General features: G+C 56.5%; 31 protein-coding genes and 7 pseudogenes (1 of these 38 running past the window's edge). 28 read left to right on the top strand and 10 right to left on the bottom strand.

Annotated features, from left to right (window positions below; all coding sequences use genetic code 11):
- On the bottom strand, window positions 1-281 hold the 5' portion of the coding sequence (locus tag GV819_RS25655; RefSeq protein ID WP_161758844.1) for a cupredoxin domain-containing protein. The gene continues 79 nt to the left of window position 1, outside the view; 281 of the gene's 360 nt are visible here — the first part of the coding sequence; the start codon lies at window positions 279-281; the stop codon falls past the left edge of the window.
- A 321-nt stretch (window positions 282-602) separates the two neighbouring features.
- Window positions 603-1,508, bottom strand: a complete 906-nt coding sequence (locus GV819_RS25650) for a hypothetical protein (protein ID WP_161758843.1) — start codon at window positions 1,506-1,508, stop codon at window positions 603-605.
- A 1,200-nt stretch (window positions 1,509-2,708) separates the two neighbouring features.
- Here GV819_RS25650 and GV819_RS25645 point away from each other — a divergent pair.
- Window positions 2,709-3,356 carry a dTMP kinase gene (locus GV819_RS25645; RefSeq protein ID WP_161758842.1) on the top strand — a complete coding sequence of 216 codons (648 nt, stop codon included), beginning with the start codon at window positions 2,709-2,711 and terminating at the stop codon, window positions 3,354-3,356.
- Between the two features lie 146 nt (window positions 3,357-3,502).
- Here GV819_RS25645 and GV819_RS25640 read toward each other — a convergent pair whose 3' ends face one another.
- Window positions 3,503-4,729: an MFS transporter gene (locus tag GV819_RS25640; protein WP_161758841.1), complete on the bottom strand. Its 1,227-nt coding sequence runs from the start codon at window positions 4,727-4,729 to the stop codon at window positions 3,503-3,505.
- 358 nt (window positions 4,730-5,087) lie between these two features.
- Between GV819_RS25640 and GV819_RS25635 the strand changes: the two genes are divergently transcribed.
- On the top strand, window positions 5,088-5,594 hold the full coding sequence (locus tag GV819_RS25635; RefSeq protein ID WP_161758840.1) for a DUF4265 domain-containing protein: 507 nt from the start codon (window positions 5,088-5,090) through the stop codon (window positions 5,592-5,594).
- A gap of 210 nt (window positions 5,595-5,804) precedes the next feature.
- Here the strand turns inward: GV819_RS25635 and GV819_RS25630 are convergent, their stop codons facing one another.
- Together GV819_RS25630 and GV819_RS25625 are read right to left on the bottom strand one after the other, a co-directional pair.
- Window positions 5,805-6,683, bottom strand: coding sequence for a LysR family transcriptional regulator (locus GV819_RS25630; RefSeq protein WP_161758839.1), 879 nt, complete (start codon window positions 6,681-6,683; stop codon window positions 5,805-5,807).
- 690 nt (window positions 6,684-7,373) lie between these two features.
- Entirely contained in the window at window positions 7,374-8,429 is a 1,056-nt protein-coding gene (locus GV819_RS25625; RefSeq protein ID WP_161758838.1) for a M24 family metallopeptidase, read from the bottom strand.
- 227 nt (window positions 8,430-8,656) lie between these two features.
- Here GV819_RS25625 and GV819_RS25620 point away from each other — a divergent pair, with 227 nt between their 5' ends.
- The gene (locus GV819_RS25620; protein WP_161758837.1) at window positions 8,657-9,580 is read left to right on the top strand and encodes a LysR family transcriptional regulator; all 924 of its coding nucleotides are present in this window, start codon (window positions 8,657-8,659) and stop codon (window positions 9,578-9,580) included.
- 584 nt (window positions 9,581-10,164) lie between these two features.
- Here GV819_RS25620 and GV819_RS25615 read toward each other — a convergent pair.
- Complete coding sequence (locus GV819_RS25615; RefSeq protein ID WP_161758901.1) at window positions 10,165-11,262, bottom strand: NADH:flavin oxidoreductase; 1,098 nt, start codon at window positions 11,260-11,262, stop codon at window positions 10,165-10,167.
- 375 nt (window positions 11,263-11,637) lie between these two features.
- Window positions 11,638-12,297 (bottom strand): hypothetical protein, encoded by a 660-nt coding sequence (locus GV819_RS25610; RefSeq protein ID WP_161758836.1) that lies wholly within the window; start codon window positions 12,295-12,297, stop codon window positions 11,638-11,640.
- Between the two features lie 339 nt (window positions 12,298-12,636).
- Here GV819_RS25610 and GV819_RS25605 point away from each other — a divergent pair, with 339 nt between their 5' ends.
- The 3 genes from GV819_RS25605 (at window position 12,637) to GV819_RS25595 (ending at window position 15,484) form a co-directional block, all read left to right on the top strand.
- Window positions 12,637-13,497, top strand: coding sequence for an RNA ligase family protein (locus GV819_RS25605; RefSeq protein ID WP_161758835.1), 861 nt, complete (start codon window positions 12,637-12,639; stop codon window positions 13,495-13,497).
- A 14-nt stretch (window positions 13,498-13,511) separates the two neighbouring features.
- Window positions 13,512-14,657 carry an AAA family ATPase gene (locus GV819_RS25600; protein WP_161758834.1) on the top strand — a complete coding sequence of 382 codons (1,146 nt, stop codon included), beginning with the start codon at window positions 13,512-13,514 and terminating at the stop codon, window positions 14,655-14,657.
- A 287-nt stretch (window positions 14,658-14,944) separates the two neighbouring features.
- The gene (locus GV819_RS25595; protein ID WP_161758833.1) at window positions 14,945-15,484 is read left to right on the top strand and encodes an Imm15 family immunity protein; all 540 of its coding nucleotides are present in this window, start codon (window positions 14,945-14,947) and stop codon (window positions 15,482-15,484) included.
- A 250-nt stretch (window positions 15,485-15,734) separates the two neighbouring features.
- Here GV819_RS25595 and GV819_RS25590 read toward each other — a convergent pair whose 3' ends face one another.
- Window positions 15,735-15,923: a hypothetical protein gene (locus GV819_RS25590; RefSeq protein WP_161758832.1), complete on the bottom strand. Its 189-nt coding sequence runs from the start codon at window positions 15,921-15,923 to the stop codon at window positions 15,735-15,737.
- Between the two features lie 283 nt (window positions 15,924-16,206).
- On the opposite strand from GV819_RS25590, the pseudogene GV819_RS33570 reads away from it, so the two are divergent.
- From GV819_RS33570 to GV819_RS25500, 20 genes and pseudogenes are all read left to right on the top strand, one after another.
- Window positions 16,207-16,482: pseudogene (locus tag GV819_RS33570) on the top strand (fimbria/pilus outer membrane usher protein); the annotation flags it as partial.
- Between the two features lie 44 nt (window positions 16,483-16,526).
- Window positions 16,527-16,898, top strand: coding sequence for a FimD/PapC C-terminal domain-containing protein (locus GV819_RS25580; RefSeq protein ID WP_161758831.1), 372 nt, complete (start codon window positions 16,527-16,529; stop codon window positions 16,896-16,898).
- 32 nt (window positions 16,899-16,930) lie between these two features.
- Window positions 16,931-17,476 carry a hypothetical protein gene (locus GV819_RS25575; RefSeq protein ID WP_161758830.1) on the top strand — a complete coding sequence of 182 codons (546 nt, stop codon included), beginning with the start codon at window positions 16,931-16,933 and terminating at the stop codon, window positions 17,474-17,476.
- Between the two features lie 69 nt (window positions 17,477-17,545).
- Window positions 17,546-18,042: pseudogene (locus GV819_RS25570) on the top strand (IS5 family transposase); the annotation flags it as partial.
- Window positions 18,043-19,050: 1,008 nt separating this feature from the next.
- Window positions 19,051-19,923 (top strand): LysR family transcriptional regulator, encoded by an 873-nt coding sequence (locus GV819_RS25565; protein WP_161758829.1) that lies wholly within the window; start codon window positions 19,051-19,053, stop codon window positions 19,921-19,923.
- A 1,016-nt stretch (window positions 19,924-20,939) separates the two neighbouring features.
- Complete coding sequence (locus GV819_RS25560; RefSeq protein WP_161758828.1) at window positions 20,940-25,904, top strand: non-ribosomal peptide synthetase; 4,965 nt, start codon at window positions 20,940-20,942, stop codon at window positions 25,902-25,904.
- Window positions 25,904-30,589, top strand: a complete 4,686-nt coding sequence (locus GV819_RS25555) for a beta-ketoacyl synthase N-terminal-like domain-containing protein (protein WP_161758827.1) — start codon at window positions 25,904-25,906, stop codon at window positions 30,587-30,589. Before GV819_RS25560 ends, GV819_RS25555 begins: the two co-directional genes overlap by 1 nt.
- Window positions 30,589-34,116, top strand: coding sequence for a type I polyketide synthase (locus GV819_RS25550; protein WP_161758826.1), 3,528 nt, complete (start codon window positions 30,589-30,591; stop codon window positions 34,114-34,116). Before GV819_RS25555 ends, GV819_RS25550 begins: the two co-directional genes overlap by 1 nt.
- Window positions 34,113-34,355 carry a hypothetical protein gene (locus tag GV819_RS25545; protein WP_161758825.1) on the top strand — a complete coding sequence of 81 codons (243 nt, stop codon included), beginning with the start codon at window positions 34,113-34,115 and terminating at the stop codon, window positions 34,353-34,355. Before GV819_RS25550 ends, GV819_RS25545 begins: the two co-directional genes overlap by 4 nt.
- Window positions 34,348-35,520 carry an acyl-CoA dehydrogenase family protein gene (locus GV819_RS25540; protein WP_161758824.1) on the top strand — a complete coding sequence of 391 codons (1,173 nt, stop codon included), beginning with the start codon at window positions 34,348-34,350 and terminating at the stop codon, window positions 35,518-35,520. Before GV819_RS25545 ends, GV819_RS25540 begins: the two co-directional genes overlap by 8 nt.
- Complete coding sequence (locus GV819_RS25535) at window positions 35,517-36,479, top strand: phosphotransferase family protein (protein WP_161758823.1); 963 nt, start codon at window positions 35,517-35,519, stop codon at window positions 36,477-36,479. Before GV819_RS25540 ends, GV819_RS25535 begins: the two co-directional genes overlap by 4 nt.
- 334 nt (window positions 36,480-36,813) lie before the next feature.
- Window positions 36,814-37,119 (top strand): annotated as a pseudogene (locus tag GV819_RS33565) (alpha/beta hydrolase); the annotation flags it as partial.
- 222 nt (window positions 37,120-37,341) lie between these two features.
- Window positions 37,342-38,151, top strand: coding sequence for a thioesterase II family protein (locus GV819_RS25525; RefSeq protein WP_161758821.1), 810 nt, complete (start codon window positions 37,342-37,344; stop codon window positions 38,149-38,151).
- Window positions 38,152-38,284: 133 nt separating this feature from the next.
- Entirely contained in the window at window positions 38,285-39,445 is a 1,161-nt protein-coding gene (gene fabD / locus GV819_RS25520; RefSeq protein ID WP_161758820.1) for an ACP S-malonyltransferase, read from the top strand.
- Window positions 39,438-39,947, top strand: a complete 510-nt coding sequence (locus GV819_RS25515) for an acyl carrier protein (RefSeq protein ID WP_161758819.1) — start codon at window positions 39,438-39,440, stop codon at window positions 39,945-39,947. The genes fabD and GV819_RS25515 overlap by 8 nt, the downstream gene beginning before the upstream one ends.
- Window positions 39,944-40,087 (top strand): annotated as a pseudogene (locus GV819_RS33860) (hypothetical protein); the annotation flags it as partial. The gene GV819_RS25515 and the pseudogene GV819_RS33860, both read left to right, overlap by 4 nt.
- Window positions 40,088-40,093: 6 nt before the next feature.
- The gene (locus GV819_RS25510; RefSeq protein WP_256667595.1) at window positions 40,094-46,480 is read left to right on the top strand and encodes a non-ribosomal peptide synthetase; all 6,387 of its coding nucleotides are present in this window, start codon (window positions 40,094-40,096) and stop codon (window positions 46,478-46,480) included.
- Window positions 46,477-53,016 (top strand): annotated as a pseudogene (locus GV819_RS25505) (amino acid adenylation domain-containing protein); the annotation flags it as partial. The gene GV819_RS25510 and the pseudogene GV819_RS25505, both read left to right, overlap by 4 nt.
- Before the next feature lie 21 nt (window positions 53,017-53,037).
- A complete protein-coding gene (locus tag GV819_RS33855; protein ID WP_434738442.1) occupies window positions 53,038-53,925 on the top strand; it encodes an alpha/beta fold hydrolase in 888 nt (295 codons plus the stop codon).
- Window positions 53,926-54,223: 298 nt separating this feature from the next.
- On the top strand, window positions 54,224-54,496 hold the full coding sequence (locus GV819_RS25500) for a hypothetical protein (RefSeq protein WP_161758816.1): 273 nt from the start codon (window positions 54,224-54,226) through the stop codon (window positions 54,494-54,496).
- Between the two features lie 125 nt (window positions 54,497-54,621).
- On the opposite strand, the pseudogene GV819_RS33315 reads toward GV819_RS25500, so the two are convergent.
- Together GV819_RS33315 and GV819_RS25495 are read right to left on the bottom strand one after the other, a co-directional pair.
- A pseudogene (locus tag GV819_RS33315) lies at window positions 54,622-54,853 on the bottom strand (site-specific integrase); the annotation flags it as partial.
- Between the two features lie 170 nt (window positions 54,854-55,023).
- Window positions 55,024-55,192, bottom strand: a pseudogene (locus GV819_RS25495) (IS5/IS1182 family transposase); the annotation flags it as partial.
- 534 nt (window positions 55,193-55,726) lie between these two features.
- Here GV819_RS25495 and GV819_RS25490 point away from each other — a divergent pair.
- Together GV819_RS25490 and GV819_RS25485 are read left to right on the top strand one after the other, a co-directional pair.
- The gene (locus GV819_RS25490) at window positions 55,727-55,936 is read left to right on the top strand and encodes an MbtH family protein (protein ID WP_161758815.1); all 210 of its coding nucleotides are present in this window, start codon (window positions 55,727-55,729) and stop codon (window positions 55,934-55,936) included.
- A gap of 245 nt (window positions 55,937-56,181) precedes the next feature.
- Window positions 56,182-57,671 (top strand): condensation domain-containing protein (locus tag GV819_RS25485; protein ID WP_161758814.1); only part of this gene is annotated, 1,490 nt, incomplete at its 3' end.

Genomic DNA, 57,671 nt, shown 5'->3' with positions numbered 1-57,671 from the left:
GGATGCAGGGGGCCGGCGAATACGCTGATGGTGTTACCGGGAACCAGGATTTTTTCGAACTTCATGTCATAGCTTTCAAACTCATCCACGGATTCATCGTGGCTGGTGAGTTCGATACGAAAGCGCTTTCCCTCTGGGACAGAGAAGGACTCGGGAGTAAACCGGTGGTTTTCAATCAGCAGTTTTATGGGCGACTCCTCTGATACCGCTGGTGGGGCGGCCAGAGCTGTCCCTCCGCAGAGCACGAGTAGAACGCTGGTGAGCTTTGCCGCAGTTCGCATGCACCGACCACTCAAATGAAATTCATTCGCAATAGTGTGGTTGCCAGGCGGCCTGTTTCAAGATGTTTCGGAGGGGATAGAGAATGGTTCAGCGATTGTTCAACTTCGTAGCCAGGCTTCTATTGCCACGCATAGCGCCGCGGAGGTGCTGGAGAGCTGAGCGCTCGCCGGCACCAGGCTGATCAGAAGTTCTGACGGCCGTCAAAAGGGGAGTGGCATCCGGCTCATGCCCGCGAGGCTTTTGCGATTGGGTGAAGGAGGGGGAGGCGAAGCACACCGCCATAGGTCGGCGCCCAATCCTTCGTAATGACGCGCAGCCACTTATACAATTCTTGCGCTAGTAGAAATGAAATCAATGTGTGGCATGTTCTGCCCCATTCCAATTCCGACGTGTACTCCGCAACTGCTTTCATTCAAAAGAGAATTTATTGACCAGTCGACTGGATTCGGGTGTTTCGCACAGCCCACGGCAAACTCGGTCGCCGCCAAGCCTCGCTCCAGGTCGCCAAACATACTGCGGAATTTTTCGGTTACATCGGTGTTGTTCAGGACTATACGTTGTGCCACATTTTCTTTGAATTCGACAATATTGTTTCCACGTGAAGCCTGTTTCAATAGCTCAGAAAGCTCGCCGGCAAATTTATCCTTCAAGTTTTGGTTGTTGGCTAAGTAAATAAAGCCATCAAATGCCAGTTCGCCATCAAGTGAGAAGCTCGGCTGCTCTTCTGAGATGTTTACTATAGAGGCTTCAAAAAACTCAGCGACCGAGTAAAACCAGCCTTCCAGCATGTCGTCGGAATCATTGGCAATTTCTACGCTGTCACTCAAAGTGCATTGAAGCGTGTGGTGACCGCTGCGAACTTGAATTGTCGGCTTAGCCAAAAGTATTTCATAGGATTCTGCACGGCGCTTCAATGTAGCCTGGTGATCCAGGGCGAGCAGCTTATGTAGCGAGTACTTTAAAGACTCTGCTCCAGAGTCAAACTTTGCTGTGGCCAGGTGGGCCAGCTTGGCTTTAGTGATATCCCAAAGCTTGCGTAGTTTGGCATGCCCATCATAAGTTGTTATAAGCATCAGCGCGCAAGCGTTCTTGTCTGTAAAGTCAAAGCTGCTGATGTCTACTGTCTTGAACCCTTCGTTGCGCGCCACGTCAAGTGCAATGTCAGAGTCGACCACTATGGGAATGGAACGTGAGAGGAGTGACTCAAAGTAAGTATTGGCGTTCATTCAAGTTTCTCTCAGAGAACCTAATAGGAAATTGCCCGATGGGAGCTTGAAGCTCAGCGGGTCTATGCAGGGTTACTGTTTACATCAGAGGGAGGGGCTTTGTGGGTAGTGAAGAGGCTGGTTAGAGCCTCTTCATTGCTCTACATACTTACCAGTAGGCGTTTTCCAGTGCTTTGCGCACATCAACATCTACTTGGCGGGTTTTTACAGTCCGAGCGGTATTAGTCTGTTCTTTGCTGGTTTTCTCGACTTTCTTAGTGTTCATGCGATCACCTGTATAAGTTTTAGTGGGAGGGGGCTTGCATTAACGAAATGAAGCATAGTGATAGATAAGTGTTTTTCCATTTTTGCTAATAAGGAAAACGTAACAAAATATTTTTTACGGGTTTTGAGTTCTAAAAACCCCGTATCCCAAGACAAATATGTCAGTCTAAGCTAGTTCTATGCGGGCAACGTGCATTGTCCTTGTACGTCGGGGGTGTATGGATTTGGCACGTGTTCATCCGGTCTGCGGTGCATACGGGAGATGGGCAAGCGTGCAGAATGAAAGTGATGATTTCCGACCGGTGTGGAATGCCCGGCCAAGGAAGAGATAATCGATTTCACGGCAGAGAGTGCCGACTATCAATCAAAGATTTCGCGTTGATGTTGGCCAAAAACTGGGCAATCGGGGCGAATGCGGTATCGGTACTTGTACGGAGAGTGTATTGGGGATGGAAATTCTAGCTACTGTCGGACTCAATATTATCCGATAGAGCGATGAAACTTGAGTGATGTTGATCGAGTATTGGTCGAGATAAAAGTGAGAGTCTCACTTCCCATTTACTAGAAGTACCCCATCCACCGGTTCGAGTAGGCATTTTGCAATGTCTATGCCCAACTTACGGGTCATGCTGCGTTCGGTGGATGGCGCCGTGATCTCAGAGTACTGCATGTGCATCTGGCGTTGGCCTGTACCACGGTTCTGCGCCAACCCCGGTCCGGTCAGACGGATGAAAACACACCGGCCGGAAATCATTAAACGCATCGCCAACGGCTTGCCGCCGAAGACCTGTACTCAGGCGGTAGCGACGTAATCCGGTTAGAGTGTTCATCAATGTCTACCCATAAGGGACCCTCACTCGATTTGCGTAGTCGCACCAAGCGGTTCCAGCGAACGAAACGGGCAACAAAAACCGTCTATCAATTGTCATGTGAAGAATGAATCGTCCGCTGTTTGTTTCTCTAGATGGGCCCAAGGGAGCCGGCAAAACCACACTGTTGGAGGCCGTTACAAAAGTACTTAGGGCCGACAACAACAAGGTGATCCGACTTTGCGAGAAAAAAAGCGATCCCTATAGGGGTGAAACAATGGCCCTCGTCAACCAGCTCGTCAGAAGTCCCTCCAGGGATTTGGAGTTGGAGGTTTGTGAGCGCCTGGCTGATAGCCGTGCTTGGATTTCCCAGTACGTGCTGGCGAAACAGCAACCTGGCAGCATCATCTTGATCGATCGCTGGTACCCGTCTGATGCCGCGTTTCGCCGGATAGTCCCGTTTGCAGAGATTCTGCAGTTGAACATTGATCGAAACGTGCGAGTGCCAGACCTGCATGTCGGGGTTGTTACCACGCCTGATATTTCATGGGCGAGGGCAGCGGCACGACGACGTGGGTTAAGCAGTACTGTGATCCATAAGCTGGAAGAACATGTTGCTTGTACCAAGGCGTTCGAGCGAGCGATTGCGGATCGCGGCTGGGTTTTATGCCGTAATGAAGGACCGCTCGAAGACGCAACGATGCAGGTGATTTCCGAGATCTATAGAGTCCTTCGATGCCCTGTAGGCGAACTCGTGAACTCTCGCCTTGCTTGATAGATCTGCTGATGAGCAGCCGATGTTCAGGTGGTCGTAACCATGTACCGTGACGCAACAATGAAGCATGGCGCTGTGTTCACTGGTCCAAGGTGAGCGATAAGTCATGTCAAGGGACTGCAATAAATCAGTCCCGGTTTTCCTGGTTAGCCGGGTTGGGCCGCCAGGCTGTTACTGACATTACGCCCCAGCACCAGCACCGTGACAAAACCACAGCCCACCAGGGCCGTCGCCAGACTCAACAGCACCAAGCTGCCCAACTGGTCGACGATCTGCCCACCAAAGAACGAGCCCAGGGCAATAATCACCTGGAACAAGGCAACGAAGAGTGGCATGCCGCGCTCCACATCCTTGGGTGCGACGACAAACATCCAAATGCTGGCGCAGGCCGGGAATGCGCCGAAGGCAAAGCCCCAGAGCGCGATCAGCATTGCTGCACCGGTCATGCCCGTGGCGAAGTAGGGAAACAGGGCGGTGCTGGCGCCGATCATCAGGGCAACCAGCAACAGGGTGTGACGTACGCTGCGGTTGGCGGCGAAACCGGCGAAAACATTACCCATTACCCCGGCCACGCCATAGAGCAGCAGCAGCGAGCCAATAGTCGGCCCGTCAAAGCCGGCACTTTGTTTGAAGAAGGGGGCGACATAGGTGTATGCGGCAAAGTGCGCCAGGCCAATCAGCAATACAGCGATCAGGCCAACCCGAGCTTGTGGATTGATAAACAAGGCCGGCAGGTCGCTGATGCGAATGGCCTTTTCCGGGGTGAGCCGCGGTAACAGGAATATCTGCGCCAGTAACACCGGTACGCCCACCAGCGCGGTGACCAGGAAGGTCATGCGCCAGCCCATCAGGCCACTGAGCCAGGTGCCTACGGGCACGCCCAGTACGGTGGCCAATGTCACACCCACCATGATGATCGAGGTGGCTTGGGCTACGCCCACTCCCTTGGGGGCCAGGCGGCCGCTGAGGGCAATGGCAGTGGCCCAGAAACCGCCGATGCTGATGCCCAGGAGCACGCGGCCGAACAGCAGCAGACTGAAGTCGCTGGCGTAGGCCACGACCGAGTTGGCGATGATCATTATCAGTGTCAGGCCGATCAGCAGATAGCGACGGTCCATGGCGCCAATGCCGATAGACAACAAGGGAGCGGCGAGGGCGGCCATGATGCCGGGCAGGGTAACCATCAGTCCGGCGTGGCCGGCACTGATGCCCAGGTCGCTGGCGACGTCGTTGAGCACGCCCACCGGGAGAAATTCACTGGTCACCAAGGCGAAGGCACCCACGGCGACCGAGAGAATTGCTAGCCACTGCTGTTTGACACTCTGTTGATTATGTTCGGGAAGACCGCGAGGGCCCAGGCTTGCGCTTGGCATGGTGTTGGGTTCCGGGGGATTCGCCTGAAGCCAGACGGGGGGAGAAATTGAGGGGCGATTATATTGATCGGTTTTGGCAACCCAATAGACCGGCCCTTTGATAGTCATCATCAGTGCAATCGATAAGACGCTCGAAGAGAGCGTCCGATTCTGGCAGGCCCAGGCTCACTCGAGACGGGCTTGCGAAAGCTGATTTACAGTCAGTAATATCGGGTCAAAGGATCTAATCGCACCACTCAAATCCATCACGGATAGCGAATGGGATGAACTTCCGGCTCACCTTGATGGCCTGTTTAGCCAGGCTGAATTATAAAACTTTGAATCGCCCAGGTGGTTCCAACCCGTGAGCGCATCTCACATGAGCGAAATTTTTCATAAGATTATTTTTGAACTAACACCTGATGAAGATGATTATCCGCCGGTTTCAGCGGAATCGGTATGGGGGATTTACCAGGGAGATAATCGTTATGTTGTCGACAATACGCCATATTACATATATGGCGTAAGCAAGGGGGATGGCGTGCTAGTGCGCCAGAGTGATAGCGAGTTAGTTGTAACGCATGTAATCAAGCAAGGTGGGCATTCAACAATCAGGGTGTATGCAAATAATCCTGAAAAAAAATCAGAAATCATCGATAAGCTCAAAGAGCTTGGTGCTTCCTGCGTGTCGAATAAGGAGTTGTCACTTTTCTCAGTCGATATTCCAGCTTCTTGTGTTTTTTCGGGAATCGATGAGTATCTTTCGGCCATCTCTGATGGAGAGAATATTGCGTACGAAGACGCATGTTTACAACACCCCGGCATCTCATCAGTTCGCCTTGAAGAGTGCTTGTCGCTCGCCACGCTACCGTTCATGACACACTGATTCCAGTCTGTATTTAGCAGATGCCTTGCTTGGAGGCATCCATACAATTAGGCGATGGCAAAGCGACCATCATTCATTGGGACCTCTGTCGGGTCCAGGGTATGTGGCCCTGCTTGCAACTGCTGAGCGCGATCGACATCGGCGCGCTTCAGGCGGCCGGCGCTGACCAGCCACTCGACGGTGCTCTGGATGAAATTCGGGGGCGATTCACTATTCCTGTTCCATGGCTGCCCTCAGATGCTCAATGAATAACGTCACCCGGGGAGGCAGGTTCTTGTTGGTGGGCAGAAGGGCCCAAACACTGAGATCTTGCGGGGTGACGTTGTCGAGCAGCACCTCAACGAGCGCTCCGGAATTGAACTCGCGCTTGACGTCCATCAGCGTGAGTTGAGCGAGGCCTAAACCCTCCATACACAGCTCGCGAACTGAGTCGACGTTGTTACAGCTTACTCGGCCTTCGATGCTGACCACGGTAGGTTGTCCATCGGCGATGAACGTCCATTGTGGAACATTCAGAAGTCGAATGCAGTTATGACGATGCAGATCGTCCAGGCTGCTCGGCACGCCATGCTGCGCAAGATACTCGGGAGATGCGCAGACGACGCGGGCGTTATTCACGATTCGCTTGGCGATCAGCGTTGAGTCCCTTAGCGGCGCCACGCGGATGGCAACGTCAATCCCTCTGCCTACAATGTCCAGCACATCATCGTGTAGTTGTAGCTCCACCCTCAGTTCGGGGTTCTGCTCGAGCAGCGGCTTGATCAGCGGCATCACATTGCGCCGTCCTATCCCTGATGGAGATGTGACTCGCAACAGCCCGGACGCGCCCTTTGGGTTGGGCGAGAACAGAAACTTCGCGCTTTCCTCCGCTTCGACCATTGCTTTGGCGTAGGGCAAGAAATCTTCGCCTTCAGGTGTAAGCGAAGTTGAGCGTGTTGTCCGGTGAACCAGCCGGGTTCCTAACTCCTCCTCAAGACTTGCCAACCGTCTTGATGCTGCCATCGCTGAAATTTCCAGGCGCTTTGCTGCTTGAGTCAGGCTCCCGGAGGAACTCACCATCAAGAATACATGTACGTCGTTTAAATTCATGATTCGTTGATCTCTACTGGAGGCACTGGCTCTGGGGAGGTTGTCCAAAACCGGGACGCTTGGCCCAAATCAAAAAGGACACGGCTAAACAGCGGGTGATTTTGCTGCATGTCGCAGGCAATCGAGTTGTCTCGATCTTCTCTCTGGCCATACCACTCAACCCGGGCGACGTCGTCATTTTACGACAAGACCGCAACGTCATTATAACGAAATTCGTTATAGCGACTTATCGCTTTGGCGGGATTCTATTCACTGACAGTCACGCCTAACGTAGACCGGTTATTTTTCATTTCCGATGCCTGCCAGGCCGGATACAGGAGGTCTTCATGTCGAGTGGCACTCATGCGCTTTTCACTCCGACCCAGTTTGCAGGTGTTCGCCTCAGCAACCGTTTTGTAAGCAAACTGGCGGCAGCAGTGAGCAAGCCTCAGATCGGCGACGGGCTAGCGGAGGGTGTTTCCTTTGGCCCGCACCCAAGATATGAGCCGAGTTTTCCGCGTGTCCGAAGCGTTGGAATATGGAATGGTCGGAATCAATACCTGGCGTCCCGGCGTGCTTCTTACCTCAGCGGTGTGGTGGTGGACGCCGATGGTGGTGGCCGGTTCTCAGGATAGGACAGGGGCGGGCGACGGTATTGAGCTCACCCGAAACAATGCGCTGCTGAGGGCGGCGCACTGTTTGGGTCGGTTATTACAGGCGGGCTGGGCAGGTAGAGATCAGCTCGGTCCGGTCTGCATGGACGAGTACGTTGTGCTCGAACTTCACGTAGCCAGTGTCTTCGCGACCTGCCATGCATTCAATTGCGATAGCCATTCCGGCCTCAATTTTCGTCTCGTTGCCTGGAACAAGCCACGGCGACTCCCACCCGATACCGTACGAGTGGCCGTGCAGCGGATAGCCACAGTAGATTTCGCGCTTCTGAAGCTCGGCAAACACGACGTCATAGAGTGCTTGCGCAGAGATGCCTGGACGGCATGCTGCGACGCCGGCATCGATAGCCGCGATCGCTCCGTCATACACCTCGTTCTGAGCCGAGCTCCATTTCCCACCCGTGACGACTGTCCGGGAAAAATCCCAGCAGTAACCCTCGACTGCAGCGCCGTACATGTCACAGTGAAAAATGTCCCCTGACTCAAGAGGACGAGTTGTCCACTGTGGCGCCATCCCGTCGGCGTAAAGTGCCGAATGGCGACCGGACGAACAGGCAGCGTCGATCATGGCACTGCCGCGGCGTATAGCCACGTTGTAGGCCTCGGCTACTGCATCGGCTTCAGAAGTCCCTGGAGTGGATGCACTCTTCATCATGGCTTCCATCGAGGCATTTCCGATGACGGCTGCTTCGCGAAGTAGCTCAAATTCAAACTCCGACTTGTGAGTTCTCAACGCTTCAATCACGTAATCAAGCTCGATGAAGTCGACTCCTTTTGCGGAGTTCAGCAAGCGCTTGTAGACGGAAGCTACCAGCCACGGCCCAGCTACTAATCCAACCCTGGAGTTGCCAAGGCCCATCTCACGCAGCGTTGCCGCTACTTTATCCGGAACGAAGCCATCGGCTGAGCGGACGTCTTGAACACTGACGATGTCTCGGCGGATCGCGGGTGACTCCGTGATCAGGATAGGCTCGCCATTGACCGGGATGATTACAGCGCCATGAGACAGTCCAGCCCAGAGGCCAGGAAGATCCGGGGCGTAAGGGAATACGGGGCAGTAGTTGGCGAGGTAGATAAGATCGTTGGCAGTGTCCACCGTCCCCCCACCTTTCCCCCAAACCACGAGAGCCTCAACACCGCATGCTTTAGCTGATGCCTGGGCACGTTTCCATCGGTTTTCGTATTCTGCTCTTGGTGTGCGATTGGTAAGCAAGGTTGTTTCCTCATGCGTAGATGAATGGATGCAACCAGCTTAAGGGGGAGGACTGTTGACGATAAGTGGTGAAGATGCGTATAGGTTATGAACCTACGGTTCATAGTTGAATGACGATGATTACGGCTGCACCTGCTTTCGCACCTTCTTTGCTCCCAGCACTATCAGTGTTTGTCATGGTCGCCCGAACATTGAGTTTCACAAGGGCCGGAGCTGAGCTCAGTGTCAGTGCGACGGCGGTCTCCAAGACCATTAAACAACTGGAGGCGACCCTTGGCGCGCGACTCTTGAATCGGACAACTCGGAGCGTTTCGCTAACCGATGCAGGGGCTCAATTGCTTTCGGCATTGGGGCCCGCTCTAGCATCCGTAGAAGGCGCCATCGAGCTCGTACGTTCTTCATACGATCAGCCCAGTGGTGAGCTTCGCATCAATACATCTCATGTCGCATTCGTGACCATGGTGGAGCCTTACCTCGCCGAATTCCTTGCCCATTACCCAGATATAAATGTCGAAATATCAGTCGACAATGAGCTCACTGACATCGTTGGCAATGGGTTTGATTTGGGCATCAGATTGGGCCATACGGTGCAACGGGATATGGTGGGCATACCGTTAGGTGTGCCGCAGCATCGCGTCGTTGTGGCCTCCCCAGACTACTTGCTCAAGTGCGGCGTGCCGCAAACGCCTCAAGAGCTCGTCAGCCATCGCTGCATCAGGCAGCGGTTGCACCCGCGCGGGCAATTTTACGAATGGGTGTTTCGAATGGGGGGGCGTAACGTACAGATCAACGTCGCTGGCAACTTGATCGTTGATGAGATGAGAGCCGTGGTCTCAGCGGCCTGTAACGGCGTAGGTGTCGCCTACGTATTCAAACAGTTCGCACAGGCTCAGATTGCTGAGGGAGCTTTGCAGGTGATACTCGAGAGCTACAGCCCTCCCGGCGAGCCTTTCTTCCTTTACTACCCACACAGGACTCAGATGCCAGCGAAGCTTCGGGTATTCGTGGACTTTCTCAAGAGCAAATACAGGTAGCCAACACGCCCACCATATTCTGGAGAGTGGTTCTTCAGACTTTTAAGCAAAGAAGACATTTAGGTGGGGGGAAGCTGCGAGCCAGCTTCCCCTGATTCGGATACCTGGACAGCGGTTTCAGCCTTCCAAACCGGGGCTAGGTCAACACATGCTTCCTACGGTTTGAAATGCAAAGTGCCGCAATCAAGGAGCGCAGTGGGAGTGATCTCCGCTCAGCAAGGGCAGCTTGGCCAAGTTCTTTTGTAAGGGTTGGATATCCCTGGGCAGATGCTCAGCAAGGGTAAGGGCCACGACCTCCACACCGGGCTATTGAACAATTGGCCACGAAAAAGCGACGGGGCAAGCGCGACCAAGTCAAAATGTTCCAGCAGTTCTGATGCCCCGCAGTCCTTGAGCCACCGAGTGATCTCTACAAGGCCTTCGCTGAGTTCCTCGCCCGAGTATGCAGTCGCGCGCCAATTCTCTATATCTTGCATACCCGATGCTGAGATCTTTTCCTTGCCAAGGCCGACGTATAAAAGCCGGCTGCCAGGAATTGGCCGTTGGGCGAAGCTCGACGCAAATACCTACGTCAAATAGATCGCTTAAGCCAGTTCGCTTTCTTTGATATTGGCAATTGGGCCGAGAATCGATGGATCGAAGTCCTGCAGGTCTTCTCCGTTTTTGGCACGAATTGGCAGATCAGGGTTTGCGAGCGCGCCTCTGCCATAGGCAATGACATCGGCACCTTCCTCAAGCAGTTGCGCTGAGCGGTTCAGGTCGTGGAGTGAACCGTTCGTGATCACGGTCACTCCAGGCGCGTACTGCCTTGCAAGCGTGGCAAGACTTTTCTCTGTATTGGAGAACGCTGGCTGCCACGCTTCGAATTCAGTGACGTGGATATAGTCCACTCCGAGGTTGGCAAGAGCCTCGAACACCACCTTGGCGCCTTGCTCTCCCTCCGACCATTTGTGGAAAAAATCATTAACTTTGCCTTGGGATATCCGCACGCCCAGAGCAGCGCCTGGTTTGATCGTTTTCTTCACCGCTTTCACGGTTTCAAGGATCAGCTGTACTCGGCTAGAGACGTCACCACCCCAGCGATCGGATCGGCTGTTGCCGTAATCGGTGAAGAACTGGTCGAGCAGATAGCCATTTGCGCCGTGAATTTCTACTGCATCAAAACCAGCGATATGGGTAGCAAGATGCGCTGCGCGTGCAAAGCCCTCGATCGCATCGGCAATGTCTGCTTCCGAAGCTTCTTTAGGGATAGGGAACTTCCCTTTGCCGTAGTAGGAAGTCATTTGCTCACCACGGGGCTGGACAGCGGAGGGGCCAATACTGCCGTTCACGAATCGATTGCCCTGTACCAACGGACCCGCATGCATGAGTTGGGCTGCGATCCTGGCTCCAGCCCTGTGAGCCTGTTCTACGATGGTTTTCCAGGACTCAGCTTGAGTCTCATCACTCATCCCTGGCTGGAGCAGGTTACCTTGCGCGTACTTTTGATCCGTATAGAGCCCTTCGGTGATCAGCAGTCCAAATCCACCCGTGGAAAAACGCTCGTAGTACTTCGCCATGAGCTCCGTTGCACAGCCTTCTTCAGTGGCACTGACACGAGTCATTGGCGCCACCGCGAAACGGTTCTTGAGCTGAAGTGGCCCTGCATTGTGAGGTGTAAAAAGCGGATCTTTAGCGGTCATAAATTTCTCCGAAGGGCTGTTGCCCATGTAGTGATTCATGGCACCAAGATACGTTGCTCGGGTGTGGCTTAGAATTGAGGCATTCAGATAAGGCAGTGTAACGATTAGCGTTAGATAACCACTAGGGGACTGTTCACGCCCAGTGGTTGGCGGAAGCAGGAATGATGAACAAAAGGATACGGATGACAGATCCGCTTTTGCTGCGGCATGTCGAGCAGGACAAATCTCAACTCACTTCATGGAAGCAATGCTGGGGTAGGGAGCGCTCCTGCAGTTCAAAGAGACGCTCGCGGCAAGCAATGATGCAGAGGAGGGTGACCGGCAGGGAGCGGCCCCGCCGGTGTTTGAACGACGCTCAGCCGAGCATGAACCGCATCACTGAGTGATGGTCATGCTGCTGGTGGCCTGGACTGAGCCATAGCGGATGCGCGGATACGCCGGATCGGCGTAGCTGAAATCCATCACCGTGCCGACGGAACCGAAGTACAGGGCCTGGCAATTGAAGTTCACCGCTACCTGGCCACCGTAAGGGACTACCCCGATGGCGACCTGGGTCGGCCCGGTCCATTCGATCTTGCAACCCAGCGTACCGCCCGCTGCGCCGGCATTGTATCCGCGGCAGTTCAAGGTGGCGTTGCCGTTGCTGGTATTGGGCAACCCCGCCCATTTGGCGATGGCCAGGTTGGCCGAACATGAGGTGTTGACGCTGCTGGCGCCCGGGGCGAGCTTGTAGACCCCGGACGGTGGCGCAAGCGTTGCCGTGACAGGCGTCAGTGGCAGCGGGGCAAGGCTCGATGCCGCCTGGTTTGCCACCGCCGTGGTGGGCGACGGCGGGAGCTTGCACACCACCACGGCGCCGACGTCGTCGGACTTCTTCAACTCACCCAGCGCAGTGATATCGGCGCCGCCCTTCGACTCGCAGAAGAGTTTGCGTAACTGGGCTTTTTCTTCGCTGTCAGCCGTGGATGAGGCTTGGGCCAAGGGTGCAAGTGCCAGACCAATGACTCCAGCCATCAGCAAGCTTGAAAGATTCATGATCGATTCCTTATCGGGGTTATGACTTGCAGCACCCTATGAGCGCCAGGTGGTTTTTTTCATGACAAAAGCTCGGGTGTTTCGCGCAAACAGGGCCGCTGGAACTTTGCCCTCTCGGGGCTTGACCTGATGCCGCTATTTGCTGTTGAATGCGCGCCCTAAAGCCTCTGCAACCTTTTCTCCAAGTGGTGAAGCCAGTGCCCTACGCCAGCCAACACGCCTGATACCGACGACGGTCCATCCTGCCTGATGGCTGCCCGTGCTTGCGCGCGGCGGCACTTCACTGCCATGCCTGCCTGATCCTGTCGTTGGTTTTTCTCTATTTTCGAGGACAAACCCATGCACATGGATATTCGTGCCACCGCGCACAACCTGGAACTGCTCAAATACCCCCGCACGCCCCACCTGCAAGGCTCGCGCCTGCAGGATGGCGACACTGACACTGGCCAGGTGCGCTATGCCGCCCTGGCCGGGCAGTGGCTGGTGGTAGAAGAAAAACTCGATGGCGCCAACGCCGGCATCAGCTTTACCGCAGGCGGCGAGTTGCGCCTGCAGTCACGCGGTCACTACCTCACCGGCGGTGGTCGCGAGCGCCAGTTCAATCTGTTCAAGCAGTGGGCCTCGGCCCATGAGCACTGGTTGCTGGAGCGCCTGGAAGACCGCTTTGTGCTGTATGGCGAATGGCTGCACAAGAAGCACTCGGTGTTCTACGACCGCTTGCCACATTACTTCTGCGAGTTCGATGTGTGGGACCGCGCCACAGGGCTGTTCCTCTCCACCGCGGCGCGGCGGTGCCTGCTTGAGGGTGGGCCGGTGCTTGCGGTGCCGGTGCTGTACGAAGGCCCGGCGCCGCGCCGGCATGCCGAGCTGATGGCGCTGGTGAGCGATTCGCTGGCCAAGAGCGCGCGCTGGCGCGAAGTGTTCGAGCAGGTGGTACGCCGTGAAGGCCTCGACCTGGCCCGTGCGTGGCGCCAGTGTGACCGCTCCAGCCGCATGGAAGGCCTGTACCTGAAGCTCGAGGATGAGCAGCAGACCCTTGGCCGGCTCAAGTGGGTACGCCAGGACTTCGTCCAGGCCATCCTCGATGCCGACCAGCACCATGCCAATCAACCCTTTATCCCCAATCAACTGGCCGACGGCGTCGATCTGTATGCGCCGCGCCTGTCCATGGACTGGCAGGGCCCACGCCACGGCTACTGAAGGAGCATCCCGAAATGGATATTCGACAACTGCAACAACTGGTCCCCGAGCCGGGACGCGATATGGACGCCGCCGCCTGCCTGGTGGCCATTCCGGCTCTGGCGCGCCTGGCCGACACACCGCAAGACCCGACCTACCACGCCGAGGGCGATGTGTGGATTCATACCCGCCTGGTGGTCGACGCCTTGCTGGCGCAACCCGCCTACCAGCAGGCCAGCGCCGAGCAGCGTTTTGTGCTGTTCTTCGCTGCCCTGCTGCACGACATCGCCAAGCCCGACACCACGGTGATCGACCCGGATACCGGGCGTATCGGCCAGCCCGGTCACTCACGCCGGGGCGCGGTGGATGCGCGGCTGCTGTTGTGGCGCGCCGGCGTGCCTTTCGAGCTGCGCGAGCAGATCTGCCGCATCATCGCCGTGCACCAGGTGCCGTTCTTCGCCCTGCAGGGTGATCGCAGCGGCCGCAGCGCTGAGTTCCTGTTGCACAAACTGTCCTGGGAACTGCCGCTATGGATGCTCTGTGCCGTGGCCGAGGCCGATATGCAGGGCCGCAACTACGCCGGCAAGGCCGATGTACTGGACGCCATCGAACTGTGGCGCGAACTGGCGGAGGAGGAGGGCTGCCTGCACGGGCCGCGGGCCTTTGCCGACGACTACACACGCATTCAGTACCTGCGTGGCGCCCGAGTACATCCCGACTACCCCTTGCATGCGCCGCAGGGTTCGTCGGTGGTGATGCTCTCGGGCCTGCCGGCCAGCGGCAAGGACACCTGGACCGCACAGCACTACCCGGATCTGCCGGTGGTGTCGTTCGACGACGCGCGCCAGGCCCTTGGCCTGCGCCATGGCCAGAACGAGGGCGCCGCTGCGCACTACGCCATCGACCGGGCCAAGGCCCTGTTGCGCGAGCACAAACCCTTTGTGTGGAACTCGACGCACCTGTCGACGCAGATGCGCAACCGTACCCTGGACTTGCTCTACGGTTACGGCGCGCAGGTGGAGATTGTTTACCTGGAGCGCCCCGAGGACGAGATCATGCGGCGCAACCAGAAGCGCGACACCTCGCTGCGCAACGATGATATCCGCCGCATGCTGTTCAAGTGGGAAGTGCCACTGCCGACCGAGGCACACCGGGTTGTTTATCAGGCAGTGACGGGGTGAGCGGTCCTTATGGAGAGTCGTCGAGGAGGCCGTTCAAAATCCAATACAATGGGTCAGACAATACAATGATTGATAGCCTGGAAGTTCAAGATTTTTGATCGCCTTGAAGATACGTTACTTGACGCTAACGTATCTTTCGGCGAAATGACACGTTAGTACGCTGGCTATTTACTGAGTTTGATTTATGGCGGTGTGCTCGCCAACATATCGAAAAAAATTTTCAAATTCAGCACATGAAAAGAGCAAAGGGGATGTGACGCTCTCGAAGTAAACAGAAGAATGACTTAATGAGCACGGATGGAGCCCGCCTAAAAATGAAGCTTACAGATGTCTACAGTAAAATAATCAGCGAAGAACCGTATAATGACATGGATGTATTCTTTGAGAACTATGAAAGCTTTGAAGAGATTCCGCTTGTGTCAAGATACAGCCGCTTAAAGCTCTTAAAGGATGAGATGAGCGGCAGCGGGGCTTCTAACTTTCTGACAGGGCTCGCTGTATTTCTTTTGAATACTTTAAGATTGTTAGAAGTATCAAGAGGTGAAAGTGTGTTTTTTGCCGTGACTTTTACAGACTTTGAGGGGCTGGAGGAACAAGGCGTCCTCATACCTAATATATTTATTTATCCAAAGCCAGCCTCGGTCGGATTTTTGGAAAAAGTACGAGAAAATGATGGAAGTCTTGAGTCACGGGAGATGAAGGAAGTAAAAAGGCATTTTTCCAACTGCGGGGTAGAAACTGCTTTTGATTTTTATGAAAGTAGATTTCATGACGCCGTTTGCGCTGAGGAAATTTTAAGGATCTTTGCTGTTCCCAGGACTTGTTGAGTGCAAAGAACTCGTCTGTCTGTTGCTGTTGATACGTTTTTGACCCATCTTTAAATATAGCCAGAAATAGGCCGCATGGATCATGAGCCATGAATGCAAATGCAGGCTCTCGATGCTTGTCTCCTTACGCAAATCAACTCGTTGATTGGCCACTTAGAGGTCGACCTCAATGTCCCGCTTTTGCCTGGCGGCGAGTGACTCAGAAAGACGCCTCATTTCCTTCGGTTAATCTCCGCAGCAAAACCTGGCGCTACAGCAAGGTCTGCAGGAGCTGCGGCTCAAGGTCGAGCAGGATCGCATTGCTCAAGAGGTCTATGCCCGCAGTGTCGAAGAGCGTGCCTACCGCGAGATCGACCGCGCCCGTGAAGAAAGCAAGGCGCGCGCGGCACAACTCAAGGAAACGGGAGCGCACCTGTATGACCTGCAGCAACGTCTGCATGCCACCCAGTCGGAGTTAGCCGCGGCGCGTGAGTGCACGGCAGCGGCGGTGGCCCGTGCTGACACCCTCGCACAGGAGCTGGCGTCGATGCGCAACGCTGCAGCCCGTAAGCCAGCCGCCAAGCACAGCTGAGCTTGTGCAGCCATACGGCGTTGACGCTTTGCGAGTGGCTGCTATTGCGCGTTGGGCTCGAAGGTGAACGTCTTATCTAATCGTCGACGCCGAGTGCCGGGGCCAGCTTTCGTAACACCGTGGCTAAAGTAATGATTTAGCGACTTACCGCCTCAGTGCTGAACGTGACGCGCAGAGAAAGACTCGGGACTTCTCCGGCAACGTCAATCTGTCGCCGCGCTATGCCCAGCTCAACTTTGGTTACTCACGCAATGGCCAAGACAGCACGAGCTATAGCGGGCAGCTACATGGCGGCGTGGCCGTGCATGAAGGCGGTGTAACGCTGTCACCGTATGAATTGTCCGACACCTTCGGCGTGGCCAAGGTGGGTGATGTTGGCGACGTCAAGCTCACGACCCCGAGCGGTCCTGTCTGGACCGACCCATGAGGTAATGCGGTAATTGCGCAGCTCAATGCCTATAAAACTCTCGGGTGGAAATTGAGACTAAGAGCTTACCGCGCAACGTGGATATCCAGAATGGTTTCAAAGCCGTTTCGGCCGGTAGGGGGTCGGTTAACAAGCTGGACTTCCCGGTGGTCAAGTCTCGAAGGGTGTTATTGCAAATCACCGATGTGGCGGATAAACCGATCGACAAGGGCGCTGCAGTACTGGATGCCAAGGGTAACTTTGTTACTACCGTTGTGGATGGCGGCAAAGTGTTTATCACCAACGGACAGCTAAGTGAGGCGTTGAGTATCAGTCTCGGAGAGGGCAATTCCTGCTCCGTCGATTTCGAACTCCCGGATGAACCGGATTTGAATGTCTATTTTGAAACGGCCAAAGCCACCTGCACAGCAAATTGACCAACGATCCCGTGTAGGGAGTAGGAGCATCTATGAGCGTTAGAATGCGTCACCCGAAAATTATTGCATTGGCGTCAGGTCTGATTTGTGCAGTGTTTCTCTCCGGCCAGACGTTCGCCCAAGAGTGTCAGATCAATTTGAGTGAATCAAACATGGACTTCGGTCGGGTCACGCAACGCAGTTCAAGTGACCCACTTGATATGGGCAATCTGCATGCATTGGGTAATCGTTTTATTAGCTTGCACACCAGTTGCCCGGGGGCCTCGAAACTGATGTTGCTCCTGCGGGGTGATGCCCTTGGGGAGCAGTTTCGATTCGCTAAACAGGGGCGCGTCAGTGTGAGTTTAAGCAATGCCGTGCTTGATGGCCGCAATGTAGAGTTGGCGCAGACCAAGTCTGTCGGTGCTGCCCTCGGCCCGCATGGTTCATCCATTGAGGCAGTACCTGGCGACAGGGTAATACCAATCAGCGGCGGGCTACCGGCTGAGGGCTCTGTTCTATCTCTCCAAGTCGAGATTCGACCGGTAGTTCCTGTTGCCGAACTGCTCCCACCACACCTGGCAACCACTAGAACCTAGGGAACTCTGAAAAAGACTTCCAGAATTGGTGAAATATCCGCCTCACACGAACCGAACGGTTGAGCCTCGATGAAACAGATGTCCTTCGCCGATGCCGAGTACGCGGGTAAACGTAAGCAGGCCCGCCGCGAGCGCTTCCTGAATCAAATGGATCAGGTCGTGCTGCATTGATCGAGCCGCATTATCCAAAGGGTGACGGTGGTCGTCCGGCGTATCCGTTGATGGCCATGTTGCGGGTTCACCTAATGCAGAATTGGTTCGGTTACAGCGATCCGGCGATGGAGGAAGCCCTCTACGAGACCACTATCCTGCGCCAGTTTTCGGGGCTGCGTCTGGATCGGACTCCCGATGAAACGACGATCCTCAACTTCCGGCGTTTGTTGGAAAAACATGAGTTGGCAGGCGGGATTTTGCAGGTTATTAACGGCTATCTGGGCGATCGTGGCCTGATGTTGCGCCAATATACGGTGGTCGATGCAACGATCATTCATGCGCCCAGTTCGACCAAGAACAAGGACAGCAAGCACGATCCGGAAATGCACCAGACCAAGAAAGCAAACCAATATTCATCGCTCAGCAGACGACGCTCTTTGCTCTGTCGAACTTGTGGATGATGCGAAAACGGCTGCTGGTTGCGGGAGAGGTGCACGTCTAATGCGGGAAAACTCTTGAAAATTCGCCGTTTAAGGGCGAGACGATGAATTAAGAACCGGAAAAGTCTGACTTACGACCGAGTAAGTGTTTTTTGAATCTCGAACAGAGAGGGAATCAAAGATCGGTGGGTACTTCAGGCCTTCCCTAGATGGTTTTTTTGACTGGATCTCAGTTTGCTATCATAAAAAAGGAAAGGGTGCCCAGAAGAAATGTACAAAATTCCTTGCATCGTTCAAAAACCAGTATTAGATTCCAGCCTCATTGATTGATTGATTGATTGCGTGAGAAAGCCCCTACATTCATAGCCAGAACTAACACATTGGAAATGTTTAGTAATGTCTAGTGCTTAAACTCTCAGGGATCTGCCTTATGGGAAAGCCATTGATTTTTGTTGATTCGCGAGATCGCAAAAGGATTGCTTGAATGACTGGCCCGCCAGCAAGGTGCTTCTGCACTGAACGTCTCGATCTTTTTTTTCGAAGGAGGAGGCAGTTTTTGCAGTGGCAGAAGGGGAGAGAGAGGGCTGCTGCGTAAGAACTCTGGAAATGCCCTAAACAAAGTCGGCAGTATCTAGATCTAGCTGTTTCTCATCTGAATGGTGTATTGCATTCTGGAACTTTGTGTTTCCGCATGAAGGTCAGAGATACGCAAAGCCGATAGGTCGTTTAATGTAGCTGCTGGGCAACGATCGGCGTTTGGGGTTGTTCGCGTATCAGCCTATGATAAAGCTGTCAGAGAATTTCGACAGGACTTAGTATTGTAGTCCTCAGAAAATGGATGAGGATAATTATTTTAATCCTTGTTCTTGGTGAGTTGTACTTAATAGATGAGGTTCGTGAGTTTTGGCAGTGGTTGGTATGCAGGTTTTTAATAAGAGCGTTATTATGTAATGAGCCTATGCGCCTTATGGAGAATATGTTATGAATCGTCAGTTTGATGTGGCGGTGTTGAAGACCTTTCATGCTGTGGCACGTTTTGGCAAGTTCAAGGATGCAGCGATATATGTCAACCGCAGTGCTTCAGCTGTTACCGTTCAAATCCATAAGCTTGAAGAGCAGGTTGGGCGCCGGCTATTTAATCGCAACAATAATTTCGTTGAGTTGACCCCGTTTGGGCGCCGGCTGCTAGGGTATACAACCGACTTCTTGGTTGCCCATGACCGGCTAATAACATCCTTATCTCCACAACGCCTTTTGCTCAAGTTGAGGCTTGGGATACCAGATGTCTACGTGGCAAAATTTATGAAAGATTTGCTTCCGACTTTTACGCTCAGTAACCCGATGCTGGAGTTGGAGGTTGAAGCCCGTTCAAGTGGGGAGTTGTTTGATCTCTTCTCACAGCAGATGCTTGATATCACCCTGTTGGTTACTTCTCAATGCCTGCAAAATGGGGAGCTTCTCTGCTCAACGTCACCCCGCTGGGTTGTTTCGCCAGCATTCAAATACGACCCAGACCAGCCACTGCCAATTTCTGTCCATCTTCATGGTTGCCCATACCGTGAGGCGACTATTCGAGCGCTCAAGACGGCAGGAATAAAGTTTCGAATATTTATGGAAAGCTCCAGTTTTACTGCCGTTGAAGCTTCAGTGATGAGTGGGTTGTCCGTCGGCGTTATGGAAGATGGTTTAATTGATCGGCAGGCCATCAGGAGTGCGCAAGGGATTGAATTCCCCGACTTGGATGAACATTTTATATATTTGTTAACAAGTAGTGCGAGCCCCGCGGCGGTGCACTTGCGCAATGCCATTTTTGAGCAGTTTGCCAAGAGTAAGCATTTGCTTGGTATCGTATAGTAAAGTTGGGTTTTATGTCGACTTAGGGCTATTAATGGTCCCTTTCCGCTTTTGTGAAAACATCAGGCTTATTAATATTTAGTTGGTCGTTCACTAAATACTCTAAGGAGGGTCTGAAGTACCCACCGATTTTTGATGCCCTCTCTGCTTAAGGCTCAAAAATAACTTACTCGATCGTAAATCAGGCTTGTCCTAATTTCTTGTCTCTGGGCAGTGTGTGGTCAATTCTTTTGTGCGTGGGTATTTATGCTGTCCTGGACGGCGCGCACTTCTTACGTGAGTTCAATTTCTCTTCAATATCACAGATCCGATGAATGTAACTCCTCCCTAATTCGCTGGGAATAAAGTATTTGTTTGGTTTTTTTCACGGAGCGTGAAGAAGTCTGATCTTGTTTTGTTTTTTAAAATCATTGATTTTGTTTTATGTTATTGGTTCGTGTTATTGGATTACGGATTCGTTTTTTTTCAATTTGGTGTGATTGGATGTCCAGAGCTTTGCTGCTAGGCTGCATCTAGTTCGGTTGCGTTGTCATTTGATCCTTTGATTATCTGCTGTACTCAAGGACTCTATATCTATATTGAGACTCGTAGAGCCTTTATGGATTCGTTTTTCATGGAGCTATCACCATGCAATTAGTTCAGGTTAGGGGGAGCGGAAAAGTATCAAGGCCTGTGAAGTGTTTATTGCCTTTTTCGGGGGGAGGTCGACTACTTGTAGCATTTGAGGCGGATAAATTTAGATCCTCCTATCGGCGTCGGCCCAGTCAGGATCGGGAGAGTGCTGACTTTACCCCCTTTGAATTAAATACTCGTAGATCTATCTCAGGTTCTGGGGCCGATGAAATATTTAACGAGGTGTCAGTTGTTTCTACTGTCCTGAGTAGAGTAATAAGGCTGCTCCTTACGACTTGTTTTTGGCTATTCAGACCAATAACTAAGCGTGAGGCGCAGTCATGAGCGCCCCTTGCAACGAACAACCTCGAGTTTTACCCCGCCTTTCCCTGTCAGAGCAATTGATGTTGCGCGCCGATGCCTTCCCGGACCTGCTGGCATTCGCTTCGCTGGATCAATCGAAGGGTGTCTCGCTGACAAATGCAGACCTTTGTGAGCGTGCAGCGGCTATTGCTTATCGCCTGGCAAAATGCACCTCGCCCGGTGACCGCGTATTGCTGTCTTATGACCACCCCCTTGATTTTATTCCGGCATTTTTTGGTTGTTGTTTCTCCGGCACAATTGCCGTACCCGTTGCCCCTCGAACCAATGGCGAAACTGTCGCGGCCATTCTTCTGGATTGCGGCGCGACCATTGCGTTGACTGCTCAAGGAGGTAAGGGATCTTCCGGTATTGACTGGATACAAACGGACGACAATGAGCGGCGCGCTCCTTTTATGCGCTTGGCCGGCGAAAATAACCCAGCGTTGCTCCAGTACACGTCCGGCTCCACGCGAACACCACGAGGCGTTGCTGTAACCCAGGCGAGCCTACGCACAACGATCGAAGATCTCGACCGCGCAGCCCTACACGACGCTGAGAGTGTGATGGTGAGCTGGCTGCCGTACTTTCACGACATGGGCCTGGTGTACGGTATTCTTACACCCCTGTATTGCGGTTTCACCGCTTACTTGATGCCTCCAGAAACGTTCATTGCGCAGCCGTTGTCATGGCTGCGCGCGATAGCGGCTGTACGCGGTACTCATACGGCGGCCCCCAACTTTGCCTATGCCTTATGCGCAGACCGGGCTGCTGATCTGACGTCAGGAACCGATCTTTCTTCATTGCGATTTGCGCTCAACGGTGCAGAGCCGGTTCGGTGCGACAGCGTACGCCGATTCGTAACAGCCTTTGCTCCCTTCGGAATGTCATCCTCTGTGGTCATACCTGGATATGGGTTAGCGGAAGCGACCTTGAAGGTGACATCGGGACGTTGTGGCGAAGGTACACGCAGTAGACATTTCGAACCCGATGCGCTGGCGGTTGGGAGGGTCGTTCCCTGTCACCAGGGCGTTGAGCTGGCGTCATGCGGTACTAGCTCGGTAGGGACAAGCATTTTAATTGTCGATCAGGCCACTCTTGTTCCTTGCAAACCGGATGTGATCGGCGAAATTTGGGTTGCAGGACAAAGTGTTGCGGACGGTTATTGGGCTCGTGAGCGTGAAACACAGGAGACATTCCAAGCATGCCTTGCTACTGGAGAAAGTCCATGGCTTCGTACAGGGGATCTCGGATTTCTTCATCAAGACGACCTCTTTGTTGTGGGCCGTCTGAAGGATCTGATCATTGTTGGCGGTCGTAATATCTACTGTTACGACTTGGAGGATACGGTCTCAGGCTGCCACTCGGATATTCGCAAAGGCCGGGTATTCGCCGTAGCTGTAGAGGGTGAGGATGGCGAAGAGGTTCTCATCGGTGCCGAGGTGCGTAGTAGCTGCAAAGAGGGTGATACACGGGCCATCCTCTCGCGTATTCGCACTGAGCTAAAGACCAGGTATGACGTAGGTGCGGTGCGCATCGTCCTGCTTCGGCGAGGGAGTATTCTGCGCACATCCAGTGGTAAAACCCGTCGCGCGGCAACCCGCGATGCCCTTTTTCGCGGTGAGTTGCAGGTCGTCGCGGACTCCAATGGTCAATCAGCCGACGTTAACGACGACATCCTTCTGCAAATTGCTCGCTTCGTGCCGGCTGCTGTGGGCGAGCCCACCAGTAGGCTCATTGATGCTGGACTCGACTCGCTTTCAGCTGCTCGGCTGGCCGCAGTTATTCACTCGCGTTACGGTGTAAAGCTGAAATTCGAGACGTTGTGCGCGGCATCGGCCGATAGCCTGCGCAGGGACATTGCCAATGCACAAAGTGTTGCAGTCGCAGAGTCTTTGGCTTCGCACATTGTAGATTTCACAAAGCCGTTTGAACTGTCCGAAATGCAGCAAGCCTATTGGATTGGTCAGCAGAGTGGTGTTCTCCTAGGCAGTGTTCGGCCACACATTCGTGTCGACCTTGAAGTTGATCACTCCCAGGTACCCTCTCTGAGTCTGAGGCTGGCGGCGCTTGTTACGGCTCATCCAGCTTTGCGGATGTTCGTGCAAGAGGATGGGTGGGGAGCCATTGATCCGAAGGGGTACAACCCCGTTATCGGTCATCGAGACTTGCGCGGCCTTAAGCAGCAATCCCTCACCGAGGGATTGAGCGCGGTGCGCGAAGAACTTGCGCAGGACGATCGTCACGCTCTCAGTGCCTGTTTCACGCGTCTTACCGATACCCACACTCTGTTGCATTTACGCCTGGGGTTGCTCGCTGGCGATCTGCGAAGCTTACTGCTGCTTGTTCGGGAGCTGGTCAACGGTCCTTCCTTGGTCGCGGGTTTCCGGGGTGTGGGGAGGGCCACGCCTCCTATGCCGCTTGAAGTTCGCGAAGCCTGGCTGAGAAAGATCGACTCAATCGCGCCGGCGCCTGATTTACCGCAGGCGATGGTCTCCACTGATATTGACAACCCGCGTTTTGTCACGTGCCGCCAGGAGCTACCGGAAGAACTGACAACAGCGTTGGCATTGAATGCGCAAGCACTAGGGGTCACGTTGTCGTCAATCTGCATGGCTGCATTTGCCGACGTCTTGCGCTTATGGTCAGCATCGCCAGAGTTCACCATCAATGTGACCTGCAGCACACGATCAGATCTGGCCGAGCAGTCCGTTGGTGATTTCACGAGCAGCACTCTGCTGTCGTTGTGCGACTCCTACGACTCCTTCGCCAACTTCGCCCGGGCGATCCAGCAACAGGTATGGAGTGAGCTGGACGAGCCCTGGTCCACGGGTGTTTCGATGCTTCGAGAACTCAGTCGCCGCAACGGTGCACCGGTTCTGATGCCGATAGTCCTGACCAGCCTTTTGTCGGGTGACCAAGCCGACGACCTCTCTGTTCTTGACTCAATCGGGCCTATGGTCAACGTCTCCAATCCAACCCCACAAGTATCACTGCACAACATCCTGGCGCGACGCGACGGGCGTTTGATGATGATGTGGGAGTACGTGGACCAGTTGTTTCCTGCCGGGTTGGTTGAGGCGATGTTTGCATCGTTTGTGGAGGTGCTCACGACGATCGCCAATTCACCCTCGGCAGTTGAATGTCCGGTACTCGCTAAGCTTCCAGCTTTTCAGCACGCTCGGCACCTGAAGGCGAATTCGACGAGTCGCGATAGGCCCCCGCGTCGATTGGCTACGCCGTTTATAAAGCACGCAACCGAAACCCCGGACGCGATCGCGGTGATATTCGGTGATCAAATCACTACCTATGGTGCCTTGCTGCAAGATGCCGAGGACATCGCTGCTAGATTGCAACGCAAAGGCGTCAGCCGTGGGGATGTGATTGCGGCCATAGTCGAACCTGGTCCAAGGGCCGTGGCAGCACTGATTGGGATTGGAATCGCTGGAGCGGTCTATCTCCCAATTGAACAGTCTTGGCCGCTGGCGAGAATTGAAGAGCTGCTGTACGAATCCAAGGCCGGGTATGCGGTGGTGACACACAGCATGAATTTGCCGATACCGATGCTGCAGCTTGATGAGAAACCGGGTCGGCTCCGGCCTGAGTCGGTGGGTGGCGCGCCAAGCGATGTGGCGTATGTGATTTTTACCTCTGGCTCGACGGGGCGCCCCAAAGGCGTGGTTATTACCCATGAGGCTGCGGCGAACACAATAGACGACATCAATGAACGCTTCTCGGTCGGCCCTGCGGAGCGAGCGTTGTGCGTCTCATCACTGGCGTTTGACCTTTCTGTCTACGACATTTTCGGGTTGCTCGCGGTAGGCGGTGCGGTGGTGTTTCCCGAGCGATTGCGAGATCCGGATGCGATTGCGCAAGCATTGACGACTGCTGGCGTAACGATTTGGAACTCGGTACCTGCAGTCCTTGAACTGCTGCTTGATGTCGCTGCGCCTCATTCGTCCACTTTGCGACTCGTCTTGCTCAGTGGCGATTGGATTGCACCCGCTCTTACTGCGCGTATCCGTCGGGTGTTTACGCAGGCCCAACCTATCAGCCTGGGTGGCGCAACAGAGGTCTCGATCTGGTCAGTCGTTCACCCCATTGTTCCTGGCGACGCGGCACATGTCTCAATTCCCTATGGGACACCGCTCTCAAATCAACAGTGTTTTGTGCGCGCCCCTGACGGACGTGAGCGCCCTGATGGTGTGGCTGGGGAACTGCTACTGGGTGGACGAGGCTTGGCCTTGGCTTATTGCGGTAACGATGCAGAAACCAACCGGCGCTTTTTTACCGATCAGGACGGCAATCGCCTCTATCGGACTGGGGATCTTGCACGATGGATGGTGACTGGCGAACTTGAGCTGCTTGGACGTATGGACGATCAAGTCAAGGTGCAGGGTTACCGCATCGAACTGGGTGAGATTGAAGCTGTAGCGATGAAGGCCGGTGGTATTTCACGCGCTGTGGCCTCGGTCGTTCGGCGCAGGGGGGCGACGGTTATCCAGCTCCATGTGCTTGTGTCGCAGGGAATGCCCAGCGAGGTTGTGACCTCAGTACGTGCTGTGCTTGCTCTCCATCTGCCGGCCTATATGCAACCGCACCATGTGGGGGTACTCGACGTTCTGCCTTTGACCGCGAACGGTAAAGTGGACCGCTCACGGCTGCCCGCGCCACCTGAACCGCGAGCGGTACGGCCGGTGCGCGGCGATATTTTGCTCGAAACGATGATGATGCAGGCTTATGTCGAAGTGGTGGGTATTGGCATTGATCCCCACCAGCGATTCTTCGATGCGGGAGCGACTTCGTTACACATTGTGCGTTTGCGCGTACTGCTGGAGTCTCGCGGGATAGCGGTTCCATCGCTGGCTGACTTTTTCTCGCTTGGCACTATCCGATCAGTTGCCACTTCCTCTTTAGCGACGAGTGCCGGTGCCAACTCCAATCAGAACGATATTGCTTGCATACGCGCTTACAAGCAGCGCGTGCGGGCGCGCAGGGGAGAATTGTAATGGACCAGGATATACCTGTTGACGCTGTAGCAATCATTGGTGCTGGCTGCCGGGTTCCCGGCGCGACCACATTGGAACAGTTCTGGTCGGTTATCGCTGGCGGTCAGGTGACAATTGAACGCTTCACTGCGGATGCGGCACGACGCGAAGGTGTGCCTGAGACGGTGTTGTCCCAAACCGGTTTTATCGGGGCGGGAGGCACGATTGAAAATATTGACATGTTCGATGCCGCGTTGTTTGGGATTGCCCCCTCTCAAGCAGCATTTATGGACCCGCAACAACGGATCTTTCTTGAATGCGTCCATGAGGCACTAGAGCACGCTGGACACGGTGCGGATCGAGGTCCACGCATCGGAGTCTGGGCAGGCTCTGCGAGCCTTGATTATTTGACCGACCATGTCTTGGGCCAACTGGATCGCTCGTCGCCTAACCGCTACCTGCAACAATGGGTTGGCGTCGACAAGGATTACCTGGCTGCACAAGTGGCTTACCGCATGGATTTTGGTGGCCCGGCAATCACGGTACAGACTGCCTGTTCTACTTCCCTGGTGGCTGTCGCGCTCGCCGTCCAGGGACTGTTGAGTTACCAGTGCGACGTTGCCGTGGCGGGAGGGGTCAGCATTGGGTTACCGCAACGGCAGGGATATGTGCATGAGGACGGCAGTATTCTCGCCGCTGATGGTGCTTGTCGTCCCTTCACCACACAAAGTAGCGGCACCGTGTTTGGGAACGGCGCCGGTGCGGTGGTCTTGCGGCGGCTGGAAGATGCCCTTGAGGACGGAGATTCTATTCTGGCGGTGATTCGTGGTGCAGCCATCAACAATGACGGGGCCGCGAAAGTAGGTTTTACCGCACCAGGAGGCCGGGGGCAGGGCGATGTCATCCGCACAGCCCTTGCGCTCGGTGAAGTTGGCGGAGCCTCGATTGAGTATGTCGAGACTCACGGTACGGGGACTGCTATCGGGGATGCGGTGGAGCTTTCGGCGTTGACGAGTGCATTAGGGGACCGACAGCTTGGTGGTCCGCGTTGCGCTATTGGTTCGGTCAAGGCGAATGTCGGACATATGAACGCAGCAGCAGGTGTGTGCGGTTTGATCAAAGTCGCACTCGCTGTTCAGCATGCCCAGATTCCGCCGACCGTGGGTGCCGCGCATGCCATCGACGAGTTACGTGGAGGATACCCCTATTACCTGCCAACTGAGCTTACTCCTTGGAGTACCCCGGATCGACGGGCGGGAGTCAGTTCGTTCGGTATTGGCGGTACCAATGCCCACGTGATCCTGGAAGCTTCACCTCGAAGTCTGGCTCGAGTGCGCAACACCGTACCGCTGCTGCTGGTCTCGGCACGTGAAGATGCCTTACGTGAGCTGTGCGCAAACTATGCGGCGTTCCTGGAGGCGGACCCAGATCTATCTATCGAGGATGTGTGTTTTACGGCCGCTATTGGCAGGCTACCTAGGGAGCGACGTGTTGCTTTTCGCGCTGAGCACCGTGACCAACTGATCAGCTCGCTGAAGGCGTTTACCGACGGTAAACAAGATGAGAACACATTTTTTTCCGAAGAACAGGAGCGTCGACCTGAGGTCACCTTTGCCTTTGGTGACACCGATAATCTGGGTGCGGCTATCGACGCCGTTTTGGCCTGGCGCGCGCGCGGTGTTGCGCCCTCGATTGTTTGTGGTACCGGAGCCGGCCTGTTTGCGGCAGCCTTCGCTGCCGGAGCCCTGAGTGCTGATGATGCGCGCAGCTGTAATGCGCGAAATGCCGCAGCACCGTCACTGCTTTGGATCAGCGCATTTTCGGGTATGGCAATTGATAGCGTGGAGGCCGTGTGTAAGGAGCTTGCACAGGTGGCGCATAGTGGGGGAGATGGCGCTTCAGCTGTGGCTGCAGCGGGCGCGACCTTGGTGCTCGAGTTTGGCGACAACGCACTAGGCGCTGATGTCGCCGGTGTCGTCTCATTCTCCCAGGCGTCGGTCAATGCGATTGCAGGACTCTGGACTGGCGGTATGGATCTGGATTTGACAAAGCTCTACAGCGGCGCGAATCGTGTGTCGATTCCATCCTATCCGTTCCAGCGCAAGCGTTTCTGGATCGATCGTGCGCCACGCAACGCCGATAGCGGCACTTCAACTTTTCTTGGGCGGCGTACAGAGGCGCCGATGCTGCGTGCCAGCTTTTTTGATGCCCAATGGAGCGTGGCGACCCTGCCATTTCTCTGTGATCACATGATTTACGACAAGGTCATCGTTTCCGGTGCGGCGCTGGCGGTGATGATCGCTGAAGGGGTGCGTGAATTGAGTAAAGCGCACGAGTTCGCTCTGCATGATCTACGTTTCCCTGCTGCCCTGGTAATTCCGCAGGGGATGGGGCGTCGGGTGCAACTACAACTTGTACGTGATGATGACGGTTTTGACGCGACAGTGTTGACCCAAGAACCATTCGAAATCCATGCCACAGCCCGGGTCGAAACGACCACAACGGTCAGTGTCGTGCCGTCGCAGACGGTACAGGGGGAAGAAACTCCAACCGCCGTGCTGGACTCGTGGTTGCGCGACCACAGTGTGGTGATGGGCCCTTCGTTCAGTCGGCTATCGGACATTGTCATAGGTCATAACGATGCCATGTGTTCGATGCGGACCGATGCTGGCGACGACGGCTGGCTGCTCCACCCAGGGCTCCTCGATTCGGTCCTGCAACTGCTGGCGGTTGCAGCCCGGCCGGAAGGCAGCAAGGCGTTTGTTCCCACCCGTATCGCTCGGCTAACTATACGTGCTCATAGCGCATCGCAGCTGCGTTGCTTTGCCGCGGCCGATCGTGGCCTCGCTACGCTGTTTGACGACCACGGCGTTTTGGCCGAGATGGTGGGCCTGGAGTCACGTGAGGTCAGTCGGAACGAACTGCTGCGTATCGAGCCTATGCGCGATGGCTACTCCATCGAGTGGCGGAGCCTGTCACTCGACCGGTCGTTCGAATTGCCACAGACCGTCGTCGTTCTTCGGGATGCGGGTGGGGTTGCCGAGGAACTGGCTGCGATCCTGCTGGCTGAGGGTAAGCGTCCACTTGTCGTCGACAGTCCCTCTGATATTTCGTTTGAGACAACCGATTTCATTGTCGATTGTCGTGGGGCAGATGCACGAACTGCGGCCCCCGATATGAGTCTGTACGAGGGCGCTTTTGACCTGCTCGGTACAGTGGCGAGAAAGGACCTCCCGTGCTGTGTCGCAATCGTCCTGCCAGTGAATGTTCCCAGCGGAGGGGTGCTCCAGGCGCTTGCTCGGGTGGCTTCTATGGAAGCCCCCTACCTTCGGACATTGGCGGTACGCGCTAATGATGCGCGAGCCATTCGTCGCGGCCTTGACTTCTTTGATCGAGAAACAGAAGTCATGGTCGATGGGGATAACGTTTCGGCGCCGCGCTTTAATCGGTTTGATCTTCCATGGCGCGCTGAAGCCAGTTTTTCGGGTGACGAAACGTGGCTCATTACCGGTGGCCTTGGTGAATTGGGCTTGCGTGTTGCGAGCTGGCTCAGCGCACTTGGAGTTCGGTCTATGGTGCTCACCGGCCGTCACCCACCTGATGCCAATGCCCTGAAAACACTGGCTGCATTGGAGCATGAAGGCACCGACGTTCAAGTGATGCTGGCTGACTTGGCAAACGACGCAGGCATTGAGGCATTACTGCACAAGATAGATACGACGATGCCGGCATTGTGCGGGATTTGTCATTTGGCAGGCGTGGTCGAAGACCGGCTCATGGGCGATGTCACACCTGCATCGCTGAAAACGACTTTTGCCGGTAAAGCCCAAGGGGCGTGGCTGCTGCATGAGCGGACACTCGGCTACCCACTCAAACACTTCATACTCTTCTCATCTGCCGCTGCGGCGTTTGGTGCACCAGGGCAGGCGACTTACGCGATGGCCAATGCCTACCTGGATGAGCTTGCGGTCTATCGTCGATCACAGGGGCTGCCGGCACTGTCGGTCGCATGGGGGCCATGGCAAGACATTGGTATGGCTGCTCGTACTGCAGTCACTGCCAAACGCCGCTTGAGTCAGTTGGGTATTGGTCAGATAGAGGAGGAGTGCGGTCGTGCGACGTTTGAGAACATCCTATTCGCCGATCTACCAGCGCATGCCGTCCTGCTAGAGGTCGATTGGCAACGCCTGGTCGGACAATGGCCTCCTCAGGTTCCATTCAGTCGTTTTGACGACATTGTCAGCGATATTCCTGGTTCAGCGAGAACGTCTTCGGTCAATGAGTTGCTCCCTTTGTCTGCCGATGAACGACGGCATCGGTTGTTCCAGCTCATCGCCGAGGATGTGTCGGCCGTCACCGGGACAGACCTGGCGATGCTCGATCCGGAACGGTCGTTGTTTGATTATGATCTCGACTCGCTGCTCATTACAGACCTGCGTTTGAAGCTCGAGAGACGATTCGGTCGTTCGGTTGCGGCAACGGTTATTTTCTCTAATCCAACGGTTGCTGCGCTGGCCGACCATATGGCGCAGACGGTCTTTGGTGACGCGACAATTGACGTATTGCGCAGCGTTGCCGATCAGGCTCACCTGCCGGTCTCTGCACCCGCCGAAGCAGAGACCTTAAAACCTGAACATCTCTCTCAGGAAGATGTTGTTGAAATGCTTTCGGCGAAGCTCGAAGAGCTTCGTGGAGGGCGTGCGTGATGAGTACGAACAATCCCACTACCCTGATGCACGATGCGCTGATAGAGATTGAGCGGCTCCAGCGAAAACTGGGTGGACTTGAGCAACAGTTGAACGAGCCCGTTGCTGTGGTCGGCATGGGTTGTCGATTTTCCGGCGCAGACTCGCCAGAAGAATTGTGGCAACTGTTAGTTGCCGGTACGGACGGAGTTCGAGCGGTCCCGGCTGACCGATGGGATAGCGAGCGCTACTTCGACGCCGATCCAGATTCTGCAGGCCATATCTATTGCCGCACGGGCAGCTTTCTAGACGATATCTCGTCTTTTGATCCTGGGTTTTTCGGTATCTCGGCGCGAGAGGCGACGATGCTTGATCCGCAACAGCGAATCCTGCTGGAAGTTGTATGGGAAGCGGTGGAGCGGTCCGGTATTCCTGCCTCAGCGCTGAAGGGCACTGCCACCGGCGTGTTTGTCGGTGTTATGCATCAAGATTATGCCCATCGAATTCGCAACGCCGCTGATGTGGACTTGTACAGCGCTTCGGGTAACGCAGCCAGCGTGCTGGCTGGACGTATATCCCATGTGCTTGGGCTTCACGGGCCGTCGATCACCCTTGATACAGCCTGCTCATCTTCACTTGTTGCTGTTCATCTCGCTTGCGCTGCGTTGCGCGCCGGCGAATGCGACATCGCTATTGTCGGTGGTGTGAACGTCGTCCTTTCGCCAATTTCCACCGCGGCAGAGTGTCGTGCTCATATGTTATCGGCCAGTGGTCGATGCCGGCCCTTCGACGACTCCGCAGATGGCTTCGTCCGTGGCGAAGGATGTGGTGTCGTTGTGCTACAACGGCTGAGTGATGCGACAGCGGCCGCTCGCTCGATCGACGCCCTGATCGCGGGGTCTGCCGTCAACCATGACGGTCGGAGCGCCGGGTTGACGGTACCGAATGAACACGCTCAGCGTGAATTGATACGAGCGGCATTGCGGGCCGCCAACATCGACGCCCAACAGGTGCAATATGTTGAAGCCCATGGAACGGGTACATCACTGGGCGATCCGATCGAAGCTGCGGCCCTGGCATCGGTTTTTGCCAACCGCGCGAAAGGTTCGCCTGTGCTACTTGGTTCGATAAAAAGCAATTTGGGGCATCTGGAGGGGGCTGCGGGGATTGCTGGATTGATCAAAGCTATTCTTTGCGTACGCCATGGTGTAGTGCCTGTCACGCTTCACGTCCTGCAGCCCAATCGTGGTATTGACTGGAACTCAGTGCCGCTTCGGCTTGCCCGGCAGAATGAGCCGATGAGTGGAGCCTTGCACGTGGCGGGCGTCAGCTCCTTTGGTTTCAGCGGAACCAATGCCCATGCGCTCGTGATGGCTGCACCAGTCACCCAGGCTATACGGGGGAGGGGCTGCTTTCCACAGCTATTGACAGTCTCGGCTAAATCCGCGGCATCGCTGCTTATGAATGCGGTCCGCTTTGCCGAGCATCTCTCACGGATCAACGACATCGAGCTTGAGGATGTCTGTCACTCGTCTCGTGTGGCACGGACACATTTCACTCACCGCCTGGCGATCGTCGCTTCGAGTGCGCAGGAGATGGCCAATGAGCTGCGTCGATTTGCCTTGGGAGAACAGACGGCAGTGGTGTCCGGGGTGTTCCGTGCAATGTCACCGAGGGATGCCGCTGGGGACCCATTGTACGAAACGCTCGAGGCCATTGCTCAAGGTTACGTTCTGGGTGCACCAGTCGATTTGAACAGACTGGCGCCTGAGCGATGCCGCGTAGTGCCACTGCCAACCTATGCATTCGACCGGCAAAAATATTGGCTGGACGAGCAGCCAGGCGCAACGCAAGCACCGCCGCTCTATCGTATTGCCTGGAAGCCGATACCGTTGGTTGCATCTGCGTTCCGTTCAGGCAGACGGATCATTGCCGGGAATGATCCGCAATTGTGTGGTGAAATCGCCGCAGCGCTGGAAGCTGCGGGCGAGCAATGCACCGTAGTGGGTGCCGAGGTCAAGGCCATCCTGGGTGCAGGAAATGCCAACCTGGGTGTCATGCTGGTATTCGCGAGCATCCAGGCTGACGCCGAACCGCTGGAGGCAATCACACGATATGGCGCTCTTATCATCGAGTTGGCTCAAGCGCTCGCGCTGAATCCATCCTTGGGCCCCGTGGTGATGGTAACAAGAGGCGCGACCTTTACCGGACCTGCGGAGGAGATTGATCCCGTTGCCGCTGCCATCAACGCAGCTGTACGTGTCGCACGTCGTGAGCAGGGGTTGCTATGGGCTAGGTCGATCGACATCGATAGATCGCCCAAGTCACTGGCAACACTCGCGGCAATGCCGGGTGCAGTAGAAGATGGTGAAGAAGACGTCGCTATTCGCGCCGCCACAATACTCGCTCCTCGGCTGCGTCACACCGGTGCCTGTGAGGTGATGCCCGACATAGTTGCTGACGGTGTTTATGTCATCACTGGCGGCACCGGCGCTCTCGGTTTGGCCACCGCGCGTTGGCTGGCGAGCCATGGGGCACGCTACCTCTTGTTGATCAGCCGTCGCGGTGAACAGGAACAAGACGTGCGCGTCAGCTGCGATCAACTGCGCAGCGACGGCATTGATGTTCTTGTGGCCAGTGCCGATGTCGCGGACGAGGCATCACTGCGCAACGCATTGGCACTGGTCGAGCGGCCCATTCGCGGCGTTATCCATTGTGCCGGGGTGATCGACGACTCGTCGTTGACCACCATGACGTCGGCAACATTCGCTGCAGTGTTGCGTGCCAAGGTGGGGGGGGGCTATCTACTTGACCGGCTGACCATGCACCAGCCTATTGATCTCTTTGTTCTTTTCTCGTCGATCTCGGTCGCACTTGGGCGCCATGGCCAGGCGGCTTACGCGGCGGCAAATGCCTACCTCGACGCACTTTCGCAACAACGTTGCCTGCACGGGCGTCCCACCTTGTCAGTCGGCTGGGGGCTGTGGGCGACAGGTATGGGGACTACTGACCCCAAGGCACTGGAGCGAATGCGTGCCAGCGGTTTGCAGGCATTGACCGAAACCGAGGCCTTTGGGGCGCTGGAAAAAGCATTCAATGCCGATGCACACCTCATCATCGCGGCGATTGATACTCAGCGGATGACTTCACAGCCGAACCTTCCGCGACTGCTTGATGGAATGGTCGCCGGTCACCCTCCGGTGCGAAGACCCGTATTTGATTTCGAGCAACTTCGTGGGCACAGCGCTGATGCCCGCCGAGCATTGGTTGCCGAGTACCTGGGGGGCGAACTGCAGTTCATCTTGTCCAGCGATGTCGAGTTGTCGCACGACGTTTCGCTGATTGAACTGGGGATGGATTCCCTTACCGGCTCGGAAATACGTAACGCCATAGAACGATCGACCGGCGTTTACGTACCGATGCAGCACTTCATCGATGGGTCGCCGTTGAACACCGTGGTTGAAGTGATTGTGGGCCAACTTGAGCGCCGGCTCGTGACTATTCCGTCGGTGAGCCAAGGCACTAGCACGGAGAAAATAATCCTATGACTATCGCACAACTATTGGCTGACTTCGCGGATGCGGGCGTTACCCTGCGTCGTTGCGCTGAAGAACTTCAAGCGGAGTGGCCTGCAGGAAGTCTGGGCCATGATTTGCTTGAGCGTCTGCGGAAATCGAAACATGCACTGTTGCACATGCAGGGGCTTTTGGATCTGGTGGTGGGTGGAAGGGGCCAGATGAGCGCGCTCATGGCTCAGCTTGACATGCCGGGGGTGGATAATGAGTGACCGAGTCGCGGCATTTCTGGCGGTTGAGGCTGCGCTGGCTGCGCCGGAGGCGGCACTGGCAAGTGGTGAATTTGCTAGGGTCGAGCAGTTGATGAATGACATCCGTGGGGCAAACCGGGCGAGGGGGCTTTGGCTTCCTCAGCTCTCTCGAGTCAATGGTGGTTCGGGGCTCGACCTGCTCGAACTGGTTGAGGTTGGGGAAATGCTTGGCAGGTCGCCACTGGGGCACTATGCGGTTAACTACCAGGCACCCGATGCCGGTAATATCGACATCCTTCTTGAGTACGCGACGCCTGAGCAAAAGCGACGCTGGCTTGATCCTCTACTGCAGGGCAAGGTCCGCAGTTGCTTTGCGGCGACTGAGCCAGACAGGGCCGGGTCGAACCCTTCTGCTCTGGCGACCAAGGCTGTTTTCAAGGAGGGTGCGTGGCACCTCACTGGCCGCAAGTGGTTCACCTCGGGAGCGGACCGTGCGGCATTTGCGATCGTGCTCGCCGTCACGGACGAGACCGCGCCGCTGCACGCGCAAACTAGCACCTTTATTGTCCCGACTGATGCACCCGGGTATCGGCATGTCCGCAACATTCGCGTGATGGGCGACGAGGGGGTCGGCTGGGCCAGCCATGGTGAAATCGAGCTGGACGACTGCCGAGTGGAGACGGACGCGTTGTTGGGCGAACCAGGGGCTGGATTTGTCGTTTTGCAGACCCGGCTTGCCACGGGCCGACTACATCATTGCGCGCGCTGGATCGGTGTTTGCGAACGCGCGTTTGCAATTATGTGTCGGCGAGCCAGCCGTCGCGAACTCGTGCCGGGGGAGTTTTTGTCGTCGCGTCAGACGGTGCAGAACTGGATTGCTGAAAGCCGTGCCTCGATTGACGCCGCTCGGCTCCTTGTCGTTCAGGCCGCGTCACGTTTGCAGAAGCGCCATGAGCGAGCCCAGGTTGATATATCGATAGCCAAATTCTTTGTCGCCGGTGTGACCCAAAGCGTCCTTGATCACACCCTGCAGATCCAAGGCGCGCTGGGTGTCAGCGGTGACACGATTGTAAACGTCTTCTGGCGCCATGAACGCGCAGGACGCATCTATGACGGCCCCGATGAAGTACACAAGGCGTTGGTCGCGCGGCACGCGCTGGCCGCGTTTCGTGGTGAATCTCGATGAGCCACTGGGTCGCGCGCAACACGATGGCTGCCCTGGGGAGTCCGGGTGCTGCAGCACGGGCGACTCGCATCGGAGCGGGTCGATCCAGTGAGACGTATCTGGTGCAGGCAAACGATCGCGACGTCATTACCTATGTTTTGCCGTCCGGCACCGTGCGGGAAGCACACCGCCGTTTCGCGGTATTGACGCAGATTACCGAGCACTATCATCTAGCGCCAAAGCCACTTGCAGTGGTGGACATGTCTGCTGAAGGCCCGTCGTTGCTGGTGATGGAGCGGCTCCCAGGGATTTTGCCGACGGCCTGTGGTGCACTCACGCCTGACACGGTTCGTCGTCTCTGCGCCGGCTTTATTTCTGCGCTGGCACCATTGCATGCCATTGAGATTGCCCCCGTGGACCGGCCTCCGGATTATCTGCGTCGCAGTATTGGCGATTGGGAGCGGCGCTGGTGCGAAGAAAAGGCCGCAGGCGCCCACGGTGACTTCCAGGCCGTGGTGCGATGGTTGGTGGAAAACCTGCCGGACCAGATCGCTTCAGCTTTTGTGCACAACGACTTTAAGCTGGACAACATTCTGGTCGATCCCGGCGACCCGGCACGGGTAGTTGGTGTCGTGGATTGGGAATTGGCCACCATCGGCCATCCTCTTGCCGACCTAGGGATCGCTCTGGCCTATTGGATCGAACCCCGGGACGCTTCGTTGTTGCGTCTCGACGCGCCAGGGCCAAGTTGCGCTGCGGGGGCGCTGACCCGTCAGGAACTGGTTGAGCTGTACGCTGCAGCCAGCGGTCGAGAGGTGCCCAATGCCTCGTATTGGTATGTCTACGGATTACTGCGGCTGACGGTTATCACCCAGCAACTGATGTTGCGCGACAGTGCCCCCCCCGTTCCCCGTGGTCAACTGATCGTACGATCGCTCTTGGCTCATGCATCGAACACTTGTGGGAGCGGACGACTATGAAAGCCAACATTCAGGACATTTACGGCCTCGCGCCCTCGCAGCATGGAATGCTGCTTGAAAGCACCAACGGCTTGGTCAAGGGCGATATGTTCATAGATCAGAGTGTTCTGTTGGTTCGCGGGCAACTTGATGCCCTGCGTTTTCTGGCGGCTGTCGAGCAGAACGCAGCCACCCATAGCAGCTTGCGCAGTTGCTTTGCAATGGAGGCCGAGACCCCTTTGCAAGTTGGGCTCGACAACATTCGGCCTGACCTTTTTCCCAGGCACTACACGGCTTGCCTAGGCAGGAGAGGGGCTCACCCGATGTCATTGCGTAGGAGGGGCGGGCACAAACCGTTGTTTTGCCGCTCTACGCACAGTTTTCCGGCCTGCCACCTTTGTTCATTCAAGCCAGTGACACCGAGCTGCTACTAGATGATGCCGTGCGGATTGCCGAAATAGCCCGTCTGGCTCAGGTCTCGGTGAATTTCAAAGTATTGCCCCGTCTCCCGCAAGCCTGGCCGACGATGACACCTTTCCTGGTGGAGGCGAAGGCAGCAGTCAAGGAGGCAGTTAATTTCATCCGGAGTGTGAGGTTGTGTGGTTGTGTGGTGACGCAGTCGTTGGAACACGCTGCGGCATCGACCTCAATAGTTTCATGAGCCGTAGAGGGGCTAGGTTGGACAGGTCGAAGACCTCTCGACCTTTTGCGCGGTGTATCTCAACCTTTATTATTCAAGGTAAGCAATGATGACGATGATGCAATCTTTCTATCAGCCGCTGTTGCTGGTCACAACGCCTGGTGTGTCTGCAGAAGGACAACAGACTCGAAACACGGTTCGTGTAATCGCTGCGATTGCATCGTGCTGCCGAGGTCACACGCAATGACCATCGGATCGCTTGGCTCTAACCACTGGGTTGTACCTGGCACGTCGTCTGGCAAAGCTGCACTGCGACTGTTCTGCTTGCCTTATGCAGGGGGCAGCGCAGCCATCTTTCGCGACTGGCCTGCACGGTTTTCGTCGGATATCGATGTGCTTCCCCTGAACCTGCCTGGGCGAGGGCGGCGCATGCGTGAAGCGTTGCTATACGACCTGAATGAGATCGCCGATCAGGTGGTGGAAGCCATCGCGCCGTTGCTTGAAAAGCCTTGTGTCTTGTTCGGTCACAGCATGGGAGCCTGCGTAGCCTTTGAGGTTGCGCGCGGCCTGCGTGCCAGTGGCCTGCCGGAGCCGGCCTGTTTGATCGTGTCTGGCCACGGCGCGCCGCATTTGCCTGTCAGGCGCTCGTTACTGCACAGACTCCCCGATGAAGAGTTCATCGACGAAGTGATGCGTTTGAACGGTACTCCGCCTGAAATACTGAAACACCCTGAAGTGGTCGACCTGATCCTGCCAATCCTGCGTGCCGACTTTGAGGCTGCGGAGTCCTACAGCATGACTCCACAGCCACCTCTTACCTGTCGGATTGTCGCGCTGGGAGGTGACGACGATCCCGGTATGGACAACAACGCGGTGGCGTCGTGGGGCATCCACACCACAAGCAGCTTTTATTACCAGATGCTTCCTGGTGATCACTTTTTCCTGCATGGCAGCGCTGAGCAGATGTTTGCCTTGATCAACAAGGAACTGCGGTCTGTATTGCTCCAGGCTCGATCTGGTCAACAGTGCATTGCCATTGAGCCGCCGGGCTGAATGGCAATGCAAGGTATCAGCTTCACAAGAGCCGCTTGTTCAGCACGAGAGGCGTCCTGAAGGCCGGTCCGTTGTCATCGATTGCATGAAGCAATACGGCGCGAGACCGATTAATGCAGTCCAAGGAGGAGTAATGATCACAACGTTCATGTTTCCGGGCCAAGGCTCGCAGGCGAAAGGGATGGGCGGTGGGTTGTTTGATCGATTCAAGGATCTGAGCACTCAGGCCGACCGTGTGTTGGGCTATTCGATTAAAGAGTTGTGCCTGGGTGACCCAGGGGGGAGGTTGAGCCACACGCAATTCACACAGCCTGCGCTATACGTGGTTAACGCACTCACCTACTTCGCTAGGCTCGAGGATGACGGCACTCCACCGGATTTTGTGGCGGGGCATAGTCTCGGTGAGTTCAATGCATTGCTCGCGGCCGGCTGCTTTGATTTCGAGACGGGACTTCAGCTCGTGAAAAAAAGAGGTGAGTTGATGGGCCAGATATCCGGTGGAGCGATGGCCGCCATCTTGAACTCCAACAAAGACGACATTGAACACACGCTTGCCCGCAGCGGACTCAATGATGTTGGTATCGCCAATTACAACACGCCCTCACAGTTCGTCATCTCCGGCCCCGTAGAGCAAATCGAGGCAAGCGAGGTACTGTTCCAGAAAGTCCCGATGCGTTATCTACGACTCAACACCAGTGGTGCCTTCCATTCGAGGTTAATGCAACCAGCGGGGGATGTTTTTGCAGCGTTTCTGAACGCATTCGAGTTTGTGAATCCGACAATCTCAGTGGTTGCCAATTTTTCCGCACGCCCCTACGAGAACAACCAGATTGCCGATGGGCTTTCCAAGCAAATTGCCAGGCCCGTGCGCTGGTGTGAAAGTGTGGAGTATCTACTTGAACTTGCCGCTGGGTGCGGTCAAGAGATCTCGTTCGAGGAACTCGGGCATGGAGAAGTACTCACGCGTCTCGTTCATACGATCCGTGGGCAGACGCCAGTTGTTAACAAACTGGTGGCGTCCGATGCAGGTGCGCCGGATAAGCGCTGCGAGCTGAGTCTATCGATTGTTCAGAAGACTCATTGCGCCTTAGATACGCAGACTTCAAGCGCGCTTGAAAAGGTGACGGCATGGAACCTCAACTGCCCGGTCGGAACGAAGGTGAAGTCATTCTTGGTAGATTATCCCTCTTTGGAAACGTGTACTAAAGCCATAGTTCTGTTCGGGCATAGACCGGTGGTTTATATGAAAGGGTACAACGGCTACTTCGATATAGACGAGGTGGCGCTTGTCTGACTTTGCCCTTCAAGGCTTGACCCTGATTGCCGGTTCGGCCGTTAACCACGAGGTGCCGAACGAACACGCTCAGCGTGAACTAGTGCGATCTGCTTTGCGGTCCGCGCGAATCGACGCGTCCGATGTACAGCTCATCGAGACGCACGGGACGGCTACATCACTGGGCGATCCGATCGAAGCGGCCGCAGAGTTGCAGACCATCCAGACCATCCAGACCATCCAGACCATCCAGACCATCCAGACCATCCAGACCATCCAGACCAGCGACACCACGCTGCCACGCGATGCGTCACTGCTCGACCTGGGCATTGACTCGCTTACTGCTGCGGAGTTGCGAAATGCCATCGAGCGCACTATCGGTGCTTCCGTACCTATGGATCTGTTTATCGATGGGTCGTCGCTCGATAGGGTGATCGACATAGTCTTTACGCAGGTGGAGCGCCACCTGATCACCCCACACACATCCGCTACCGATACCCAGATGGAGAATATCAACCTATGAATATCGAGCGGCTCATGACAGATCTTGTCGACGCAGGAGTCACGCTACACCGCAGCGGCGACATGCTTCAGGTGAAAGCGCCTCCAGGTGCGCTCAATAGTGAGCTTGTTGAACGGCTCCGTCAGGCAAAAGACACATTGTTGCAGATGCTGGATGACAACACACCGCATGCGGTGCCGCTGCCCTCACCAGGTGAGGGCGGGAACACATGTGCCCTTTCTCCGGGCCAAACAAGCCTGGTGCTTGCCACCCGCCTGGGCAATCCGGCGATGTATAACGAACAGGCGGCGATCGAATTGGCCGGTCCTGTTAACGCGCAAGTAATTGAAGATGCGTTTGCCATGCTCGCGCGTAAGCACGACATTTTACGCACGTTATTTGTCGACGGCGATCCTATTCAGCAAACCATATTGCCAACTCCCGTAGTCCAGTTCGCGGTGGTGGCGGTCGACAACGACAATTCACTGCGTGCGTTGGCCGCAGACATTGCGAAGATACCGTTTGCACCACAGCAGCCGTTGTGGCGCGTCGATTTGTTCTCTACGTTCGAACGGCCGGCTGTACTGGTATTGACTATCCACCATGCCATCTTTGATCGCTGGTCGATGGGTTTGCTCATCCGAGACCTCAACGCCTATCTTAATGCGCCAGCCCCGGAGGAGACTCCATTACCCCACCTCAACTACCGTGACTTCGCCGCTTGGCAGCGCCGCTGGATGAGTACGTCTGACTACACTTCGCAGTTGGACTCCTGGGTGGAAATGCTGGCTGACATCGACGAAGTGCCGGCGATTCGTAGCGACTACACGCGCCCTGTGGCGCGCAGCAGACACGGCGGTACCGAGCGAATCGCCATTCCGGCTGATTGCATCACTGCAGCGTCCACGTTCGCCCGCGAGCGCAACACCACATTATTCACGACGCTATTCAGCGTCTTCGCGTTACTGCTGCAGCGTTACACCGGAGAGGCAAGAACGCTGACACTGACGCCAGTAGCCAACCGACCATTCCAGGCGGCCGAAGATATCGCCGGCTATTTCGTCAATTTGGTCCCGCTTATCGCTGATGTGCGCGACAACGACAATTTCACCTCTTTCGTCGAACGCATGCGCGGAGTAACGGCGCGTTCGTTCGCGCATCAAGGCGTACCGATTGAGTCTGTTGCTGAACACCTGCGTTCGCGCGGCGGCCCACCGCTGAGTCAGTTGGCACAAACGGTGTTCGCATTCCAGAACGTTCAGTTGCCGACGGTGCATATTGCGGGAGGTCGTGCGAAACCCTTCGATCTGGACAGTCCTTTTGCGCGTTTCGACCTGTATTTATCGATCGAGAACGACGAGCGTGGGACATTCGCAGTCTGGCAATATAGTACTGACCTTTTCGACACGAGCACCATCCGCCGCCTTGCTGTTCACTATGTGGCCTTACTGAGTGCGGCGCTGGCCTCGCCCGAAACAGACGTGCGCATGCTACCTGTACTTTCCAACACAGAGCGTCAGCAACTGCTGTACAGCTTCAACGCTACCCAGAGAGACTTCCCGCAGGACGCGCTGATCCACCAACTGTTCGAGGCCCAGGCGCAGCGCAGCCCCGCTGCGACCGCGCTGGTGTTTGAGCAGCAGACCCTGAGCTATGGTGAACTCAATCGCCGCGCCAACCAGCTGGCCCATCACCTGATCGCACTGGGGGTGCGCCCCGATGACCGGGTTGCCCTGTGCGTCGAGCGCAGCCCGGAAATGGTCGTGGGCCTGCTCGCCATCCTCAAGGCCGGCGGGGCCTATGTGCCGCTGGATCCGGCCTACCCGGCCGAACGGCGGGCATATATGCTGGCCGATGCGACACCGGTGGTGCTCTTAACCCAGCGCTCACTGGTCGATGAGTCGGCCCACACACTTCCCACGGTGCTGCTTGACGTTCAAAACCCGACTGTCGATCAGCTGGCGGACAGCAACCCCGATGCCCGAGCACTTGGACTAACGTCGCGCCACCTGGCGTATGTGATCTACACCTCAGGCTCCACCGGGCAGCCCAAGGGCGTTATGGTTGAGCACCTCAATGTCAACCGCCTGGTGATTAATAATACCTATGCCGACATCGGCCCAAACGACTGCGTTGCGCATTGTGCGAATATTGCCTTCGACGCCTCAACGTGGGAAATCTGGTCTGCACTCCTCAACGGTGGCCGCCTTTATCTGGTCAGCCAGTCCATGTTGCTTGACCCCCAGCGTTTCCGTGACGCGCTAATCCACGGGCAGGTGACTGCCCTTTGGTTGACTGCCGGCCTGTTCAACGAATACATCAATGAGCTCATCCCCGTATTCGGGCAACTGCGCTACCTTCTGGTGGGCGGGGACGTGCTCGACGCAAGAAAGATCGGGCAGTTGCTGGTCGCTGAAAGCCAGCCTGAGCACCTGCTTAATGGCTATGGCCCGACAGAAACCACCACCTTTGCAGCCACGCATGCCATCACTGCCCCGCTCGATGTTACACGCTCCATCCCCATTGGCTACCCGATTGCCAACACCCGCATTTACATCCTGGATAGCCACGGGCAACCATCACCGCTCGGAGTGGCCGGTGAGCTTCATATCGCCGGCGCCGGGGTTGCCCGCGGTTATCTCAACCGTCCGGAGCTGACTGCCGAGCGCTTTATTCCCGATCCGTTCGTCACTGACCCGTACGCACGCATGTACAAGACCGGTGATCTCGGTCGCTGGCTGCCCGACGGCACCATCGAGTACCTCGGCCGCAACGACTTCCAGGTCAAGCTTCGCGGCTTCCGTATTGAACTGGGGGAAATCGAAGCGGCACTGGCGCGCCGCGAGGGCGTACGCGAAGCCGTGGTCATCCCCCGCGAGGACGTACCGGGCGCCAAGCGTCTGGTGGCGTATGTGTTGCCGCAGACCGGTGTAGATCTGGTTCCCAACGAGCTGCGCCAGCAGCTTGCCCGAGAACTGGCCGAGTACATGCTGCCCGGTGCCTTCGTGACGCTGGAGGCTTTCCCGCTCACCCCCAACGGCAAGCTCGACCGCCAGGCATTGCCGGCACCGGATTTGGCGGCGTTGGTCACCCGCCATTATGAAGCCCCGGTGGGCGAGACAGAGACCGCCTTGGCGCAGATATGGCAAGACCTGCTGGGGCTGGCGCGCGTCGGCCGTTACGACAACTTCTTCGAACTCGGCGGCCATTCCCTGCTCGGCGTCAGCCTGATCGAACGGCTGCGCGAGCTCGGCTGGACGATGGCGGTCCGCACGATGTTTTCCACACCGACCCTGGCGGATATGGCCCAGGCCATCAGCGCCGGCCAGGACAATGCCCCCGCTTTTATCGTCCCCGCTAACCGCATTCCCAAGGGCTGCATGGCCATCACCCCGGACATGCTGCCACTGGTGATCCTGTCGCAGGACGAGATCGACGCTATCGTCGGCGCAGTCCCCGGTGGCACGGCTAATGTGCAGGACATCTACCCGCTGGCGCCGTTGCAGGAAGGCATTCTGTTCCATCATCTGCTACAGCAGAGCGGCGATGCCTATCTGCTGCGCAGCCTGATTGCCTTCGACAGCCGTGCGCGCCTTGATGCTTTCCTCTCCGCCCTGCAACAGGTCATCAACCGCCACGACATCCTGCGCACCGCCGCCTGCTGGCAGGGCTTGGCGCAACCGGTGCAGGTGGTCTGGCGGCAGGTGCACCTGCACGTCGAGACTTTTTGCCCTGCACAGCCCGGCGATGTGCCTGCGCAGCTGGTGGCGCACACCGACCCGCGTCGGCGGCGTCTCGAGCTGAGCCGCGCGCCGCTGTTCGCCTTGGACATCGCCCACGATCCGATGCAGGACGAATGGCTGCTGGCGCTGAGCTTCCACCACCTGGTGGGCGACCACCTGGCGCTGGAGCAGATCGTGAGCGAAGTGACCGAGATCCTGCAGGGACGCGGTGAAGCGTTGCCGGCCGCATTGCCCTACCGCAACTTCATCGCCCAGACACGGAGCGTGCCGAACGAGGTGCACGAGGCTTACTTCCGCGAGCGGCTGGCCGATGTTGACGTGCCGACCGCCCCTTTTGGCATGCTCGAGATCCAGGGGAACGGGCAGGAGGTGACCGAAGCCCAGCTTCCTCTGTCCGCCGGTCTGGCGCAGGCGCTTCGCAGCCAGGCGCGCCGGCTCGGGGTCAGCCCGAGCGCGCTGTTCCATGTCGCCTGGGCGCAGGTGCTGGCTCGGACCAGCGGCCGTGACGACGTGGTCTTTGGTACGGTATTGCTGGGCCGCCTGCAGGGTTATGCCGGTGCCGAGCGGGCGATGGGATTGTTCATTAACACCCTGCCGCTGCGCATTGTCCTTGCCGGCAGGGGCGTACAGGATGTTGTGCTGGCCACTTTCCGCGAGCTGATGGTGTTGCTCGAACACGAACAGGCCCCCCTGGTGCTGGCCCAGCGCTGCAGTGGCGTGGCCCCGGCACTGCCGTTGTTCAGCGCCTTGCTCAACTACCGTCATAGTGTCTCCGGCGGCGCGGATTTGGGCTGGGAAGGCATCCGCCTGCTGAGCGGGGAAGAGCGTACCAACTACCCGTTTACCGTCTCGGTGGACGATCTGGGGGACGGTTTCAACCTGACGGCTCAGACGGCGGCGGGCGCCGATCCGGCGCGAATAGTTGCCTACCTGGCCACCGCTATGACTGGGCTGGTCGCAGCATTGGCCGACGAACCAGAACGGCTTGTCCTGAGTCTTCCAGTTCTATCACCAGAAGAGCATCAGCAACTGCTGTACGGCTTCAACGCTACCCAGAGAGACTTCCCGCAGGACGCGCTGATCCACCAACTGTTCGAGGCCCAGGCGCAGCGCAGCCCCGCTGCGACCGCGCTGGTGTTTGAGCAGCAGACCCTGAGCTATGGTGAACTCAATCGCCGCGCCAACCAGCTGGCCCATCACCTGATCGCACTGGGGGTGCGCCCCGATGACCGGGTTGCCCTGTGCGTCGAGCGCAGCCCGGAAATGGTCGTGGGCCTGCTCGCCATCCTCAAGGCCGGCGGGGCCTATGTGCCGCTGGATCCGGCCTACCCGGCCGAACGGCGGGCATATATGCTGGCCGATGCGACACCGGTGGTGCTCTTAACCCAGCGCTCACTGGTCGATGAGTCGGCCCACACACTTCCCACGGTGCTGCTTGACGTTCAAAACCCGACTGTCGATCAGCTGGCGGACAGCAACCCCGATGCCCGAGCACTTGGACTAACGTCGCGCCACCTGGCGTATGTGATCTACACCTCGGGCTCCACCGGGCAGCCCAAGGGCGTTATGATCGAACACCGCAACACCGTGAACTTCCTGACCTGGGCGCATCGATCGTTTGACAGTGAGACCTTGGCCAAAACCCTGTTCTCCACTTCGTTGAACTTCGATTTGGCGGTCTATGAGTGTTTTGCGCCATTGACTTCCGGCGGCAGCATCGACGTCGTGACTAATGTGCTGGAACTGCAACAGGGCGAGCACGACGTTACTTTGATCAACACCGTGCCCTCGGCACTCAAGGCTTTGCTGGAGTCCGGCGGACTGAGCAAAGGTGTGCACACGGTGAACGTCGCCGGGGAAACCCTCAAACGCAGTCTGGTAGAAAACCTCTTCGAACAAACCAACGTCAAACGCCTGTGCAACCTCTACGGCCCTTCAGAAACCACCACCTACTCAAGCTGGGTGTCGATGGATCGCGAAGACGGTTTTGCGGCACACATCGGCAAACCCGTTGCGAACACCCAGTTCTACTTGCTGGACGACCACGGACAACCCGTACCGCTGGGCGTTGCAGGAGAAATCTACATCGGCGGTGCCGGCGTGGCGCGGGGTTACCTGAACCGCGACGACCTGACCGCCGAACGCTTCCTTAATGATCCATTCAGTAGCGTTCAGAACTCCCGGATGTACAAAACCGGCGACCTGGGCCGCTACCTCCCAGACGGCAACATCGAATACCTGGGCCGCAACGACGACCAGGTCAAAATCCGTGGTTTCCGCATCGAACTGGGCGAAATCGAAGCCAAACTTGCGCAGCATCAGGACATCAACGAAACCGCCGTCCTCGCGCGCGAAGACATACTCGGCGAAAAACGCCTGGTTGCCTATTACACCGCGCCACAAACACTCGACATCGACGAACTACGCCGTCACCTGCAAACCCAACTCCCGGATTACATGATCCCGGCCGCCTACGTGCACCTCGACGCGCTGCCGCTGACCCCCAACGGCAAACTCGACCGCAAGGCACTGCCGGCACCAGGCCTCGATTCGCTGATTACCCGCGACTATGAAGCCCCCGTCGGTGATGTGGAAATGACCCTGGCCCGGCTCTGGGCCGAAGTGCTTAACGTCGACCGCGTCGGTCGCCACGATCACTTTTTCGAGCTGGGCGGGCACTCGTTGCTGGCTGTCAGCCTGATGGAGCGATTGCGCCAGGCCGGTCTGGAAGCCGATGTCAGAACCCTATTCGAGCAGCCCACGCTCTCGGGATATGCAGCAGCCACAGAAAGAATGGAGATTGAGCTGTGAGCGTGATTGAGCTATTGGCGATACTGAAAGAAAAGGATGTGCAACTGTCGGTCAAGGACGATCGACTCGTCGCGAGTGGCCGCAAACAGTCACTCAGCGAACCGTCGATCATGGCCTTGCTGCGTGAGCACAAGGCTGCGCTGATCGAGCTGATCCAAGCCGGCGACTATCGCGCGAGCAGGGCTGGCGAGATCGAGGTTCCGCCCAACGGCATCCCCGCTGGAAGTACGCAGATCACGCCGCCCATGTTGCCGCTGTTGAGCCTTGATCAACCGACGATTGACCGTATCGTGGCCACGGTGACCGGCGGCGCGGCTAACGTGCAGGACATCTACCCGCTGGCGCCGCTGCAGGAAGGCATTCTTTACCACCACATCAGCGCCGAACAGGGCGACCTCTACATTCAGCAGGTACAGTTTGCCTTCGACGACCTTGAGCGCATGCAGCAGTTTGCCCAGGCCTTGCAACAGGTGATCGACCGTCACGATGTTCTGCGTACAGGGTTCGTATGGGAGGGGCTGGAGCAGCCGATCCAAGTGGTCTGGCGCAAGGCCCGGATGATCGTCCGGGCGCTGCAACCCGACCCGGGCGCAGGCGATGTCCTCGCGCAGTTGGCTGCCCACGTTGACCCACGCCAGCACCGTCTGAACGTGACCCAGGCACCCCTGATGCAATTGGTGTATGCCGAAGATGAAGCCGGCCAGCGCATCGTCGCAATGCTGCTGTTCCACCACACGATCATGGATCACATGGCGATGGACGTGGTGCAGCATGAAATGGAGGCGTTTCTGTTGGACCAGGCTGATCACCTGAGTGCTTCCGTGCCTTATCGCAACTATGTGGTGCAAACCCGTCATAGCAGCCGTGATCAGGAACACGAGGTGTTCTTCCGCGAAATGCTGGGGGATATCGACGAGCCGACGCTGCCTTTCGGTATACAGGACGTGCGCGATGACGGGTACGACATTGATGAGGTCGACTTGACCCTGGATTCGGGGCTGAGTCAGCGCTTGCGGGCACTGACACGGCAACTCGGGGTCAGCCCGGCCAGCGTGTTCCATCTGGCCTGGGCCCAGGTGCTGGGGGCTGTCTCAAACACCGGGCGTGTGGTGTTCGGCACTGTCATGATCGGCCGTATGCAGGGCGGGGAAGGTGCAGACCGTGCACTAGGCATGTTCATCAACACCTTGCCACTGCGGGTCGACATCAATGATCAGGACGTGCGGGCGGCGGTCAAGGCTACCCATGCCCGGTTGTCTGCCTTGCTGGCTCACGAGCTGGCATCGCTGGCCCTGGTACAGCGCTGCAGCGGCGTGCCGCAATCGATGCCGTTGTTCAGTGCACTGTTCAACTACCGGCATACTTCGGCTGCTGCCTCTGCCATCAGTGAAGAGACTGAGCGGGCATGGCAAGGGATGCACCTGTTGCACGCCAAGGAACGCTCCAACTACCCGATGACCTTGAGCGTCAACGATCTGGGCGAAGACTTCAGCTTGAGCGCACTGGTCGTCGCCTCGGTGGGCGCGCAGCGGATCTGCGATTACGTGAACATTGTCGTCGAGCAGTTGGTCGAGGCACTGGAGCAGGCGCCACAGACCCCTATGAACAGTCTGTCAATTCTGCCCGCCAATGAACGTTGGCAGTTGTTGAACGACTTTAACGACACGCGTATCGACTACTCGTACGGATTGACCATTCACCAGCGCTTCGAATTGCAGGTCGCCCAGCACCCCCACGCGCTGGCGGCGGTTTATCAGGGGCAAAGCCTGACCTATACCGAGTTGAACCGACAGTCCAATCAGTTGGCTTACCAACTGATTGAACTCGGTGTGCAGCCCGACGACCGTGTAGCAATCTGTGCCCGACGTAGCCTGGAAATGCTGGTGGGGCTGGTGGCGATTCTCAAGGCCGGTGCCTGTTACGTGCCGATTGATCCGTCTCATCCAGCCGAACGTTTGAGTTACTTGCTCGGCGACAGCGCGCCGGTGGCCGTGTTGATTCAACCTGCGGTGGCGCAGCGCCTGCCGACCCTGAAGGTACCGGTGCTGGAGCTGGACAGTCGCCTGTGGCAAGGCCCGTCGAAGGGCAATCCGCATATTACGGCGTTGACCCCGGCACATCTCGCTTACGTGATCTACACCTCCGGCTCCACCGGCTTGCCCAAAGGGGTGATGGTGGAACACCAGGCCCTCGACAACCTGGTGAACTGGCATTGCGATGCCTTCGAACTGGGGCAGGGCAGTCACACGTCCAGCATCGCCGGTTTCGGTTTCGACGCGATGGCCTGGGAAGTCTGGCCGACGCTGTGCGTGGGCGCGACCCTGCACCTGGCACCGGCCCACGACGGCAACGAAGACATCGATGCGCTGCTCAAGTGGTGGCTGGCCCAGCCGCTGGATGTCAGCTTCCTGCCGACGCCAGTGGCGGAATATGCGTTTAGCCAGAACCTTGAACACCCGACCCTGAAAACCCTGCTGATCGGCGGTGACCGCCTGCGTCAATTCAACAAGCCGCAGCGTTTCAACCTGGTCAATAACTATGGCCCGACCGAAGCAACCGTGGTGGCCACCTCTGGCCGGATTGAGGCTGGTCAGGTCCTGCACATTGGCAAACCGGTAACCAATACCCAGGTGTACCTGTTGGATGAGCGTCAGCAACCGGTGCCTTTGGGCGTGGTCGGCGAGTTGTACGTGGGCGGCGCCGGGGTAGCGCGGGGTTACCTGAACCGCCCGGAAATGACTGCCGAACGTTTCCTCAAGGACCCGTTCAGCAGCGCCCCGCAGGCGCGTATGTACCGCACCGGTGACCTGGCGCGCTGGCTGGCGGACGGTACCCTGGATTACCTGGGCCGTAACGACGACCAGGTGAAAATCTATGGTGTGCGCATCGAGCTGGGCGAAATAGAAACCCGCCTGGGCGAGCACGTGCAGGTCAGGGACGCCGTGGTGCTGGCCCGCGACGGTCGCCTGGTGGCCTGGTTCACCGAACACCAGCCGCTGGAGATCGAGACCCTGCGCGGCTATATGCAGCAGCAATTGCCGGAGTACATGGTGCCGGTCGCCTATGTGCGCCTGGATAGTCTGCCGTTAACCACCAACGGCAAGCTGGACCGCAAGGCGTTGCCCGAGCCGGGGCTGGCGTCGGTCATCACCTGTGGTTACGAAGCCCCGCAAGGCGAAGTCGAGACGACGCTGGCGCAGATCTGGCAAGACCTGCTCAAAGTCGAGCGTGTCGGCCGGCATGACCACTTTTTCGAACTCGGCGGACATTCGCTGTTGGCCGTGAGCCTGATCGGGCAGATGCGCCAGGCCGGGCTGAGTGCCGATGTGCGCGTCTTGTTCGGCCAGCCGACCCTGGCCGCATTGGCGGCTGCGGTGGGTGGCGGCCATGAAGTGAGTGTCCCGGCAAACCTGATCCTGGCCGATTGTGAATACATCACCCCAGGCATGCTAACGCTGGTCAAATTGGATCAGCCGACCATCGATCGCATCGTGGTGACGGTGCCGGGTGGGGCGCGCAATGTGCAGGACATCTACCCGCTGGCGCCACTGCAGGAAGGCATTCTTTATCACCATATTGCCGCAGAACAGGGCGATCCCTATGTGCTGCAAGCCATGTTCGTGGCCTCGAACCGTACGCGACTGGACGATTTTTTCCAGGCGTTGCAAAGCGTCATCGATCGCCACGATATCCTGCGCACCAGCGTGGTCTGGGAAGGGTTGGACGAACCGGTGCAGGTGGTCTGGCGTCAGGCCAGGCTGGGTTTGGAGGAGTTGGTGCTGGCCCCGCAAGCCGGGGATGTCGCCGCACAATTGCACGACCGTTTCGACGCCCGGCACTATCGCCTGAATGTGACTGAGGCGCCGCTGATGCGGCTGGCGTTTGCCTATGACGAGCCCAATCAGCGCTGGGCGGCGATGCTGCTGTTCCATCACATGGCGCTCGATCACCTGGCGTTGGAGTGGGTACAGCAGGAAATGCAGGCATACTTGCTCGGTCAGGCAAGCACGTTGGGCGATGCGATGCCGTACCGGAACTACGTGGCCCAGGCGAGACTGGGCGTCAGTCGCAAGGCCCATGAAGCGTTCTTCGGCGAAATGCTCGCTGACATCGACGAGCCAACGCTGCCGTTCGGCGTGCAGGACGTTCGGCATGACGGAGACGGCATCGAGGAAGAAAAACAAGCAGTGGCGCCCGACCTAGGTCGACGCTTGCGTTCGCAGGCGCGTCAGTTGGGGGTGAGCGCTGCGAGCCTGGTCCATCTGGCTTGGGCACAGGTGATCAGTTGCGTGTCGGGACGCGAAGACGTGGTGTTCGGCACCGTGCTGATGGGCCGGATGCGGGGCGGCGAAGGGGCCGAGCGTGCGCTGGGGATGTTCATCAACACATTGCCCTTTCGCATAAAGGTGGGCGACCAGGACATGCGCGCCGCTGTAAGAACCACCCATGGGCGACTGACTGCACTGCTGGGTCACGAACACGCCTCGCTGGCCCTGGCCCAACGTTGCAGCAGTGTGGCCGCGCCGTTACCGTTGTTCGGCGCCTTGCTCAATTATCGCCACAGTTCAACGCCCTCGCAGTCCAAAGAGGCGCAAGACGCCTGGCACGGACTTGAGGTGTTGACCAGCGAAGAACGCACCAATTACCCGTTGACCTTGTCGGTGGACGACGAAAACGATGGGTTCAACCTGACCGTGTTGGCAACACCGGGCATTCGCGCGCAACGTGTTTGCGCTTACATGCAGGTGGCGTTGGAAGGTTTGGTGGAAGCGCTGGAACGGGCACCGCAGACATCGCTGAATTATTTGTCGGTTGTGCCGTCCGCTGAACGTCGGCAAGTGCTGGTGGATTTCAATGCGACGACCCGCAGTTATCCGCAGGACAAAACCGTTCATGAGCTGTTCGAGGCGCAAGTTCGGGCTTGTCCGGAGGCTACGGCGGCGGTACATGGTTCGCGAACCCTGACTTACAGCCGACTCAACGCCCAGGCCAATGGCTTGGCTCATCACTTGATTGGCCTTGGAGTTCAACCGGGCGACCGTGTAGCGATTCTGTTGGAACGCTCGCTTGAGTTGATGATTGGTCAGTTGGCGATTCTCAAATGCGCGGCGGTTTATGTACCGCTGGATGTCAGCGCGCCTACTGAGCGCCAGCACTTTATGGTGCAGGACAGTGGGGCACAGGTGGTGCTGGCGCTGAGTTCGGCGACTGTGCCTGATGGTGCCCGACGTGTGGATCTGGACAGCGTGGTGTCAGGCGAATGGGTTCACGATTTGGAACTGATACAGTCCGCCGAGTCGGTCGCCTACCTGATGTACACCTCAGGTTCGACCGGCACGCCGAAAGGCGTGTTGGTTCCGCACCGGGCGATTAGTCGATTGGTGATCAACAACGGTTACGCCTCGTTCAACCCGCAGGACCGCGTGGCGTTCGCCTCCAACCCGGCCTTCGACGCCAGCACCCTCGAAGTTTGGGCGCCGTTGCTCAATGGCGGTTGTCTGGTTGTGGTTGAACAGGACGTGCTGCTGTCGCAAGAACGCTTTAAAACACTGCTGGTTGAGCAATCGGTCAGTGTGCTGTGGATGACGGCAGGGCTGTTCCATCAATACGCCGTTGGTTTGATGAGCGTGTTCGGCCAGTTGCGTTACCTGATCGTCGGCGGAGATGTGCTTGACCCGGCAGTGATTCGCCAGGTATTGAAAGAGGGCACGCCGCAGCACCTGCTCAACGGCTACGGTCCGACGGAAGCCACGACTTTCACAACGACTTTTGAGATCAAAACGGTCGGTGAGGGCAGCATTCCGATCGGTCGTCCGATTGGCAACACAAAAGTCTATGTACTCGATGCCTATCAGCGGCCAGTACCGCTGGGCGTGGCGGGTGAGTTGTACATTGGCGGCGACGGCGTGGCCAAAGGGTATTTGAACCGCCCGGAGCTGACCGCCGAGAAGTTTGTCGTCGACCCGTTCACTAACGATGCGCTGCTCTATCGCACCGGCGACCTCGGTCGTTGGCTACCAGACGGCAACATCGAATACTTGGGCCGCAATGACGACCAGGTGAAGATTCGCGGTTTCCGCATCGAACTGGGGGAAATCCAAGCCAAGCTGGCCGCATGCAAGGGAGTGCGTGAGGCCATGGTGCTTGCGCGCCAGGACACGGGCGACAAACGCTTGGTGGCCTATGTGATTGCCAAAGAAGGCCAGCAATTGTCGGCCGCAGAACTGCGCGACGAACTCTTGGTTTCGCTGGCGGAGTACATGGTCCCCAGCGCCTTCGTCACACTGACCTCCTTCCCGCTGACCACCAACGGTAAACTGGATCGCCAGGCGCTGCCGGTGCCGGACCAGTCATCCGTGGTCAGCCGTGAGTACGAAGCGCCGCAAGGTGAAATCGAGACGGCGATTGCGCAGATCTGGCAAGACCTGCTGGGGCTGGCGCGCGTCGGCCGCTACGACAACTTCTTCGAACTCGGCGGCCATTCCCTGCTGATGCTGAGGGTCTGTTCGCGTGTGGGTCAGGTATTTGGGCTTGATCAGGGCGTGGCCGCGCGCCTTATGATGGTGATGACGATCGGCGAACAGGCACGGCTCATCAATACCAACGCCAACGATGAGGACGTTACTCAAGTGGGGGCCCTGCTTGCACTGTCTACGCCATCCGACGCGCCGCCGCTGTTCTTCGCACCTGGCGCCGGCGGGCATGTGCCGTATCTGCAGGCCCTTGCCGGCGAGTTGGCCGGCACGTTTAGGGTCTGGGGGATGCATCTTACGGGAGCTGACGAAGTAACTGACGATACGACACGCGTTGAAGCGATTGCCACCGAACTGATCGCCGATATCCGCCGTGTCCAGCCTCACGGCCCATACCGGCTGGGCGGCCACTCTTTCGGTGGCCTGATTGCCTTCGAGATCGCGCGACGACTAGCTAGCCAAGATGAGCAGGTCACGCTGCTCGCAGTGGTCGACAGCATGCCGCCGGGCCAAACGGAGCAGCAAACAATGAAGCGGAGCTGGCCAAACAGCCGCTGGGCCGTAGAGATCGGCAAGAGTTTTGCACAACTTACAGGGGTTGATCTGGCGCTCGAAGAAAGCGAATTCCACCGGCTTGGCGACTTGCGGCAAGTCGAACTTCTGTACGCTCGCCTGGTTGCTGCTGGCGCCGTGCCAGAAGAGTTGGAACTCTCCGAGTTCGCAATCCGCGTGCGCGCATTCATAGCCCATTCACTTGCCGATTACCATCTTACGGCGCTTTATCCAGGTCCAATGAGCCTCATTGTTGCCACCAACGACAAAGACGGCATTGATAGAGACGAACTCATTAATGGATGGCGTAAGGCTGTTGCGGGCGATATAGCGGTGACCCGCCTACCAGGAGACCACATTGGCATTATGCGCCATCCGTTTGTACGCAGACTCACAGAGGTGCTGCGCAATCTGCAATAGAAACCCACCAGGGACAATGCCATCCGTGTCGTTCCAGCGCAAAAAGATCAGGAAGAATGATCTTGAACACAAGAGCAGTCACCAGTGCAGCTGATCAGTCGATGTTGTCGCTGGGGCGGCAACTGGCTAATTTCTACAGCCTGTTCTGGTCGACGTCGGTTTTCCCGTCACCGCAACTTTTCATAATTTCTCCGCAGTTGGGCGCGACACTGGCAGTGCCGTCTATCGGCTCGCGACGCGGGGACACCGGGATACCCAGCCTGGACACTTATTCGCAGGTTTATGCGCGATGCAGGCAATGATGCTCGAACAGAAGCCGAGACAGGTGTACTGGACCAGCACGCCATCACTGGCCGACGGCGCGCGACAGATAGTAGCCTCGATGAACATCGATCTGCCTTGCTCCTTGCTTGATGCTGACGATGCCGGGCACAAGGTCATGTTTGCTACCGTGATCAATATTGAAAAAATCGATCTGCCGGGGGGCGGTGGATATACCGTTGTTCAGGGATGTGACGGTGGTATTACCCCGCGGACAAGTGCTGTTCAGGGAGCAGGGCGATGCTCGTGAGATACCCGACGGTTTGAGCTTCGTCGCTCAAGGGCTGCGCATCAAGATATCGACGAGTGACGCACAGCACTGATCAACACGGCACCGACCGCGTTGTGCGGGGTGCGCCGCTCCGACCATCAGGTGCTGGTGGAAAAGCGCCCACCGATGCGTTTGAACCGAGACTTGACTATGGGGCCGATCCAGTCCGGGAAGACAGAACTCCATGAATAGCTCGGCATCGGAGCGCCGCAAATCCAAGAGCGGCTTGCGAGCCATAATCAGTGCCCAGAGCAGCAAGCGTTCGACGTGCGTTCTAAAGGAGTTGAAGGTTGACTGGCTGCCGGCGTACGACTTCAAGAAACTCCGCGCTACCAAGTAGCTGTCAGCGGCGCGGCAGCTGTCCTCAGGATGCCCGAGCGCGCGTCCGCTTCTGGCCGGCCCAAGTTCAATCGTCCGGGCTTGCGAATTATGGGCGTTTTTGACTGTCGCGGTTTCAGATCGCAGCCCCACAGACCAATTGCTGGCTACATTGGTAGCTGGCTTCATAGATGTACTCGCAACATCGCCATCAACGGATAAACCGGACGATCTCCTTCATCATTCGGGTCGTGCGGTCTGATCAAGGCGATCAGCCCTTTCCACGGCACAGCCTTTCTTTCGATTAGAAACAACTCTTTGCGTTTGCCGGCGAGCTCGGCGTGAGTAGAAGGTCATCGGCTTCTTCAGAACGCTCGCCGACTGGTGCTCTGGGTGGGGGAGGAGGTAACTCAGGACGTATTTTTCAGAGTCCTCTAGAGGTCTACATGTTTATAGTTTCTATTGGTTATAAATATAGGCGCCCATCTATTCATTATATTTAGTGTAGGAATGGCGCCCAATTTCTCATCAAATATATACGGTTAGCTGTAGGAAAAGAACGATTGTTGATTAGGAAATTTCCTAAAGGCCACTCTATGTGTTGAGTTGATAAAACAAAATACTGCATCTTGTGGATCTATCGCATGTTGTAGCCGGCATGAAAATTCGGTGTCGGTGAAGAGCGGAGGTGTCGGATTTCTTGATTGCGAATGGCCGTATGGTTATCTGTGTCCAGAACGCCATCACATCATCTAATGATGGCGTGTTGCCTTCTTTAGAGGGTTGATCTGCATCGATTGGGAGTTTTCTAGCACGGCATCCTTGATGTCTCCTTCGAGGCAGACATGGAATGTAAGTTAATTGTTGTTTAACTGTAATGATGAGAGTGCAATGACTAATCCCTTTGAAAATAATGAGTTGAGCTTTGTTGTGCTGGTAAATGAAGAAAATCAGCACTCTTTGTGGCCAGAATTCATCGAATGCCCAAAAGGTTGGCGCCAGATTCTTGGCCCGAATACTCGTCAAGCCTGTCTCGATTATATAAATGACAACTGGAAAGATATGCGTCCGGCAAGCTTGATTGAATCAATGGGTAGGTGATGATTTTGCAAAGATTATAAGGCCGTGAAGGATTGGATTTACCGGCCTTTAGATCTGGCAATAACCTTCAGCAATGATTTGTATTGTTGCTTGATTTCTATCGGATCTATATCTGCGGCATTACCCACATGAAGGTTTTTTGTTGTGGTGGTTCTTGCTGTCAGTGATTTACTTTAGCCTTAAAACTCTTAGGTGGTTCAGGGATGAGTAACGTTAGGGGTGTTGCGAGTGGTCGAGACTTTGCGTTGACTGCTTCTCAGATGGGCGTGTTTTTAGGTCATGAGTTAAGTGGTTTTCCGCAGGTCTACAACGGTAGCGATTATTGGTTGATCAAAGGCGGGGTGGACGTTTCCTGCTTTAGTCAGGCGGCTTGCCAAGTGGTCGCCGAGGCATCAGCGTTGCACATTCGCCTTTATCAAGACGGTCACGAGGTCCGGCAAACGCTCGAGCCAGGTGAAGCTTTCGAGCTGGAGTTCGTTGATTTCAGCAGCATTCCTGAGCCCTTGGCTACAGCCCAGAGGTATATGTTCGGCGACACTGAGCAGGCCTGTGACTTGTTTACCTTCCCGCTGTTCAGGTTTGTTCTTATTCGATTGTCGCCGAGTGAGTTCATTTTTTATCAGCGCTATCATCACATTGTTCAGGATGGGCTCGGTAGCCATCTGATCATTCATAGGCTGGCAGAAGTCTATACTGCTCTACTATCCAATCAGGAGTCACCAGCAGCTTATTTTGGTGATTTTAAAGAGCTTGTTCTTGCTGATGCGGCCTACCGTCAATCTTTAAAATTTGAGCGCGATAGAGACTATTGGTCTTCGCGTTTTCAGGATGTTCCCGAACCCTTGAGTCTGGCGCGTAAAGACGCTCCGCTAAGCAAAACCTGTCGTCACAGAAAAGCTTTTTCTTCAGCCATGGTAGCGCTGCTGCATAAGTCGCCGGAGAAGTTGGGCTGCAGCTTTTCCCAGTTGCTCGTAGCCCTGACTTGTATGTACCTATACAAGATGACCGGCCAGCAGGAGCTGGTTATAGGATTGCCTGTTACTGGGCGTGTGGGAAGAGCCCAGAGGAATATTCCAGGGCTGATGTCAAACATTCTACCTATACGCTTGACTCTCTTGCCAAAGCACAGCTTGCAGGACGTACTGAGCAAGGTCAGAGCCGAGATCAAGGGCACTTTGCTGCATCAGCAGTATCGTTATGAAGATGTACTGCGTGACTTGAATTTGTTGGCGGCTCAGCAGGAGCTTTTCAAGACAACTGTAAATATAGAGCGTTTTGGCAAAACCCCTTTTTTTGGGGAGGCTGTGGCCTCGCCGAATAATATCGCCAATGGTCCGGCTAAAGACCTGAATATATTTTTCTTTTGTGATGATGCGACTGAAAACATTATCCTGGGTATGGATGCGAACACTCTTTTGTATGACGAGCCGCAACTAGAAAGTTATACCGAAGGTTTGCAGGATTTTTTTAGCAGAGTCTTGAGCAACCCACAGTCGCCTGTGGGGTTGTTCAATCTGCTTTCCCCGCAAGAAGTGCAAAGCACCTTGGTCGAGCTCAACCAGACCGACTGTGAGTTGCCCTGCCTTATGCTGCCGGAGTTGTTTGAGGCCCAGGTGGAGAGGTCCCCTGAAGCACTGGCTCTCGGCTATGGCGATGAGCAGGTTACGTATAGGCAGCTCAATGAGCGGGTCAACAGACTCGCCTGTCTGCTTCTCGAGCTGGGGGTATCAAGGGG

The organism is Pseudomonas sp. Fl5BN2 (assembly GCF_009908205.1).
GTDB lineage: Bacteria > Pseudomonadota > Gammaproteobacteria > Pseudomonadales > Pseudomonadaceae > Aquipseudomonas.
This window is presented reverse-complemented; position numbering and strand designations above follow the sequence as displayed.

Excerpts from the sequence above, each read along its gene's own strand:
- GV819_RS25555 (WP_161758827.1), top strand. The coding sequence starts at position 25,904 with ATGGACCAGGATATACCTGTTGACGCTGTAGCAATCATTGGTGCTGGC.
- GV819_RS25615 (WP_161758901.1), bottom strand. The coding sequence starts at position 11,262 with ATGACCGCTAAAGATCCGCTTTTTACACCTCACAATGCAGGGCCACTT.
- GV819_RS25650 (WP_161758843.1), bottom strand. The coding sequence starts at position 1,508 with ATGAACGCCAATACTTACTTTGAGTCACTCCTCTCACGTTCCATTCCC.
- GV819_RS25500 (WP_161758816.1), top strand. The coding sequence starts at position 54,224 with ATGATGCTCGAACAGAAGCCGAGACAGGTGTACTGGACCAGCACGCCA.
- GV819_RS25610 (WP_161758836.1), bottom strand. The coding sequence starts at position 12,297 with ATGAATCTTTCAAGCTTGCTGATGGCTGGAGTCATTGGTCTGGCACTT.
- GV819_RS25525 (WP_161758821.1), top strand. The coding sequence starts at position 37,342 with ATGACCATCGGATCGCTTGGCTCTAACCACTGGGTTGTACCTGGCACG.
- GV819_RS25630 (WP_161758839.1), bottom strand. The coding sequence starts at position 6,683 with ATGAATTTAAACGACGTACATGTATTCTTGATGGTGAGTTCCTCCGGG.
- GV819_RS25620 (WP_161758837.1), top strand. The coding sequence starts at position 8,657 with ATGACGATGATTACGGCTGCACCTGCTTTCGCACCTTCTTTGCTCCCA.
- GV819_RS25535 (WP_161758823.1), top strand. The coding sequence starts at position 35,517 with ATGAGCCACTGGGTCGCGCGCAACACGATGGCTGCCCTGGGGAGTCCG.
- fabD (WP_161758820.1), top strand. The coding sequence starts at position 38,285 with ATGATCACAACGTTCATGTTTCCGGGCCAAGGCTCGCAGGCGAAAGGG.
- GV819_RS25540 (WP_161758824.1), top strand. The coding sequence starts at position 34,348 with ATGAGTGACCGAGTCGCGGCATTTCTGGCGGTTGAGGCTGCGCTGGCT.
- GV819_RS25490 (WP_161758815.1), top strand. The coding sequence starts at position 55,727 with ATGACTAATCCCTTTGAAAATAATGAGTTGAGCTTTGTTGTGCTGGTA.
- GV819_RS25545 (WP_161758825.1), top strand. The coding sequence starts at position 34,113 with ATGACTATCGCACAACTATTGGCTGACTTCGCGGATGCGGGCGTTACC.
- GV819_RS25605 (WP_161758835.1), top strand. The coding sequence starts at position 12,637 with ATGCACATGGATATTCGTGCCACCGCGCACAACCTGGAACTGCTCAAA.
- GV819_RS25575 (WP_161758830.1), top strand. The coding sequence starts at position 16,931 with ATGAGCGTTAGAATGCGTCACCCGAAAATTATTGCATTGGCGTCAGGT.
- GV819_RS25550 (WP_161758826.1), top strand. The coding sequence starts at position 30,589 with ATGAGTACGAACAATCCCACTACCCTGATGCACGATGCGCTGATAGAG.
- GV819_RS25565 (WP_161758829.1), top strand. The coding sequence starts at position 19,051 with ATGAATCGTCAGTTTGATGTGGCGGTGTTGAAGACCTTTCATGCTGTG.
- GV819_RS25510 (WP_256667595.1), top strand. The coding sequence starts at position 40,094 with ATGCTGGATGACAACACACCGCATGCGGTGCCGCTGCCCTCACCAGGT.
- GV819_RS25590 (WP_161758832.1), bottom strand. The coding sequence starts at position 15,923 with ATGCAGACGTTGCTGCAGGTCATACAGGTGCGCTCCCGTTTCCTTGAG.
- GV819_RS25635 (WP_161758840.1), top strand. The coding sequence starts at position 5,088 with ATGAGCGAAATTTTTCATAAGATTATTTTTGAACTAACACCTGATGAA.
- GV819_RS25645 (WP_161758842.1), top strand. The coding sequence starts at position 2,709 with ATGAATCGTCCGCTGTTTGTTTCTCTAGATGGGCCCAAGGGAGCCGGC.
- GV819_RS25595 (WP_161758833.1), top strand. The coding sequence starts at position 14,945 with ATGAGCACGGATGGAGCCCGCCTAAAAATGAAGCTTACAGATGTCTAC.
- GV819_RS25600 (WP_161758834.1), top strand. The coding sequence starts at position 13,512 with ATGGATATTCGACAACTGCAACAACTGGTCCCCGAGCCGGGACGCGAT.
- GV819_RS25560 (WP_161758828.1), top strand. The coding sequence starts at position 20,940 with ATGTTGCGCGCCGATGCCTTCCCGGACCTGCTGGCATTCGCTTCGCTG.
- GV819_RS33855 (WP_434738442.1), top strand. The coding sequence starts at position 53,038 with ATGATGGTGATGACGATCGGCGAACAGGCACGGCTCATCAATACCAAC.
- GV819_RS25640 (WP_161758841.1), bottom strand. The coding sequence starts at position 4,729 with ATGCCAAGCGCAAGCCTGGGCCCTCGCGGTCTTCCCGAACATAATCAA.